The sequence below is a fragment of the Saccharospirillum sp. ABV4_185 genome, assembly GCF_056159245.1.
Window position 1 is genome coordinate 1431959 of record NZ_JBSWUW010000001.1, and the last position, 55996, is coordinate 1487954.

Annotated in this window: 58 protein-coding genes (2 of these 58 cut by a window edge); 34 read left to right on the forward strand and 24 right to left on the reverse strand. The window is 57.8% G+C overall.

Annotation, left to right across the window (positions count from 1 at the left end; all coding sequences use genetic code 11):
• The 5 genes from ACXAE6_RS06640 to ACXAE6_RS06660 all read right to left on the reverse strand — a co-directional run.
• Nucleotides 1-385, reverse strand: the beginning of a protein-coding gene (locus ACXAE6_RS06640) for an amino acid ABC transporter permease (RefSeq protein WP_475145975.1). It extends 710 nt beyond the left edge of the window; only the first 385 of its 1095 coding nucleotides appear in the window; its start codon is at nucleotides 383-385; its stop codon lies off the left edge, out of view.
• Nucleotide 386: 1 nt separating this feature from the next.
• Nucleotides 387-1535 (reverse strand): amino acid ABC transporter permease, encoded by a 1149-nt coding sequence (locus ACXAE6_RS06645; RefSeq protein ID WP_475145979.1) that lies wholly within the window; start codon nucleotides 1533-1535, stop codon nucleotides 387-389.
• Nucleotides 1536-1709: 174 nt separating this feature from the next.
• The gene (locus ACXAE6_RS06650) at nucleotides 1710-2729 is read right to left on the reverse strand and encodes an amino acid ABC transporter substrate-binding protein (RefSeq protein WP_475145981.1); all 1020 of its coding nucleotides are present in this window, start codon (nucleotides 2727-2729) and stop codon (nucleotides 1710-1712) included.
• A 633-nt stretch (nucleotides 2730-3362) separates the two neighbouring features.
• Nucleotides 3363-4820 carry a sigma-54-dependent transcriptional regulator gene (locus ACXAE6_RS06655; RefSeq protein ID WP_475145986.1) on the reverse strand — a complete coding sequence of 486 codons (1458 nt, stop codon included), beginning with the start codon at nucleotides 4818-4820 and terminating at the stop codon, nucleotides 3363-3365.
• Nucleotides 4813-6498, reverse strand: a complete 1686-nt coding sequence (locus tag ACXAE6_RS06660) for a transporter substrate-binding domain-containing protein (protein WP_475145988.1) — start codon at nucleotides 6496-6498, stop codon at nucleotides 4813-4815. Before ACXAE6_RS06660 ends, ACXAE6_RS06655 begins: the two co-directional genes overlap by 8 nt.
• Before the next feature lie 142 nt (nucleotides 6499-6640).
• Between ACXAE6_RS06660 and ACXAE6_RS06665 the strand changes: the two genes are divergently transcribed.
• The gene (locus ACXAE6_RS06665; RefSeq protein ID WP_475145990.1) at nucleotides 6641-7519 is read left to right on the forward strand and encodes a GNAT family N-acetyltransferase; all 879 of its coding nucleotides are present in this window, start codon (nucleotides 6641-6643) and stop codon (nucleotides 7517-7519) included.
• A gap of 33 nt (nucleotides 7520-7552) precedes the next feature.
• Here the strand turns inward: ACXAE6_RS06665 and ACXAE6_RS06670 are convergent, their stop codons facing one another.
• Nucleotides 7553-8560, reverse strand: a complete 1008-nt coding sequence (locus ACXAE6_RS06670; protein WP_392797254.1) for a succinylglutamate desuccinylase/aspartoacylase family protein — start codon at nucleotides 8558-8560, stop codon at nucleotides 7553-7555.
• A 21-nt stretch (nucleotides 8561-8581) separates the two neighbouring features.
• On the reverse strand, nucleotides 8582-9481 hold the full coding sequence (gene rimK / locus ACXAE6_RS06675; protein WP_475145994.1) for a 30S ribosomal protein S6--L-glutamate ligase: 900 nt from the start codon (nucleotides 9479-9481) through the stop codon (nucleotides 8582-8584).
• Nucleotides 9482-9693: 212 nt separating this feature from the next.
• Between rimK and ACXAE6_RS06680 the strand changes: the two genes are divergently transcribed.
• The gene (locus ACXAE6_RS06680) at nucleotides 9694-10410 is read left to right on the forward strand and encodes a dioxygenase family protein (RefSeq protein ID WP_475145997.1); all 717 of its coding nucleotides are present in this window, start codon (nucleotides 9694-9696) and stop codon (nucleotides 10408-10410) included.
• A gap of 106 nt (nucleotides 10411-10516) precedes the next feature.
• Nucleotides 10517-11875: a magnesium transporter gene (locus tag ACXAE6_RS06685; protein WP_392797249.1), complete on the forward strand. Its 1359-nt coding sequence runs from the start codon at nucleotides 10517-10519 to the stop codon at nucleotides 11873-11875.
• On the opposite strand, the gene ACXAE6_RS06690 is transcribed toward ACXAE6_RS06685, so the two are convergent.
• From ACXAE6_RS06690 to ACXAE6_RS06715, 6 genes are all read right to left on the reverse strand, one after another.
• Complete coding sequence (locus ACXAE6_RS06690) at nucleotides 11865-13349, reverse strand: putative bifunctional diguanylate cyclase/phosphodiesterase (RefSeq protein ID WP_475146000.1); 1485 nt, start codon at nucleotides 13347-13349, stop codon at nucleotides 11865-11867. The two genes, ACXAE6_RS06685 and ACXAE6_RS06690, sit on opposite strands and share 11 nt — an antisense overlap.
• A 362-nt stretch (nucleotides 13350-13711) precedes the next feature.
• Nucleotides 13712-14386 (reverse strand): DUF484 family protein, encoded by a 675-nt coding sequence (locus ACXAE6_RS06695; RefSeq protein ID WP_475146002.1) that lies wholly within the window; start codon nucleotides 14384-14386, stop codon nucleotides 13712-13714.
• Entirely contained in the window at nucleotides 14383-15210 is an 828-nt protein-coding gene (gene dapF / locus ACXAE6_RS06700) for a diaminopimelate epimerase (protein ID WP_475146004.1), read from the reverse strand. The genes ACXAE6_RS06695 and dapF overlap by 4 nt, the downstream gene beginning before the upstream one ends.
• Nucleotides 15211-15217: 7 nt before the next feature.
• Nucleotides 15218-16483, reverse strand: a complete 1266-nt coding sequence (gene lysA / locus ACXAE6_RS06705) for a diaminopimelate decarboxylase (RefSeq protein WP_475146006.1) — start codon at nucleotides 16481-16483, stop codon at nucleotides 15218-15220.
• Entirely contained in the window at nucleotides 16480-16695 is a 216-nt protein-coding gene (gene lptM / locus ACXAE6_RS06710) for an LPS translocon maturation chaperone LptM (RefSeq protein WP_475146009.1), read from the reverse strand. Before lptM ends, lysA begins: the two co-directional genes overlap by 4 nt.
• Before the next feature lie 21 nt (nucleotides 16696-16716).
• Nucleotides 16717-17388: a substrate-binding periplasmic protein gene (locus tag ACXAE6_RS06715; RefSeq protein ID WP_475146011.1), complete on the reverse strand. Its 672-nt coding sequence runs from the start codon at nucleotides 17386-17388 to the stop codon at nucleotides 16717-16719.
• A 152-nt stretch (nucleotides 17389-17540) separates the two neighbouring features.
• On the opposite strand from ACXAE6_RS06715, the gene ACXAE6_RS06720 reads away from it, so the two are divergent.
• Nucleotides 17541-18122: an acyloxyacyl hydrolase gene (locus tag ACXAE6_RS06720; RefSeq protein ID WP_475146013.1), complete on the forward strand. Its 582-nt coding sequence runs from the start codon at nucleotides 17541-17543 to the stop codon at nucleotides 18120-18122.
• Here the strand turns inward: ACXAE6_RS06720 and ACXAE6_RS06725 are convergent.
• Together ACXAE6_RS06725 and pyrE are read right to left on the reverse strand one after the other, a co-directional pair.
• Entirely contained in the window at nucleotides 18106-18789 is a 684-nt protein-coding gene (locus ACXAE6_RS06725) for a TVP38/TMEM64 family protein (RefSeq protein WP_475146016.1), read from the reverse strand. The genes ACXAE6_RS06720 and ACXAE6_RS06725 overlap by 17 nt on opposite strands.
• A gap of 81 nt (nucleotides 18790-18870) precedes the next feature.
• Nucleotides 18871-19557, reverse strand: a complete 687-nt coding sequence (gene pyrE / locus ACXAE6_RS06730) for an orotate phosphoribosyltransferase (protein ID WP_475146019.1) — start codon at nucleotides 19555-19557, stop codon at nucleotides 18871-18873.
• A 245-nt stretch (nucleotides 19558-19802) separates the two neighbouring features.
• On the opposite strand from pyrE, the gene ACXAE6_RS06735 reads away from it, so the two are divergent.
• Nucleotides 19803-20564 carry an exodeoxyribonuclease III gene (locus tag ACXAE6_RS06735; protein WP_475146022.1) on the forward strand — a complete coding sequence of 254 codons (762 nt, stop codon included), beginning with the start codon at nucleotides 19803-19805 and terminating at the stop codon, nucleotides 20562-20564.
• A gap of 20 nt (nucleotides 20565-20584) precedes the next feature.
• On the opposite strand, the gene ACXAE6_RS06740 is transcribed toward ACXAE6_RS06735, so the two are convergent.
• Nucleotides 20585-22084, reverse strand: coding sequence for a YifB family Mg chelatase-like AAA ATPase (locus ACXAE6_RS06740; RefSeq protein WP_475146025.1), 1500 nt, complete (start codon nucleotides 22082-22084; stop codon nucleotides 20585-20587).
• 66 nt (nucleotides 22085-22150) lie between these two features.
• Nucleotides 22151-23128 (reverse strand): NAD-dependent epimerase/dehydratase family protein, encoded by a 978-nt coding sequence (locus ACXAE6_RS06745; RefSeq protein WP_475146028.1) that lies wholly within the window; start codon nucleotides 23126-23128, stop codon nucleotides 22151-22153.
• Between the two features lie 110 nt (nucleotides 23129-23238).
• Between ACXAE6_RS06745 and ACXAE6_RS06750 the strand changes: the two genes are divergently transcribed.
• Nucleotides 23239-24132 (forward strand): LysR family transcriptional regulator, encoded by an 894-nt coding sequence (locus tag ACXAE6_RS06750; RefSeq protein ID WP_475146030.1) that lies wholly within the window; start codon nucleotides 23239-23241, stop codon nucleotides 24130-24132.
• A gap of 49 nt (nucleotides 24133-24181) precedes the next feature.
• Nucleotides 24182-24697 (forward strand): hypothetical protein, encoded by a 516-nt coding sequence (locus ACXAE6_RS06755; protein WP_475146034.1) that lies wholly within the window; start codon nucleotides 24182-24184, stop codon nucleotides 24695-24697.
• On the opposite strand, the gene ACXAE6_RS06760 is transcribed toward ACXAE6_RS06755, so the two are convergent.
• On the reverse strand, nucleotides 24669-25340 hold the full coding sequence (locus tag ACXAE6_RS06760) for an NAD(P)H-binding protein (RefSeq protein ID WP_475146037.1): 672 nt from the start codon (nucleotides 25338-25340) through the stop codon (nucleotides 24669-24671). The two genes, ACXAE6_RS06755 and ACXAE6_RS06760, sit on opposite strands and share 29 nt — an antisense overlap.
• The gene (locus tag ACXAE6_RS06765; protein WP_475146039.1) at nucleotides 25337-27883 is read right to left on the reverse strand and encodes a bifunctional diguanylate cyclase/phosphodiesterase; all 2547 of its coding nucleotides are present in this window, start codon (nucleotides 27881-27883) and stop codon (nucleotides 25337-25339) included. Before ACXAE6_RS06765 ends, ACXAE6_RS06760 begins: the two co-directional genes overlap by 4 nt.
• Before the next feature lie 155 nt (nucleotides 27884-28038).
• Between ACXAE6_RS06765 and ACXAE6_RS06770 the strand changes: the two genes are divergently transcribed.
• The 11 genes from ACXAE6_RS06770 (at nucleotide 28039) to ACXAE6_RS06820 (ending at nucleotide 37402) form a co-directional block, all read left to right on the forward strand.
• Nucleotides 28039-28389 (forward strand): GIY-YIG nuclease family protein, encoded by a 351-nt coding sequence (locus tag ACXAE6_RS06770; RefSeq protein ID WP_475146041.1) that lies wholly within the window; start codon nucleotides 28039-28041, stop codon nucleotides 28387-28389.
• A gap of 245 nt (nucleotides 28390-28634) precedes the next feature.
• Entirely contained in the window at nucleotides 28635-30197 is a 1563-nt protein-coding gene (ushA, locus tag ACXAE6_RS06775) for a bifunctional UDP-sugar hydrolase/5'-nucleotidase UshA (RefSeq protein ID WP_475146043.1), read from the forward strand.
• A gap of 181 nt (nucleotides 30198-30378) precedes the next feature.
• The gene (gene serA, locus ACXAE6_RS06780; protein WP_475146045.1) at nucleotides 30379-31608 is read left to right on the forward strand and encodes a phosphoglycerate dehydrogenase; all 1230 of its coding nucleotides are present in this window, start codon (nucleotides 30379-30381) and stop codon (nucleotides 31606-31608) included.
• 51 nt (nucleotides 31609-31659) lie between these two features.
• Nucleotides 31660-32166, forward strand: a complete 507-nt coding sequence (locus tag ACXAE6_RS06785; protein ID WP_475146047.1) for a hypothetical protein — start codon at nucleotides 31660-31662, stop codon at nucleotides 32164-32166.
• A complete protein-coding gene (locus tag ACXAE6_RS06790) occupies nucleotides 32163-33386 on the forward strand; it encodes a sugar ABC transporter substrate-binding protein (protein WP_475146050.1) in 1224 nt (407 codons plus the stop codon). The genes ACXAE6_RS06785 and ACXAE6_RS06790 overlap by 4 nt, the downstream gene beginning before the upstream one ends.
• Nucleotide 33387: 1 nt before the next feature.
• The gene (locus ACXAE6_RS06795; RefSeq protein WP_475146052.1) at nucleotides 33388-34056 is read left to right on the forward strand and encodes a fumarylacetoacetate hydrolase family protein; all 669 of its coding nucleotides are present in this window, start codon (nucleotides 33388-33390) and stop codon (nucleotides 34054-34056) included.
• A gap of 59 nt (nucleotides 34057-34115) precedes the next feature.
• Complete coding sequence (locus ACXAE6_RS06800) at nucleotides 34116-34946, forward strand: LEA type 2 family protein (protein ID WP_475146054.1); 831 nt, start codon at nucleotides 34116-34118, stop codon at nucleotides 34944-34946.
• Nucleotides 34943-35965 carry an amino acid ABC transporter substrate-binding protein gene (locus ACXAE6_RS06805; RefSeq protein ID WP_475146056.1) on the forward strand — a complete coding sequence of 341 codons (1023 nt, stop codon included), beginning with the start codon at nucleotides 34943-34945 and terminating at the stop codon, nucleotides 35963-35965. Before ACXAE6_RS06800 ends, ACXAE6_RS06805 begins: the two co-directional genes overlap by 4 nt.
• 157 nt (nucleotides 35966-36122) lie before the next feature.
• Nucleotides 36123-36488, forward strand: coding sequence for a hypothetical protein (locus ACXAE6_RS06810; protein WP_475146059.1), 366 nt, complete (start codon nucleotides 36123-36125; stop codon nucleotides 36486-36488).
• Between the two features lie 35 nt (nucleotides 36489-36523).
• Nucleotides 36524-36850, forward strand: coding sequence for an ArsR/SmtB family transcription factor (locus ACXAE6_RS06815; protein ID WP_475146061.1), 327 nt, complete (start codon nucleotides 36524-36526; stop codon nucleotides 36848-36850).
• A gap of 3 nt (nucleotides 36851-36853) precedes the next feature.
• Nucleotides 36854-37402 (forward strand): SRPBCC family protein, encoded by a 549-nt coding sequence (locus ACXAE6_RS06820; protein WP_475146064.1) that lies wholly within the window; start codon nucleotides 36854-36856, stop codon nucleotides 37400-37402.
• Nucleotides 37403-37426: 24 nt separating this feature from the next.
• On the opposite strand, the gene ACXAE6_RS06825 is transcribed toward ACXAE6_RS06820, so the two are convergent.
• The gene (locus tag ACXAE6_RS06825) at nucleotides 37427-37918 is read right to left on the reverse strand and encodes a C40 family peptidase (RefSeq protein ID WP_392797201.1); all 492 of its coding nucleotides are present in this window, start codon (nucleotides 37916-37918) and stop codon (nucleotides 37427-37429) included.
• Nucleotides 37919-38004: 86 nt separating this feature from the next.
• Complete coding sequence (locus ACXAE6_RS06830; RefSeq protein ID WP_475146067.1) at nucleotides 38005-39372, reverse strand: hypothetical protein; 1368 nt, start codon at nucleotides 39370-39372, stop codon at nucleotides 38005-38007.
• 183 nt (nucleotides 39373-39555) lie between these two features.
• On the opposite strand from ACXAE6_RS06830, the gene mnmG reads away from it, so the two are divergent.
• The 15 genes from mnmG to ACXAE6_RS06905 all read left to right on the forward strand — a co-directional run bounded on the left by mnmG (nucleotide 39556) and on the right by ACXAE6_RS06905 (nucleotide 52535).
• The gene (gene mnmG / locus ACXAE6_RS06835) at nucleotides 39556-41454 is read left to right on the forward strand and encodes a tRNA uridine-5-carboxymethylaminomethyl(34) synthesis enzyme MnmG (protein WP_475146069.1); all 1899 of its coding nucleotides are present in this window, start codon (nucleotides 39556-39558) and stop codon (nucleotides 41452-41454) included.
• The gene (gene rsmG / locus ACXAE6_RS06840) at nucleotides 41451-42086 is read left to right on the forward strand and encodes a 16S rRNA (guanine(527)-N(7))-methyltransferase RsmG (protein ID WP_475146071.1); all 636 of its coding nucleotides are present in this window, start codon (nucleotides 41451-41453) and stop codon (nucleotides 42084-42086) included. Before mnmG ends, rsmG begins: the two co-directional genes overlap by 4 nt.
• Nucleotides 42087-42096: 10 nt before the next feature.
• Nucleotides 42097-42897: a ParA family protein gene (locus ACXAE6_RS06845; protein ID WP_392797195.1), complete on the forward strand. Its 801-nt coding sequence runs from the start codon at nucleotides 42097-42099 to the stop codon at nucleotides 42895-42897.
• Between the two features lie 8 nt (nucleotides 42898-42905).
• A complete protein-coding gene (locus tag ACXAE6_RS06850) occupies nucleotides 42906-43787 on the forward strand; it encodes a ParB/RepB/Spo0J family partition protein (RefSeq protein ID WP_475146075.1) in 882 nt (293 codons plus the stop codon).
• Nucleotides 43788-44107: 320 nt separating this feature from the next.
• Nucleotides 44108-44410 (forward strand): hypothetical protein, encoded by a 303-nt coding sequence (locus ACXAE6_RS06855; RefSeq protein WP_475146077.1) that lies wholly within the window; start codon nucleotides 44108-44110, stop codon nucleotides 44408-44410.
• Between the two features lie 37 nt (nucleotides 44411-44447).
• Nucleotides 44448-45332: a F0F1 ATP synthase subunit A gene (atpB, locus tag ACXAE6_RS06860; RefSeq protein ID WP_475146079.1), complete on the forward strand. Its 885-nt coding sequence runs from the start codon at nucleotides 44448-44450 to the stop codon at nucleotides 45330-45332.
• A gap of 91 nt (nucleotides 45333-45423) precedes the next feature.
• Entirely contained in the window at nucleotides 45424-45651 is a 228-nt protein-coding gene (gene atpE / locus ACXAE6_RS06865) for a F0F1 ATP synthase subunit C (protein WP_108163433.1), read from the forward strand.
• A gap of 53 nt (nucleotides 45652-45704) precedes the next feature.
• On the forward strand, nucleotides 45705-46175 hold the full coding sequence (locus ACXAE6_RS06870) for a F0F1 ATP synthase subunit B (protein WP_475146082.1): 471 nt from the start codon (nucleotides 45705-45707) through the stop codon (nucleotides 46173-46175).
• A gap of 9 nt (nucleotides 46176-46184) precedes the next feature.
• Nucleotides 46185-46721: a F0F1 ATP synthase subunit delta gene (locus ACXAE6_RS06875; protein ID WP_475146084.1), complete on the forward strand. Its 537-nt coding sequence runs from the start codon at nucleotides 46185-46187 to the stop codon at nucleotides 46719-46721.
• 13 nt (nucleotides 46722-46734) lie between these two features.
• Nucleotides 46735-48279, forward strand: a complete 1545-nt coding sequence (gene atpA, locus ACXAE6_RS06880) for a F0F1 ATP synthase subunit alpha (RefSeq protein WP_475146086.1) — start codon at nucleotides 46735-46737, stop codon at nucleotides 48277-48279.
• A 44-nt stretch (nucleotides 48280-48323) separates the two neighbouring features.
• A complete protein-coding gene (gene atpG / locus ACXAE6_RS06885) occupies nucleotides 48324-49190 on the forward strand; it encodes a F0F1 ATP synthase subunit gamma (protein WP_475146089.1) in 867 nt (288 codons plus the stop codon).
• 24 nt (nucleotides 49191-49214) lie between these two features.
• The gene (atpD, locus tag ACXAE6_RS06890; RefSeq protein ID WP_475146091.1) at nucleotides 49215-50621 is read left to right on the forward strand and encodes a F0F1 ATP synthase subunit beta; all 1407 of its coding nucleotides are present in this window, start codon (nucleotides 49215-49217) and stop codon (nucleotides 50619-50621) included.
• A gap of 18 nt (nucleotides 50622-50639) precedes the next feature.
• Nucleotides 50640-51059, forward strand: a complete 420-nt coding sequence (locus ACXAE6_RS06895) for a F0F1 ATP synthase subunit epsilon (protein ID WP_475146094.1) — start codon at nucleotides 50640-50642, stop codon at nucleotides 51057-51059.
• 97 nt (nucleotides 51060-51156) lie between these two features.
• Nucleotides 51157-52038, forward strand: coding sequence for a LysR family transcriptional regulator (locus ACXAE6_RS06900; protein WP_475146097.1), 882 nt, complete (start codon nucleotides 51157-51159; stop codon nucleotides 52036-52038).
• A 95-nt stretch (nucleotides 52039-52133) separates the two neighbouring features.
• Nucleotides 52134-52535 carry a RidA family protein gene (locus ACXAE6_RS06905; RefSeq protein WP_475146099.1) on the forward strand — a complete coding sequence of 134 codons (402 nt, stop codon included), beginning with the start codon at nucleotides 52134-52136 and terminating at the stop codon, nucleotides 52533-52535.
• A gap of 1 nt (nucleotide 52536) precedes the next feature.
• Here ACXAE6_RS06905 and cmoB read toward each other — a convergent pair whose 3' ends face one another.
• Genes cmoB through ACXAE6_RS06920 form a run of 3 tightly spaced genes read right to left on the reverse strand, consistent with a single transcriptional unit; the run spans nucleotide 52537 to nucleotide 55500 of the window.
• A complete protein-coding gene (cmoB, locus tag ACXAE6_RS06910; protein ID WP_475146101.1) occupies nucleotides 52537-53538 on the reverse strand; it encodes a tRNA 5-methoxyuridine(34)/uridine 5-oxyacetic acid(34) synthase CmoB in 1002 nt (333 codons plus the stop codon).
• Nucleotides 53535-54266, reverse strand: a complete 732-nt coding sequence (cmoA, locus tag ACXAE6_RS06915; protein ID WP_475146105.1) for a carboxy-S-adenosyl-L-methionine synthase CmoA — start codon at nucleotides 54264-54266, stop codon at nucleotides 53535-53537. Before cmoA ends, cmoB begins: the two co-directional genes overlap by 4 nt.
• Nucleotides 54267-54297: 31 nt before the next feature.
• Nucleotides 54298-55500 carry an MFS transporter gene (locus ACXAE6_RS06920; protein WP_475146108.1) on the reverse strand — a complete coding sequence of 401 codons (1203 nt, stop codon included), beginning with the start codon at nucleotides 55498-55500 and terminating at the stop codon, nucleotides 54298-54300.
• Between the two features lie 94 nt (nucleotides 55501-55594).
• On the opposite strand from ACXAE6_RS06920, the gene ACXAE6_RS06925 reads away from it, so the two are divergent.
• On the forward strand, nucleotides 55595-55996 hold the 5' portion of the coding sequence (locus tag ACXAE6_RS06925) for an AraC family transcriptional regulator (protein WP_475146110.1). 348 nt of this gene lie beyond the right edge of the window; the window shows 402 of its 750 coding nt (coding positions 1-402); the start codon lies at nucleotides 55595-55597; the stop codon falls past the right edge of the window.

A 55996-nucleotide genomic window follows, 5' to 3' on the forward strand; every position in this document is an offset into this window, starting at 1 on the left:
TCCAGGCAACCGCCAGCCACGGGCTCCAGAAGCGGCGGTTCATGCTCACCAGAATGCCGCCGACCAACATGAAGATGGCAATCAACGGACGCCACTGTTCTTCGGCCGGATAGGTGCCGAACAGCAGGAAGCGATAGTTGTCGTGCACGAACGCCCAGCAGGCGCCGCTGACTTCGCCGCAGAATTCCTTGTTGGCACTGAAGCTGGCGTTAACCAGAGCCCAGCCAACCGCAGCGCTGAGGATTTCCCAAAGCACGTAAATGCATAGCAGGCTGACAATGGTGTTGGTGGGCGAAGAAAACAGATTGCTCTTCAACCAGCGCGTGCTGCGACGCAAAGTGTTGCCACCGGTCGGACGCGCCTGACTTGGAATCATGGTTGTCATCTTAACGCTCCACCAGCGCCATGCGCTTGTTGTACCAGTTCATAAAGAGGGAAATCAGCAGGCTGATACCCAGATAAACCGTCATAAAGATCGCTACGCCTTCCACCGCCTGACCGGTCTGGTTCATGGTGGTGTTGGAGATCGACACCAGTTCCGGATAACCGATGGCCACCGCCAGCGAGGAGTTCTTGGTCAGGTTCAGATACTGGTTGGTCAGCGGCGGGATGATGACGCGCAAGGCCTGTGGCAGCACGATCAGACGCATGGTCCAGCTGGATTTCAAACCCAGGGAGGTGGAGGCTTCGCTTTGGCCTTTGGGCACTGACTGAATACCGGAACGCACCACCTCGGCGATGTAGGTGGCGGTGTAGACCGTCAGCCCGAGCAAGAGGGTGAAAAATTCCGGCGACATATTCAGGCCGCCTTTAAAGTTAAAGCCCTGCAGTGACGGTACGTTCATCTCAAGCGGCGCACCGAACAACAGCCAGGCCAGGACCGGCATACCGATCACGATGCCCAGACCGACGCTCAGGTGTGGGAACACCTGGCCGGTGGCTTCGAGCCGTTTAAAACTCCACTTACGCAGTACAAAGGCGCCGATGATGCCGGCAATGAAAGCGATAAAGACCCAGAACCAGGCCGGGTTATCCGCCGGAATGGGCAGATAGAGGCCGCGGTTTGTCAGAAAGGTGCCTGGCAGCGGATTCAACGCCTGACGCACCCCTGGTAAGCCGTTGGTAATGATGGCGTACCAGAAAAACAGTTGCAGCAATAAGGGGACGTTACGGAAAACGTCGATATAGGTCTTGCCGATAAAGCGCACCAGCCAGTTTTTTGAAACCAGGCCAATGCCGATCAGGGTGCCGATAATGGACGCCAGAATAATACCGGTCAGTGACACCTTGATGGTGTTGAGAATACCGACCAATAAAGCGCGGCCGTAATTGCTTTCCGGACTGTAGGCAATAACGCTTTCGCTGATGCCGAAGGAGGCTTCGCGATCGAGAAAGCCAAAGCCGGTGGCGATGTTCTGTTCATCCAGGTTGGTCTGGACGTTGCTGACCAGATACCAGCCGAGAAAGAAGACGCCGCCGAAGACAAGCACCTGATAGATAATGGAGCGTACGGTCTTGTCGTACAGAAGAGCCATCAGGGATCGGGAGGCGTCGCTTGGGTGTTTGGGATCCATAACCCGAGGTCTCCAATGAAGTGCCCGAGGTTTCCAAAAAAGTTGGAAATACCGTGATTAACTGAGCGTATAAAGCGGGCCCGGCTGGGCCCGCTCAGAGAAAGTCACCCAGGAGGGTGACCCGGATTCGCAGTCTTAGCGAACCGGATAGGCGTACATCAGGCCGCCGTCTTTCCACAGGGCGTTCAGACCACGGTCCAGACCCAGTTTCTCAGTGACGTTGCGCTGATAAGCTTCGCCGTAGTTACCGACTTGCTTAACGATGTTGTAAGCCCAGTCTTCTTCCAGACCCAGAGCTTCACCCATACCCGGAGTGACGCCCAGGAAACGCTGGATGCCCGGGTTGGTGCTGTCGAGCATGTCATCAACGTTTTCAGACGTGATGCCGTACTCTTCCGCTTCGATCATAGCGATCAAAGACCACTTGACGATGTCCAGCCACTCGTCATCACCGTGACGAACAACCGGGCCCAGCGGCTCTTTAGAGATCACTTCCGGCAGAACCACGTAGTCGTCCGGGTTTTCAGCGGACACCATACGGGCAGACGCCAGACCACCACGGTCAGTGGTGTAAACGTCGCAACGGCCAGAGAAGAAGGCAGCGGTGACTTCAGTGGTGTTTTCGATAACCACCGGTTCGAATTCCATGCCTTGGGCGCGGAAGTAGTCAGCCAGGTTCAGCTCGGTAGTGGTACCCGGTTCAACACAGACAGCAGCGCCGTCCAGTTGAGTCGCGCTGGTCACACCCAGGTCTTTACGAACCAGGAAGCCTTGACCGTCGTAGTAGTTCACACCGGCGAAGTTCAGACCCAGGCTGGTGTCACGAGTCAGTGTCCAGGTAGTGACACGAGACAGCATGTCGATTTCACCAGACTGCAGCGCGGTGAAACGCTGAGCAGCGGTCAGCGGGGTGTATTGAACGGCTTCGGAATCACCGAACATGGCAGCCGCAACAGCGCGGCAAACGTCCACGTCCAGGCCTTCCCAGGAACCGCTAGCGCTGGAAGCGAAGCCCGGCAGGGAGGTGTTAACGCCACACTGGACGTAACCTTGATCCATAACGGCGTCGACGGTATCGCCGGCTTGAACGCCGCCAGCCACCATAGACAGGGACAGAGCGGCAGCAGCCGTCGTGCTGGTCAGTTTCTTAAGCATCTTACTCTCCGTTTCACATTGCTTTTTTTATTGCCGAAAGATGAAAGCGTCGTCCTTCGGCCCTACAACCTCGACTGCTTTTGGCAGGCGGGTTATTCACGATGCCGGACGGTCATCACAGCCCGACGATCCGAATTCCGGTCGTCCAGTCACCGCCAGGTGAGGACGCCTTGAATCTTCGTCATGACAGCAGACACGCATGGTCTGGTGGGCTTACACAAAGCGGGGCATCGAGTATCGGGCAAACCGGCATTGTTATTCTCGTTATCAGATCGTTCTTTTATCGCCCCGTTCCCTAGAGCAAGGACAGGGCCAACTTGTATCGATACAAGTTAAGTTATTGTTTTTATTATAGAAATAAGCGATTTCCGGCGTAAAGACAAGGTCAAGGGACTATAACGAATGGAATAAAGTGGTGCAGCGGGTTCAACAAAGTCTTTGCACCGTCCTGAGTCATGGCACTAAATGAGTGCGTTTTGATGGGCGATAAAAGTGCGTCTGTGGAAACTTTGAACAAGGTTCAATCGCCCTCCCTGGGTGGCGTAGAGCAAATGCACAGCCGTTGTGCGTGTGACCAAGGTCACAAAGTGCCTATAACTTTTGGAATAGTTATAACCAAAGGAATAGTCGAGATCAGTCGGACAGGCTGGGTTTGCGCGATTCACCATCGCGCTGCCGTTTCAGCCGCTTGCTCAGCGCCGGTTGGGAAATGCCCAGAATGCGGGCGGCGATGGATTGATTGTTGTCGGCCCGGTGCATGGCTTCGAGAATCAGCAGCTCATCCATTTCACTGAGCGTGGGCAGGCGGGCGTCGAGCGGGAAGTTCACCAGAGCGCCGCCCTGGCTGGCGTCGATATTGGGATCGCGGTCCTGTTGCCAGGGCAGATCGCTGGGTTTGAGCGGGCCGTTGGATTGGTGCCGGCTGACCGCATCGAACGCCATGGCGCGCAGCTCACGGACGTTGCCGGGGAAGTCGTAGTTTTGCAGTACGGCCCAGAGTTCCGGGCTGTAATCAGGCACTGACTGACCCAGGTCTTCGGCAGCGAGCTCGGCGAAATAGGTGAACAGCAGGCGGATGTCTTCGCGTCGGGCACGCAGTGGCGGGATCTGAACCTGGTGGGTGCACAGCCGGTAATAGAGGTCGCGCCGAAACTCTCCGGCTTGCTGACGTTCTGCCAGATCCTGGTGAGTGGCCACCAGAATGCGCGCCTGGGTGCGTTTGGGTCGGTCGGCGCCGATGGGGTAATACTCACCTTCCTGCAACAGGCGCAGCAGCTTGATCTGCGCCGGTGGCGGCAAGTCGCCAATTTCATCCAAAAACAGGGTGCCGCCGGAGGCTTCTTCGACCAGACCGGCGCGTTCGGTGTCGGCGCCGGTAAAGGCACCTTTGCGGTGACCAAAGAGGGTGTCGTTGAAGATGTGATCGTCGAGGCCGGCGACGTTGACGGTGACCAGTTTCCCTGTCCGCCCGGATAAACGATGCACAGCGCGCGCGATCAGCTCTTTACCGGTGCCACTTTCACCGCAGATCATCAGTGGCTGAGATGACCGCGCCACCGATTCCAGATACTGAAACACCGAGGCCATGGCGCGGCTTTGCGTCAGGATGTCGGAAAACACCTCGGGCGAATCCAGCCGGCGGCTGAGCACCCGGTGGCGCAACTCTTCGTTTTCGCGTTTGATTTCCTGAAGTTGAATGGCGCGCTTGATGCCTTCGAGCAGACGCGTCGATTCGGTGGTCTTCACATAAAAATCGAAGGCGCCCATGCGCAGACATTCGACCGCCGTCTCGACCTGGTTCAGACCACTGATGATGACGATAACGACGTTGGGGAAGGCTTCGCTCATTTCGCGCAGCAGCGACTGGCCGGACTGATGTGGCATGTTCAGATCGAGCAGTACCACGCCGATGGGATAGGTCTCCAGCATGGCCATGGCGTCGCGGCTGTCCTGACAGTAATAAAGATGGTTGATGCCGCCTTTGCGTTCCAGCATCAGCCCCAGGCTGCGGTGATAGGAGGCCTCGTCATCCACCAGCAGAATACCGAATTCCGGGTAGCGGCTATCGGTCTGATCGGCACTCTTATTCATGAACAGCGGTCTCTTCGTGGTTATTCCAGGGGAAGGTCACTTCAACGCGTGTGCCTTCGCCCGGCTGGGAATAAAAGTTCATTTTGCCTTGATAGGCGGTCACGATACCGGCCGACACCGACAGTCCCAAGCCAGTGCCGCCGCTTTCGCGCTTGGTGGTGTAGAACGGATCGGTCAGATTCGACAGCGCTTCCGGTTCGATACCGCAGCCTTCGTCCTCTACCACCAGGACCAGGCGCTGACTGGCGTGGTGGATGCGCGTTTCCACCTTGACCGCCCGGCTGTCGTCCGGCAAGGCCTGGCAGGCGTTAATGATCAGATTGACCACCACCTGTTCAATGCGCTGAGCGTTGCCGAGCATCGATGGCAGGTAGGGATCGAGCACCAAGGAGAAGTGACGGGTGTAGCCGCGAATGGTGACATCGAGCAGCCGTGCGGCGGTGGCGACGACCTCGTTGAGGTTGATCGGCACGGCGGTGTCTTTGGCTTCCTGGCGGGCGAAATCGCGCAGGTCGTTGACGATACGGCGGATGCGCTGGGCGCCCTCATTCATCTCGCTGATTACGTAAGGGATTTCGCTGCGGATGCGTTGGTAGTCGAGCCCGGCGATGTCGAAACGACCGCTGTCGTACAGCCGGTCCAGCAACGGCAGCGCATCATCCCAGGCGTCGCTGAGCATCGGCAGGTTGAGCAAAATCAGTCCTGACGGATTATTGATTTCATGCGCCACGCCTGACACCAGGGTGCCGAGTGAACTCATCTTGTCGGCCTGAATCAATTGCTGCTGTTGTTTACGCACTTCTTCTGTTTGGCGTTCGACCCGGCGCTGCAGCGTGCGGTTCCAGATCACCACCAGACCCAGGCCGAACAGCAACACCGCTGAGGTCGCACCGGTGGCGATGCCCACCAGGCGCCAGTCGCGGCTTTGCGGATTTTCCAGTGAGCCCAGCCACTTGTCGTAAATGGCCTGTTGCTGGCCAGTGTTTTTTAGAATCGCCAGGCCTTCGGAGAACAGCGCCAGGATGTCTTCATTGCCCTTTTTCACCGCATAGCCATAGGGCTGTGCCTGCACCGGTCGCCACACCGATTCGACATTCGACAGACCGTATTCGCGGCTGTAATAGAGGCTCGGCAAGGTGGCGCCGAGGGCGTAATCGAAACGCCCGGCGGCGATCTGACGCAGCGCATCGTAATGGGTGCGTACCGGCACAATGCGCACGCCTAAATCCCGCTCGCGCAAGTAGTCGTGCATGATGTCTTCGCGCTGCACCACAACGGTTTTGCCGCGAATATCGACCAGGCTGTTCGGTTCAGGATCGTCGCTGCGCGCGAAGAAGGAAAAATTCACGATCACCGAGGGCGGGCTGAAGCTGTAATCCTTGGCACGTTCGGGTGACGCTATCATGCCCTGCAGCACGTCCATCTCGCCGTTATCCAGCGCCGAGCGCATCGACGACCAACTGCTCAGAGTGATCTCGATATCCAGTCCCATTACCTCGGCAATGGCGCGGGTCATGTCGACGTTGTAGCCGGTCACCTTGCCGTCTTCGTCGACAAACTCATAAGGCGGAAAGGAATCGTCGCCACCAACATGAATGACGTCCGCCTGCGCCACCAGCGGTAGCAACAAAGTGGTGACAGTCAGGGCAACACAAAGGTCGGTCAGGCGGCGGGACAAAAAAAGTTCCTCGGCGACGGCATTGGGCGCACGGTGGCGCAGTGGCCGAGAATATAGCGACTCCTGGCGATCAGGGCAAAAGCCCTTGCGGACGGAGAACGAGTTGAGATACTGGCGGTTTCCAAGGTTCTGGAGAGTTGTTGTGTCCCTTGCCGCCCGCCGTCTGAATGCATCCGACGAATCCCAACTGCGAGAGTTTTTGCTGAGCCATCGCGATGTCAGCCTGTTCCTGTTGAATAACCTTGAACACAGCGGCGTGGTCGCCGGTGATGTGCCCTATCAGGGGCAGTATTGGGGCGCTTTCGACAACGGTCAGTTGGTTGGCGTGGTGGCGCACTACTGGCAAGGCATGTTGTTACCTTCGGCGCCCAGCGGGCTTGAGCAATTAGCGCCTCTGGTGGTCGAACAGGCCGACCGGCCGGTGCAGGGGATTATCGGCGAACGGGCGCAAGTCGACTGGTTGGGGGATTTCTTTCAGGTGCAGCGCTGGCGTATGGATAACCCCGAGCCGCTCTACAGTCTCGAACTGGATCAACTGCAAATACCTGAAGCCTTATTGAACGGTGAACTGAATGTCCGCCTGGCGACGCCGGCCGATGAAGATCTGCTGGTGGAATGGCGCATTGTCTATGCCGGGGAAACCATGGCCGAACCGGATAATGCCGAAACCCGACGTCGTGCCCGTGCGCTGATGCAGCAGGAAATTCCCAGCGGCAATCTCTTTGTGTTGTGTCGCGGTGACCAACCGGTCGCCATGTCTGGCTTTAATGCGCAGGCGGCAAAGACGGTACAGATCGGCGGCGTCTTCACGCCACAACAACAGCGTGGCCATGGTTACGGCCGGGCGGTCGTTGCCGGTTCGCTGTTGCTGGCGCGTGAGCAGGGCGTGCAGCGCTCGGTGCTGTTTACCGGCCACGACAACTTTGCTGCCCAACGCGCTTATGAATCACTGGGTTATCAGCGCAGCGGCGAGTTCGGCATGAAGCTGCTCGACGAACCGCTGTTCGCCGATCGACTCTAGAGCGTCTTTTTTAATTAAGTACCGATCTCTTAATTAAGTACCAAATTCGGGCCCCAGTTCCTCGTGGAAACGTTCCACCTGGCTGGCCACGTCTTCGGACATGCCGCGATAGCGTGCGATGTGAAACAGCGCATCGCCTTCGTACACCAGCGCCAGCTGCGTCAGCCCGACCAGAATGCCGGCGCGCGAGGAGCGCACTTCGGTCGCTTCCATGGTGTTCGGGCCGATGATGCGCGCCAGTAACTGATCTTTCTTCACATAGGTGCCGGGCTTGACCAGACACTGGAAGACGCCGGAATCGGCGGCGCGTTCCCAGTAAGAGGTGTCGGCCACGGTCTGATCGGTACGTACTTTCAGTACGCCGCTGAGCATGCCCAGATGCATCATCACGTTGGTAATGCCGCGGGTGCCGGCGCGGATGCTGATTTCGTCCAGACGCAGCGCTTCGCCCGCTTCATAGACCAGCACCGGAATATTGTTGTTGCCGGCCGACTGCCGCAGTGAGCCTTCGCGCAGTTCGCTGTTGAGAATCAGCGGCACACCGAAGGCGCGCGCCATGGCTTCAACATCGGGATTGTTCAACTCGGCACGCACCTGCGGCACGTTGAAACGGTGCAGCGCCGCCGTGTGCAGGTCGATGCCGTAATCCGATTGCAGCACCACTTCCTGCATCAGCACTTCGGCAACGCGCGAGGCCAGCGTGCCGGACGCCGAACCGGGAAAAACGCGGTTGAGATCGCGCCGGTCAGGCAGATAGCGCGAGCCCATACCGAAGCCGTGGACGTTCACCACCGGCACCACGATCACCGTGCCTTTCAGGCCGCGCAGTTTGCGCGAGCGCATAAAACGACGAATCACTTCCAGGCCATTCAGTTCATCGCCGTGCAGCGCTGCGGTGACAAAGAGGGTCGGCCCCGGTTTGCGACCACGGCGCACAAAGGTGTGCATGGTGGCGTCGGAGTTACCGGGTGCGCCGGGCAACGCCAGTGGCAGATTGTGCCAGCGACCGGGTGCCAGCTTGGCAGGTTCAATTTGCGGCATGAGGATGGCTTCCTTGTGCGGTTAACCTTCGACGCGTTTGGGTTTTTCGACCAGCGTCTTTTCCAGATGAGTGACGATCAGGCCGGCGATGTCTTTACCGGTGGACATTTCAATGCCTTCCAGTCCGGGCGAGGAATTCACCTCCATCACCACCGGGCCGTGGTTGGAGCGCAGAATATCGACACCGGCCACTTCCAGCCCCATCACCCTGGCGGCACGCACCGCCGTTTTGCGTTCCTCGGGGGTGATTTTGACCACCTCGGCGCTGCCGCCGCGGTGCAGGTTGGAGCGGAATTCTCCCGGCGCGGCCTGGCGTTTGATCGACGCCACCACCTTGTCGCCAATGACGAAACAACGGATGTCAGCGCCGCCGGCTTCCTTGATGTATTCCTGCACCAGGATGTTGGTGTCCAGACCCAGAAACGCCTCGATCACGCTTTCTGCTGCCTTGCGTGTTTCACACAACACCACGCCGATGCCCTGAGTGCCTTCGAGCAGTTTCACCACCAGGGGCGCGCCGCCGACCATCTGAATCAGGTCGGGAATTTCGTCCGGGCTGTGCGCAAAACCGGTGATCGGCAAGCCGATGCCCTTGCGCGCCAGCATCTGCATGGAGCGCAATTTATCGCGCGAGCGGGAAATGGCGAGTGACGGATTCAGGGTCGTGGTGCCCATCATCTCGAATTGCCGAACCACGGCGGTGCCATAAAAGGTAATAGACGAGCCGATGCGCGGAATGATGGCGTCAACATTCTCCAGAGCTTCGCCCTTGTAATGAATGGTCGGGCGATGAGAGGCGATGCTCATGTAGCAACGCAGGGTGTCGATGACCAGCACTTCGTGACCGCGTGATTGGGCGGTCGAGACCAGCCGCTGGGTCGAATAGTTAGTCGGCTCGCGGGTCAGTACAGCCAGTTTCATTGCGAACTCCCATGGCAGAAGAATGGCGGCGGCGCAGCATACGGCGAATGATCAACCTGATCCACTATCTTCAAGCAATTGACGCCGACATGCCAAGCCTAGCCCTTACGGGCTTTTTACGCGTCTTTCTGCCTAATGGCACATTCGTTACGCACCGCAATGGCGTACAAAGGGCCCAGGATTTCAATGGCATCGATCGAGGGCTAGATGGCATGAGCAATAACAACTTTCCGGCGACCAGCCGGCGTCTTTTTTTGGGCCTGGCCGGCGGCATGGTGACTGGCGCTTTGATCAGCGCGTCCGGTTTTGTGCGCGCCGAAAATGAAGATGAGCCGGCCGATATCCAATGTCGATTAACACCGCGTGAAACCGAAGGCCCTTTTCCGCTGCGTGAGATTCTCAATCGCCCGGAACTGGTCCGTCGTGATCTGACGGAGGGTCAGCCGGGTGTGCCCTTGGCGCTGCAATTAAAAGTGGTCGATGTGAACAACGCTTGCCGGCCAATCGAAGGCGCCGGTGTTTATGTCTGGCATTGCGACCGGGACGGCCATTACTCCGGCTATGGCGACAGCCGTGGCGAGACTTTCTGTCGCGGTCTGCAGTTTGCCGATGGTCAGGGCGTGGCGCGTTTCAATACGCTCTATCCGGGTTGGTATCCCGGCCGCGTCAGCCATATCCATTTTCAGGTGTATCTGGAAGATCCCGCTGGCAGTCGCGCCACCGTCACTTCCCAATTGGCGTTTCCCGATACCGTTACTCAGGCGGTCTATAACAGTCGCGGCTATGTCGACCGTGGTCAGAATGCGTCGGTCAACAGCGTCGCCACCGATCCGATTTTTGCCGATGGCAGCCAGTTGCAGGTGGCGACCATCAGCGGCAATCCGGTGGCCGGTTATGTGGCTCGGCTGGTGGTGGGTATCGCCGCCTGAGAGCGCACAAAATGTCATTCACCTCGTGCTATAGTTAGATCTGATCTGAGCTGTACCGGGTCGGCGTTTGCCGGCCGCCCATCTGTTTTTCCGGGAACACCCAAGCATGTCGAGCCGCGAAGAAACCCTGCACGATCACGTCGAATTCTGGCTGGAAGAGCTGGCGGCCGATCGCCCTCCCCGTTCGGACTGGTTTGATGGCCTGTCCGAAACTGATATCGCTTTTACGCTGGAATCCTTGCCGTTCGAAGCGCGTCTGTCCGTCTGGCAGGCGGTGCCGCCGGCGGTGCGTGGTGCGGTGTTGGTGGAATTGCACGATGAGCATCGCCGTTCACTGCTCAAAGCGGCACCGCCGGATTCACTGCTGCAATGGCTCGGCCGCACCGACCCGGAAGACCTGCTCGAATTGATGGATGATCTGCCGGTGCAATTGGGCCGGCGGGTGTTGCGCCGACTCGATCAGGAAGAACGTGAACAGCTGCAGGCGGCCTTGGGTTACGACGATGATCAGATCGGTCGTTGGCTCAGCTTCAAGGTCATTACCGTTCTGGCCGACACGCCCGGTCGTCTGTTTCGTAAGGCGTTGCGCGAAACCGGTATTCCGGAGATGACGGATGTGATTGTGCTGGTCGACGACAACGGCCGCTTCCAGGGTTGTCTGTCGCTCGATACCGCCATGCAGGTGCCGACTCAGCAACCGCTCAGCCAGTTTATCGATCCGGAAATTAATCCGCTGAATCCGGCCTTGTCGCTGCACGAAGGGGCTCAGGCAATTCGCGTATCGGGTTGGTCGATGCTGCCGGTGGTCGATGAAAACGGCACGGTGCTGGGACGCTTTACCGCCAGCGATGCGCTCGATGTGATCACCGAAGAACAGGAACGGCAGATTTCCCAGCTCACCGGTGGTGGTCTGGAAGAGGAAGATTTGTTCTCGCCGGTGCGTCTGGCGGTGCCCAAGCGTTCGGTCTGGCTGGGCATTAATTTACTGACCGCTTTGCTCGCCGCCTGGGTGATCGGCCGTTTTGAAGTGGCCTTGTCGCAATGGGTGGCGTTGGCGGTCTTGATGCCGGTGGTCGCGAGCATGGGCGGTATCGCCGGCAGTCAGACGCTCAGTCTGGCAATCCGTGGTCTGGCCACCGGCCAGCTCGGTTCGGCCAACGTGCGCTCGCTGCTGCGCAAGGAATTGCTGGTGGGCGCGATTAATGCGGTGTTGTGGGCCATTGTTATCGGTATTGTGGCCAGCCTCTGGTACGACAGCCTGGTACTGATGGGCGTGATCGCCTTTGCCATTCTGGTCAATCTGGTGGCGGCGTCGCTGGCCGGCGTAGCGGTGCCCTGGGTGTTGTCGCGCATGAAGATCGATCCGGCGCTGGCCGGTTCAGTGGTCTTGACCACGGTCACCGATGTGGTCGGCTTCTTTGCCTTTCTCGGTACCGCATCGCTGGTGCTGGCCTTTATTGGTTGAGCAACTGGCGCAACTCACCGATCGGCATTGGCCGGGCGTAATAAAATCCCTGCATGATGGAGCAGCCGTGTTGCGTTAAAAACGCGGCCTGAGCATCGGTTTCTACGCCTTCGGCAACCACTTCCAGCTTCAGGGTACGCGCCATGGCGAGGATGGTTTCGGTGATGACGGCGTCGTTGTGATCGTCCGGAATATCCTGAATAAAACTGCGATCAATCTTCAATTCCACCAGCGGCAACTGCTTGAGCATCGACAGCGACGAATAGCCGGTGCCGAAATCGTCGATGGAAAATTCAATGCCTTCCTGACGCCAGGCGCTGATCGCGTTCAGGGCGACATCCAGATCCTGCATGGTCGCCGTTTCGGTAATTTCCAGACGCAACACCGGACTGTCTTCGGGCTGGGTTTTGGTCAGTTGCAGCAGGTGGCTCATGGTGGCTTTTTCGATCAGCGCCAGGTGCGACAGGTTGACCGAAATGCGCCCAAGTTTGTTTTGCCGAATGCCGGCAGCGTCGAGTTCGGCAAAGGCGCGGTTGATCACGAAATCGGTAATGGCGCCGATCAGGCTTTGCTCTTCAGCCAGCGGAATAAAGTCGGCCGGAGAAATATAACCGCGTTGCGGATGATTCCAGCGAATCAACACCTCAGCACCCACCCAGCGTTTTTCGTGCACGTCCCACTGTGGCTGGTAAACCAGTTCGAAAGCGCTGTCATCAATGGCCTGACGCAAATCCTTGGTCAGCGTCAGCCGTTCCATCAGGCGATCTTTGAGTTCTTCACGGAACACGCTGTGGCGGTCGCGGCCATGTGATTTGGCGTGAAATAAGGCCATGTCGGCGTGACGCATCAGATCGCGATTGTTGTCACCATCGGCCGGAAAATGACTGGAGCCCATGCTCACCGTCTGGCCGTGGAGTCGGTTGTGTTTGGCGCTGCGGGTCACACTGTGCTGCAGCCAGTCGAGGCGTTCGCTGCACTCTTCCAGGGTCAATTCCGGTGGGCTGATCAGACCAAACTCATCGCCGCCGAGCCGGGCCAGATACCAGCTTTCTCCCAGATGCTGGTGCAGTGATCCGTGCAGCGCGACCAACAGATCATCGCCAATGCTGTGGCCCAGTTCATCGTTCATGTTCTTGAAGTGATCGATGTCGAGCATGCTCAGGCTGAACACCGAGCCACGTTGCAGGCTGCGCCGGCAGCGACGTTTCAATTCGGCTTCAAAGGCGTAGCGATTGGGCAGACCGGTGAGTGGGTCTTTTAAGGTGACCGTCTGTACCTGACGCAAAGTCTGATACAGCAGGATGTAGAGCAACAGGCTGGTGACCAGAACGAAAGCGATGCCCTTGAGCGACTGAGCTCGATTCAGCCAGATGACGTCGTCGATCAGTGCTTCCACCAATTTGTCTGAAAACAGAATCCAGGCGCCGGCGAAGAGAGCGTAAATGAGAGCAATGCGCAGTGCGGGTTTGAACATGAAAACGGCAGGTTATGAACGAATTACCCGGCAGTGTAGCAGCCATTGCAACAGCGGGACGGCGCTGGCGTCACACTTTACTGACGAGGGAGCCTCTGAATAACTCCCCCGAGGCTCTGGCTTATCCGAGGGACGCTGCTACAAGGCAAACTCATGCAGGAATGTCTAGACCTTTCAAATGAGTTTAACGCTGTGGCAGCGTTCCTCGGAAAGCCCCGGAGGGCGCGGCTAAAACGTCCTGCCCCGGCGTTGCACTTCTTGACAAGGACTACGCCATTGCGCTGCGAAGTGCGCCTTGTGGCAAAACGTTTTAGCTCGCGCAGAGCCCTGGGGGAGTTGTTCAGAGGCTCCCTAAGAAAGTGTCAGCAGCGCTGCAGTAACAGACTGGTCACTTGCGCCAGGTGGCTGAGAAACAGCGTTTCGGTGCCGGAGCGGAAATGCTGGCTGTCGTGATGCCCTAATGCCAGCACCCCCAGAGTCTGGTTTTTGGCATCGGTCAGCGGGGCCAGTGCGATGGAACCGACGTTGCGCCCAGCGAACAGAAAATCACGTTCGCTGTCACTGAAGCTGCCGCACATGGCTTTGCCGTCGTTGATCAGGGTGGGGAAATATTGGCTCAGGCTGTCGCGGCTGATCTGCAGCCAGGGGTCGCCATCGGCGTTGGCGCGATCGCACAGAATCACGCTGGTTTCGTGCACCTCGAATTGCTCAATCAGGCCGGCTTCCAAGGCTTCGATCAGACCACCCGCGGTGTCGTGTGGCACCATGGCCAGCACCAGTCGTTGCAATTGCTGAAACAGGCGGTCGTTGCGTTGGGCCACTTCAATAAAGTGATTCAGGCGATCGATCAGCTGACGGTTTTCGTGGCGCAGAATCTGATTCTGACGCTCCATCAGGGAAATAGCGTTGCCGGATTCGTGACGCAGATGCAGTTGCTTAAGCAGGTTGGGGTGCTGCTCGAAAAAATCCGGGTGCTGACGCAAATAGGCGATGACCGCCTCTTCCGATACAGCGCTGTCGTTAACAGTCTCGGTCACCCCACCACTCCTTCATAGACGGTTTCGACCGGCCCGGTCATCAAAACATTACCATCACCGGACCACTCAATTTTCAGGGTACCACCAGTCAGATGGATGTGAACCTGATCATCGAACCAGCCGTTGATATGACCGGCCACCATGGCAGCGCAGGCGCCGGTACCACAGGCCAGGGTTTCACCGACGCCGCGTTCGTAAACGCGTAACCGTGCCTGGCTGCGATCCACGATTTGCAGAAAACCAACGTTGACGTGTTGAGGAAAGCGCTCGTGCTGTTCCAGTTCCGGGCCAAGCGTTTCCACCGGCGCGCTGTCGACGTTGTCGACGCGCAACACACAGTGCGGGTTGCCCATGTTAATGGCAGCAATTTCCAGCGTGTCGCCGGCTGCGGTTTGCAGTGGATAGAGCAGTTGACGCTGGTCAGTGGTAAAGGGAATTTTTTCCGGTGCCAGCCGTGGCCGGCCCATATCGACGGTGACTTCGCCGTTGGGCTGCACCAACAGTTCCAGATCGCCACCGGCGGTTTCGACGCGGATGCGATCAGCCTGAATCAGTTTGCGATCGAGCACAAAACGCGCAAAACAGCGTGCGCCGTTGCCGCAGTTTTCCACCTCGCCGCCGTCGGCGTTGAAGATGCGATAGCGAAAATCCCGATCCGGACGCGTCGGTGGTTCGACCAGCAGCAGTTGATCAAAGCCGATGCCAAAATGGCGATCGGCCCAACGTTCAACCTGGTCGGCAGTAAATTCCACGTTCTGGGAAACACCATCGATGACCATAAAGTCATTACCCAGGCCGTGCATTTTGGTGAATTTCAGACGCATATCGGGCTCAGCTCAGTCGGGATTCCAGGGCCAGTTGATCAGCAACGGTTTCCCGCTTGCGCACCAGCTGCACCTGATCGCCTGCCACCATGACTTCGGCCGGACGATTACGCGAATTATAATTGGAAGCCATAACGGCACCATAAGCACCGGCCGAATGCACCGCCAGCAGATCGTTTTCAGCCAGCGCCAGGGGGCGACCCTTGCCCAGAAAATCGCCGGTTTCGCAGACCGGTCCGACGATATCCCAGTCCGCCTGTTGGCCCGCGGGGTTGGGTGTTACCGGCTCTATGCTCATCCAGGCCTGATACAGCGCCGGACGAATCTGATCGTTCATGCCGGCATCGACAATGGCAAAATGATGGTCGCCGTTGTCTTTAAGAAATTCCACGCGCGTTAGCAACACCCCGGCATTGGCGACGATGGAACGGCCCGGTTCCAACACCAGTTCCAGATCGCGATCACCCAGCACCTCAACCAGCCGGCTAACAAAAGCCGCGACATCTGGTTCGATGTCTTCGCCGGTATAACGCACACCCAGACCACCGCCGAGATCGAGATGCTTTAATTTGATGCCTTCGCTGGCGAGGGTATCAACCAACGCCAGGACTCGGTCGAGAGCATCATCAAACGGCGAGGTATTAAGAATTTGCGAACCGATGTGGCAGTCGACACCGATCAAATCGAGGTTGGGTAAATCCTGCGCCGCTAACCGATAAACCTCCAAAGCGCGGTCGATGGCGATGCCGAATTTGTTCTGTTTCAGGCCGGTGGAAATATAGGGATGGGTCTGGGCATCGACATCGGGATTCACGCGCAGTGAAACCGGCGCCCGCACTCCCAGTTCGCCAGCGACGCTATTGAGCCGGCGCAATTCGCTTTCCGACTCGACATTAAAGCAGTGAATGCCCACTTCCAGCGCACGCTTCATTTCATGCGCCTGCTTGGCGACGCCGGAAAACACCACCTTGGCCGGATCGCCACCAGCGGCCAGTACCCGTTCCAGCTCACCCAGGCTGACGATATCGAAACCGGCGCCACGCTGCGCCAGTGCATCGAGCACCGCCAGGTTGGAATTGGCCTTAACGGCGTAACAGATCATGCCCGGGTGTTTCCCCAGGCCGCGACGGTAGGCGTCGAACTTCTGTTCGATGGCCGTACGCGAATAAACATAAAGCGGCGTGCCAAACTGTTCGGCCAGCCGGCGTAGGGGTACTGCTTCGGCGTGGAGTTCGCCGTTGCGGGATGCGAAAGCGGAGGCGTCGGCCGTCATGATGGCAGTATAAATTCCTGTGCTGAAGTCGCGCTTGAGCGGGCGGATTCGCTGGGCAGATAGAGGTCACTTTTCTGACCACAGGCGGTCAGCGTGACCATCAGCCAGAATGAGCACAGCAAAGTGCGAAGGATTCTATGCATAAGTGCCAATCCAAACCGAGCGAAAACGAAGCGCCAGTATAGGGGAACTGGGCCGCTAAGCCCATCCATCGGCCAGGGTTCGCCGGCATGCTAAGGTTCATTCAGGCCATAACGACGCAGGATGGCATGGTAGGCCGGGGTCTGTTTGAAACGCTGCAGTTCATCACTGAAGCGCTGCGCCAGAGTGTCGTAACCGGGCTTGTCGGCAAACACCAGATAGACCGGTTCTGCCGGTGCCAGAGAGGGCGCCAGTGGTTTGATGCGGGCGTCTTGCCATTGCTGTAACACGAAGCTGGCGACTCGGCTGTTGACGGCGTAATAGTCCACCCGACCGCGTTGCAGCAGACGAAAACCCTGCTCGAAGGTATCCACCGGGATGCGATCGATGCCCGGATAGACATCGAAGGCGTCGTTGTACTGATAACCTCGGTTGATCGCCACCACCGCACCTTCGAGTTCGGCGAGCGTTGGCGCCTGGCTGCGTTCGCAGGCATAGCAGTAAAGGTAGGACGTGCTGTAGCTCAGTGGTTCGTCCGGATAGTGCAGTTGGCGGCGCCGTTCCGGACTGTCGAAGGCGTCGAGCAAGGCATCGGCCTGGCCGGAGTTAACTTCAATCAATGCCCGGCGCCAGGGCAGCAATTGCAACGCCATCTCCAGGTCGAGATGGGCCAGCACCGCTTCGGTCACTTCCACATCGAAGCCAGGCAGGTCGATCTGCTCGGTCACATAAGGAGGCCAGGGTTCGGATACGATGGTCAGCATCGTATCGGCGACAACCTGAATTGGGCCCAGTAACCCCAGGCAAAATAGCGTTCGCAAAAAATTTGGCGGCATCGCGGCAGTATAACGGCAATGCGTCAATACCCCAGCCCTGGCTATAATGCCCGGCTTTGGTCATTGATTGAGGGGATCGAATGCGCGTCTGGGCAGGGGTTTTATTGACGGCAGCACTGATAACAGGGGTTCAGGCCGAACCTTTAAAGATGCATAACGTAGCGGTACTGACCTCGGTTGGTACTGCCATGGCGGTGAATGCGCTGGGTGCGGATACCGCAGGTCTCGATTTTGGCAGCGACGATGGCAAAGAGCGCGGTCGTTTGCTGGTCGGTTGGGATTTGCCAGTGACCGGTGACTTCGGGCCGTTTGCAGTAACCACCACCCTGGAAGTGGCGCTCGGCCAGGCCACCTATCGCGAAGATGGCGTACGTCAGGAGCAGTCCATGGCCAACATTACGCCGGTGTTCGATTGGCGTTTGCCGATGGGGCCGGTCACCGGCATTTTCGAAACCGGTCTGGGTGTGGCTTACCTCAGTCGTACCACTTTAGGACCGGATATCTATTCAACGCGCTTTCAGTTCAGTCAGATCTTTGGTCTGGGATTGCAGTGGGGGCCGGTGCAACTGGGCGGCCGCTTCCAGCATGTCTCCAACGGCGGCATCGAAAAGCCCAACAACGGCCAGAACTGGTACGGCGTGGTGATCAAGTATCACTACTGAAACGCTGGCGCAGCAGCGCCAGGCTCTTGCGCGCCGCTAACGGAAACAGGCCGAGCAGGACAAAGGCGATGATCAGATCGGGCGACAGGATGCCGCCCAGACCTTCCAGTTGAGCCAGCTGGGTACCGGCGTTCACGTAGACGGCGGTGCCGGCCAGCATGCCGACCTGGCTGACCCAATAGAAAGTACGCAAGCGAATCGGTGTCAGTCCCATCGCCAGGTTGATGACGAAAAACGGAAACAGCGGCACCAGTCGCAGCGAAAACAAATAGAAACCGCCGTCTTTTTCCACGCCTGCATTGATGGTCGCGAGTCGATCTCCGAAACGCTGCTGCACCCAGTCACGCAACACAAAGCGAGCGCTTAAAAAGGCGCCGGTCGCGCCAAGAGTGCTGGCAAAACTGACCAGCAATAAACCCAGTGGTAAACCAAAAATCGCGCCGCCGGCCAGCGTCAGCAAGGTCGCGCCGGGCAGTGACAAAGCGGTGACCAGTACATAGATAACGAAGTAGAGTGCGGCCAGTTGCCACGGATGTTGCGCCTGATAAGCGGCCAGTTGTGCCTGTTGCTGCTGCAGGTTTGTCAGCGTCAGTTGGCTGTCGAGATCGAACACAAAGAAGGCGGCGATGGCGAGAGCCACCAGTACGATCAAGAGGGCGCGTTGCATGGCTGGATTCCTGGACGGTTGGAAGACTCAGACTGCATTCGCGCAGGGAAGTTTCTCAGATCACTTTTTCTGGCGGCGTTATCAGGCCACGCCATATTGAGCACGGTACGCTTCGATGGCCGGCAGGTGCTCGGCGAAGTCACCGCTTTCTTTTAAATAGCCGACCAGTTGACTGAAGGTGATCACCGGAATGATCGGCAACTGGTGTTCGGCCTGCAGCGCCTGGATGGCAGACAACTCACTGTCCGGCGCTTTTTCCTGACGATCCATGGCGACCACCACCCCGGCCAGCCGGGCCTTGGGATAATTCGCCAGCAACGCCTGAACTTCGCGGATGGCGGTACCGGCGGTAATGACGTCATCGACGATGACAATGTTGCCGTTCAGTTCAGCGCCAACCAGAGTGCCGCCTTCGCCGTGATCCTTGGCTTCCTTGCGATTGAAAGCGTAAGGCACGGAGCGGCTGTGATCGCGATTGAGTGCCACCACTGTGGTGGTCGCCAACGGAATGCCTTTGTAGGCCGGGCCAAACACCAGATCGAAATCCAGGCCCGAATCGACCAAGGCCTGGGCGTAATAACGACCCAGGCGGTCGAGCGCTTCGCCGGTCTGGAAGCGGCCGGCGTTAAAGAAGTAGGGACTCTGGCGGCCGGATTTGAGCGTGAAGTCGCCAAAACCGAGCACTTGTTGATCGATCGCAAAACGGATGAAATCGCGTTGCCAGTCGCTCAATGCTTCTGTCGTTGCAGTGGAAGCGATATGATCCATGAGCTAAGGTCCCCAGAGCATGAGTGTTGTGGCCGCTTGGCCGAATTGGCGCGCGAGTATAACGAAAGCGGGCCGAGAACAAAAAGACCGGCACAGTCGGCTGAACTTTCGTGAACAGAGCGTTCGATTCGCTTAACTGAAATCTCTGAAAATTGCCCGTACATGGCGCTGAAAAGGCGGTACAGTGCCGTGACACTGCACTATCGTGCCGCTATGATACGCGCGTTTTTGACTGGATAGACAGCATGAAGGTCGTCACCCTCAATTTGAATGGCATTGTGAATGCCTCCCAGCGTGGCTTTCTCGAATGGCTCGAGAAACTGGATGCGGATGTGGTCTGCGTTCAGGAACTGCGTGCCAAGGAATATCAACTGCCCGAAGCCTTTCTGGACGTGCCCGGCTACAACGCCTTTTTCTTCGACGCCGAAGAAGACGGCTACTCTGGCACCGCCATCTACAGCCGCACCATGCCCAAGGCGATCATTCGCGGCATCGGTTCGCCGCAGTGGGATCTGGAAGGTCGTTTTATCCAGGCCGACTTCGATAACGTCAGCATCGCCTCCATCAACGTGCCGCACGCGCGCACCGAAGAAGAGGTCGAGCACAAGCTGGCCTTCCTGGACGTGCTCGGTTTGCACATGAAGAAAACCCGTCGCAAGCGGCGCGAGTTTATCTTCGCCGGTTCCTATCAGGTGGCGCACCGTTCCATTGACCTGGGCAACTGGGAAAACCATCAGCGTGAAGCCGGCTTTTTGCCGGAAGAGCGCGCCTGGATGGATCAGGTGACTGGGCCGATTGGCTTTGTTGACGCCTTCCGTTTGATGAACCGCCAGGATCGTCAACACAGCTGGTGGCCCTTTGATGAAGCCCAGGCCAACGGTATGCGACTCGATTATCAGATGGTCACGCCCAACATCGCCGACTACGTGATCGATGTGAAAATCCTGCGTGAGCCACGCATATCGCCGCACCTGGCGGTGATGATCGAATACGATATGGAACTGTGATCGCGGCATTCCGTTCGCAGTTACACCGACCCCAGTAATTTCTCCAATTGCCGACTGTTGAGCGCCTCGATCAAGGCGCTCTTGTCGATGTCGGCAACACCCTGCAAATCCGCCACGGTGCGTGCCACCCGCAAGATGCGATGGTAAGCCCTGGCACTCAGCCGTAACCGCTCCATCGCTCTATCCAATAGCTGTTGATCGGGGTAAGCCAAGGCACAGTGACGCTCCAGCGCCGCGCCGCTGAGATCGGCATTGGCGCAACCCTGACGATTCAATTGCCGCTGCCACGCCAACGCCACCCGCTGCTGAACGACGGCCGTGGTCTCGCCCGGCGCGGCCTGGGTCAGCACTTCTTTGGGCAGCGCCGGCACTTCAATATGTAAATCGATGCGATCCAATAACGGGCCGGACAGCCGCGCCAGATAGCGTTGCATCTGCTCGCGGGTGTAACGCTGCGAGCGCGGGTCGTCCGGGCTGTAACCGCCCGGCGTCGGGTTCATGGCCGCCACTAACTGGAAGCGCGCCGGAAAGGTGGTTTGCCGGGCGGCGCGGGCGATGCTGACTTCACCGCTTTCCAGAGGTTCACGCAGCACGTCCAGGGCCGCGCGGGGAAACTCGGCCAGTTCATCGAGAAACAACACGCCCCGATGCGCCAACGTCACTTCGCCGGGACGCGGAATTGAACCGCCGCCGATCAGCGCAACGCCCGAAGCGGTGTGATGCGGTGAGCGAAAGGGCCGGGAGCCCCAGTTCAACGGCAGGCCACAGACCGATTGCACGCTGGCAACTTCCAAGGCTTCGAGCTCGGTCAGCGGTGGCAACAAGCCAGGCAGGCGCGACGCCAGCAAGGTTTTGCCGGTGCCGGGCGGGCCAAAAAACAGCAGGTTATGACGTCCGGCTGCGGCGATTTCCAAGGCCCGTTTGGCGCCTTCCTGGCCTTTAACCTCCGCCAGATCGGCAACCGGTGGCGGCACTTCGGGCAGTTTATAATGCGCCTGCGGCAGACTCTGATGACCGCGGAAATGACTGGTGACCTGCAACAAGTGGCTGGCGTGACGCACATCGGAGCCACTGGCCAAAGCCGCTTCGGCGGCGCCGGACGGGCTGGTGATTAAGATGCGTCCGGCTTCGGTACAGGCAATGGCCGCCGGCAGCGACGCCGGCCCCGGACGCAATTCGCCCGACAGCGCCAGTTCGCCAAAAAATTCATAGCCGTCGATGCCATCGGCGGGTAATTGCTTGCTGGCGATCAGAATGCCCAGGGCGATGGCCAGATCAAACTGAGCGCCCTGCTTGGGCAGATCGGCCGGTGCCATATTGACGGTGATGCGGCGGTCGGGGAATTCAAATTGACTGTTTAGCAGCGCTGAGCGAACCCGGTCACGCGCTTCCTTTACCGCCGTTTCGGGCAGGCCGACCATGGTAAAACCGGGCAGACCATTGGTGAGATGAACTTCGATAGTAACCAGTGGCGCATCCATCCCTAAACGCGCACGGCTGTAGAGCACCGCTAAACTCATTGTCGTCCCTGACAGTGTTTGAGTGAGGCTTAACGCTACCCTTTCCACTCCATAGCGGCAAGGCAATCAGGCGCTGGCGCTATGACCATTATCCGGCAGGCAATGCATGGCGCTCAGTGTTTCGGTCAGCGCGACCGACATCGGCGTGCGCGGTTCTTCACCCAATTGCGCGACCAGCTTGGCGTTGCTCAGGGTGATCGGTTTATTCCACAGGTAACGCATTTCCAGCAAGCCTTTGAAGGTGAGGTTGAACGGCGCGACCAGATGCACCAGCCACCAAGGGAAAGCGGTGGTTTTCATCCGTGGCTCGCCGCTGACCTGGCGTATCTGTTGCGCCAGTTCCGCCCCGGTCATCACCTGACCGGCGAATTGAAAATCGGCGTACATCGGCAACTGTTCACGACGCTCAATCAAGCGCGCGAAAGTTTCCGCCAGATCGGGCAAATAGGCGTAGCTGTGCTTAACGTTCATGGCGCCGAGGTAGGCCATTTTGGTGACGCGGCGCTTGGGTTTAATCAGGAAGTTCAGCACCGATGAGCCTGAGCCCGGGCCGAAAAAATCGCCGGCGCGCACCAGGATGACCTGAACGCCGTCGTCCGCTGCCTGGCGCAGCAGCTGTTCCATTTCCACCCGCACCTGGCCTTTTTCGGTCTGTGGTTGTTGCGGGGCGTCTTCGGCAAGGTGTTCGCCGCTGTCCGGGGCGTAGTTATAGACGTTTGCCGGAAACACCAGGGTCGCACCGCTGGCTTTGGCGGCCGCTATGGCGTGCTGGTGCATCGGCAAACCGATCTCGCGCCAGCGCCGATAACCTGGTGGGTTGGTGGCGTTGACGATGACATCGCAACCCTGGGCGGCAGTGGTGGCATCGCCGGCCTGGCTCATATCGCCGCGGCGCCAATCGATATCGGGCAGGTCTTTAAACTGCTCGGCAGCGAGGTCCGGGTTGCGGTGCAAAGCGCGAATGTTCCAGCCGCGCTGGGCCAGTTTGCGAGTGATGTTGGCGCCGACACTGCCGGTGGCGCCGAGGATTAATACCGTACTCATAAGGATCTCCTAGCAAGGTTGTATGGACACGGCGCCTACTGTGCTATCTAATAATAAGAATGGAAATTGGCGAAAATTGCATTGGTTATATACAAAAATGAATGAAAACCATGAGTGACCAGAACGGCGACTGGAGCCATTACCGATCCTTTTTGGCGGTGGTGCACGAAGGCAGTTTGTCGGCGGCGGCGCGGCGCCTGCATCTGACACAGCCGACGCTGGGCCGGCATATCGATGCCCTGGAACAACAGCTGGGCCGGGCCCTGTTTGCGCGGGGTCGCAATGGACTGGAACCGACCGAAGCGGCGTTGGCGCTGATTCCCCATGTGGAAGCGATGAGCGCCGCTGCTCAGGCGCTGTTGCGCGAAGCCTCAGGTGAAGCGTCCGAACCCAGCGGCACCATTCGAGTGACCGCCAGCGAGGTGGTCGGCTGTGAAATTCTGCCGCAGATACTGGTGCCTTTTCGCCAGCGTTATCCGGCGATTGCGCTGGAACTGGCGACGTCCGACCGGGTCACCAATCTTTTGATGCGCGAAGCCGATATCGCCATTCGCATGACTGAACCGAATCAGGGTGCGCTGGTAGCGCGGCATCTGGGGCAGGTCGAGGTGGCGCTCTATGCGCATCGGGATTATCTGGCCCGGCGCGGTATGCCGAAACACAAGCACGACGTGAACGCTCATGCGCTGATTGGTTTCGATCGTGATGACACCGCCGTGCGCGTGCTGCGCGAACACGATTTCAAACTGGAACGAACCGATTTCGACCTGCGCACCGACAACAATGCCGCTCAGTTAGCCGCCATTCGTTGTGGCCTTGGCATCGGCCCGATGCAGTGCAAACTGGCCGATCGCGATCCGAATCTGGTGCGCGTGCTGGCCGACAGCGTGCGCTTCGAATTGCCCATGTGGCTGGCGATGCATGAGTCATTGCGCTCGGTGCGGCGGGTACGGCTGTTGTTCGATCACCTGGCTGAATCCTTGCTTGACTGGGTGGCTGACTGATCATCCCTTGATACACTAGCGCGTCGTTTTTGACCCCGGAGAACCACCCATGACCCTGACTCGATCCAGAATGCTCTGGGCCGCCGGCTTGCTGGTTGTATTGATAGTGGCGCTGAGTATTTTCTGGCACCAACGCTATCAGCAGCGTCATGTACAGGCGCCGCAGCAATTGCTGACGCATTTGGGGGAAGTGGCACTGGGAGAGACGGCGCTGGATCCGGCTTATCTGTTGGTGGAAACGCTGGCAGAGCAACAGCGACTCTGGCTGAGCGACCAACTGCTGGCGGACCTGAGTGGCAGCGGTCATCCCGATCCGCAAGCGGCGGTACAGGCGTTATTGCCACGCGCCGGTGCTCGTCTTGATGATGCTGCTGGTCTGGCTGAGGCGCTGACGCCGCGCTTGCAGGCGTTACCGGAACCGCCCTGGGCGTTGTTGGTCGAAGAATCCCGTCTCTGGCAGATTCAGGCGGGCGACTATTGTCTGAGCATCGGTTTTCAAGGCAGCGCTGCGCCGGCCTTGTGGCAGTGGCGCGACTTCAGTCGCTGTGCGGACGCCAGCGATTGATGCGCCGAGCGTCCCAGATATCGAGCACCGGGCCCTGCACCGTTGCGGCCTGATGTACCAGGACCCGCGCCAATTGTTGTGCTTCGACCGGCTGGTAACGGCTCAGTCGGCCCGTGAGTAACGGCGAAACGGCGCGTCCAAACAAGGCGCCCAGCCGCTCTGCCAACCGAAATTCCTGCCGCTCACCGAGTAACAGTGACGGCCGCAGCAGCGTCAGGCGTTGGAAGCTGAGCGCGATCAATTCCTGCTCGGCCTGGCCCTTGGTGCGCAGATACAGATTGCGGCTGTCGGCATCGGCGCCGACGCTCGACACCGCCAGGCAATGGCGCACACCGCGATCGCGGGCCCAATGTGCCACCTGCGCAACCAGGTCACGATCCACCGCGATAAACGCCTCGGCGGAGCCAGCGCTGCGTAAAGTGGTGCCCAGTGAGCAGATCAGGCTGCCGCCGCTGAGATCGAGACCGGCGGTATCGGTTTCCAATTGCTTGAAGTCGACCACTTGTACTGCCTGATGCGGCAAGGCCGGCGCTACCGGTCGACGTACCAGCAACCAGCAGGGATCGAAGTGATCGGCGGTGAGTCTGGGTGCCACGGCCTGGCCGACCAGACCGGTGGCGCCCACCAGCACGGTGGCGGTCATGCGAACATTTCCTGACGTTGTGGCCGGTTGGCACAGAAGTCGGCCACGGCCATGGGTTCAGCAAGATGGAAGCCCTGAAAATAGTCGACTTCCATCTGCTTCACCACGCTGAGAATGTCGTTGGAATGCACGTGCTCGGCGACGGTGCGGATGTTCAGATCCTGACACAATTGCACCACCCGTTTGACCAGAATGCGGCTGACTTCGCTTTCATCCAGGTTGCGAATCAGGCTGCCGTCGAGCTTGATCCAGTCCGGTTTCAGATGCAGCACGCGCTCTAAATTGGAGTAGGCGCTGCCGAAATCGTCGATGGCCAGTTTGCAGCCCAGACGCCGTAATTCCATCAGGGTGATGGCGAAGCGCTGAAATTCACGCAGGCCATCGGATTCGACAATTTCCAGCGTGACCCGCTCGGCTTCGATGCCCGAGCGCAGCCAGTGTTTGAGCCGTTCGATTAACTCGGTATTGCCCAGATCGCGGGCGGTAAAATTCAGCGTGAAACCGATGTTCAGATCTTTGAGCAACCGGAAGGTTTCATCGATCATGCGCATCGACAGGCGCGGATACAGCTGCGTCGGTTTGACCAGATCGAGAAAATCCCCGGGCGCGTAAATGCGGCCATCCTGGCGAATGCGAATCAGCGCTTCGACGTGTGGCACCTCGCCACGGGCATTGAATAACGGCTGGATAAAGGGCTCGACTTCATCGTTGGCCAGCGCGGTGCGCACCCGACCGAGCCAGATCAGGCCGTCGCGTTTGTGCTTGTCGTTACCGGGCATATCCAGCGCCCGGGCGATGGGTAACTGATGGTGGTAGGCATGCCGCCGCGCTTCCGAGGCCTTGATCAATAAATCTTCCGGGCCGGGCGTCATATTCGGCGGCAATTCGTCGCGGTGGGCGGTGCCGGCGGTCAACAGAATCGGCAGGACGTTGCGCACGCGTTCGGCGCTGAAGACATCGGACTGATCCTGCAAGCGTTCGGTTAATTGCGCCATGCCGCGGAAGAACGTCTGGTTCGGGCAGGCATCGGGCGCCACGATCAAAAATTCGTTGGGCGAACCGCGAAACACCAGCGCCGTGGTCGGCAATAATTCCGGCAGATGGTTTTGGATGGCCTGACTTAAATCACCCAGTAACTGGTCGCCGATGGCGTAGCCGTAGAGGTTATTAATCTGGCGCAGGTTGTTCACTTTCAGGCTGCACACCTGAGCAATGGGCCAGGGGTCGGCATCGCGCAGACACTGCAACAGACCGACGCGGTTGGCGAGGCCGGTGATGGCATCGGTTTCGTATTTGCGAAACAGCTCGCGGGTTTTGATTTTGACCTCGGCTTCGAGGTCGCGATTGACCTGATCCAGGTCTTTGACCGATTCGCGAATCAGATGAAACAGCGGCGTCAGCGCATTGCTCTGGTAGGTCACTAGCGGTTTGCGCTGCGCCGGATCTTCCGCCAGCGCCAAGACCGTCAGATGATGTTGCAGCGATCGGGTGTGACCGTTTTCGTGGTGCAGTTCGTCCGCACAATAGGCGCCGCTCAACGGCGCCAGCTGGCGCAATGGGGTCAGTTCCAGGTCGGGCCCGCCGCTGTTGCTGGAGGCGCGCGCCTGGCAGTTGAACGCCAACAGTAATTCCGGGCGTTGCTCGTAGAGTTGTTGGGCGCCCTTGCTCAGAGCTTCACGGCTGATTGACGGATGGCTGTAGGCAAAACGCACCTTGTCGCCGACCTGCAAAGGTTCGGATAACTGAAAGCCACCGCCGCTGAGATTGTCGATGGGCACGCAGAGTCGCTGCTGGGCGCCGTCGATGTGCATCAACGGAAAATGGCGATAGTCGGCGGGATTCAGTGGCTGGTTGTCATTGAGGTAGGTGTCGTACAGCGACTGTACCGAACGATTGTCCAACTCATACAATTGGCTGCCGGAAGCTTTGGTGACCGTCCAGTTGCGACCGATCTGATGCCATTGATTAAAGGCCAGCGACTGCACCATCAGGGTCGGGTTATCGAGCGTCACCACCAGGCAATGATTGGGATGCACCAAGCCATTGGCGAACACCCAGCCGCCAAGCTGGTCGGTCATCCGGCCGCCAGCGACGACCACTTGCGGATGCTGCTGGTTCACCCAGTGAAAGAGATCATCGCAGGCCGGCGCCGGGTCGCTGAAGAAGGTCAGTGCCAGGCGGGTGTGATCGGCAATCAGCGGGCGATAAAGTTGCTCGCCCAGTGTTTTCAGGTCGGCTTGCCAGGGCAATGCCTGGCAGCGTATCTCGGTGCGTTCAAACTGCAGACACTGCACCAGCACTTCGCCTTCGGTCAGTGGACCGCGGTTCAGAATTGGCCCGCACTGGGTGCCGACAACCGTCGCTTTGGGCCACAGGGCTTCAAACCAGGGCAGGATGGGTTGCAGGGTGTCGGCGGTGGTGTTGGCGAAAATAAGGATCAGTAGATTGGCGTGGTCGGGAAAGCGTCGCTGGAACTTTCCGAGCTGCTGCAGGCCGTCCTCGACGCCTGGTCGGAACGAAAAAGACGCTATCTGTACGGCCATAATCAGAGGGCTGAATGTGTTAGTGTTTTGTAAGTCTATGTTAAAGATCGGTACGTTGGAAACCGCTTATGACGCGGGCTCTACTATCGATGGTCGAACAGCTGCATTGTTCGTCAAGACGAACAGCGGTTGATTATCACCCAGGAGACAAAGCTTTGGCGGCAGACTCGCCCAACCCGATTTCGCCCAACCCAGATTCGCTCACTGCCGTTTCGCCCAATCCGGTTTCACAGTGGTTCGTCTATATAGTGCGTTGCGCCGATAACAGTTTGTACACCGGCGTGACCACCGACCCGCAGCGGCGCTTGCGTGAACATAACGGCGAGCTGGTTGGTGGTGCGCGTTATACCCGGGCGCGGCGGCCGGTGACGCTGGTCTATAGCGAAGCCTGCGCCGATCGCAGCGCCGCCGGTCAGCGCGAGGCAGCCATCAAGGCGCAATCGCGGCAGCAGAAACTCGCCTTAATGGCAAGGTGCAGCGATACGCGCACCGAAGCGGTGCGTTAACGCCGTCATCTTTCGTTCATGGCTCTGTCATACGGCGTCTCTAGGCTGGCAGGGCGAAACTTGACTGCCTGTTCAGGCGCCGCCGAATCCGGCTTGGTTTTTGCTGCTAAGACCGCCGCAAAGCAAGGGTCCACTTTTGTTTCGGTTTAATGACGAAGTCGTTAAAGTGATTCAGCCTGTTCTGACCGAAGAGTCAGGACCTGACAAAACCACCAGCTGTTGGCAACAACATGGAGAGCATAATAATGAAATCGCTACTGCCCATTTCCCTGGGTCTGGCAATCGCGCTGAGCGGTTGTGCGCTGATGGGTCCGAGCTATGAGCCGGACACCGATTACCACCTGACTATTCTGCACACTAACGATCATCACGGTCGTTTCTGGCGCAATGATGACGGCGAATACGGTATGGCCGCCCGCAAAACGCTGATCGACAGCATCCGCGCCGAAGTCGAAGCCGACGGTGGCGAAGTGCTGTTGCTGTCTGGTGGTGACATCAACACCGGCGTGCCCGAATCCGATCTGCAAAACGCCGAACCCGATTTCCTCGGCATGGCCATGCTCGACTACGACGCCATGGCCGTCGGTAACCACGAATTCGATAACCCGCGCGATGTATTAATGCAGCAAGCCGACTGGGCGGGTTTCCCGTTCTTGTCCGCCAACATCGTTTACACCGACAGCGGCAAAACCCTGTTTAAGCCCTATGAAATGTTCAACGTTCAGGGCTACAAAGTCGCGGTGGTTGGTTTTACGACCGAAGACACCGTGAAAATCGCCAACCCCGAATACATGACCGACCTGTCGTTCCTGACCCCGGTTGATGTTGCCGCTGACCTGATTCCGGAACTGGATGCCAAATCCGATCTGGTCATCGCCGTCACTCACATGGGTCACTACGCCAATGGCAACTACGGCGGCAATGCGCCGGGCGACGTTACCCTGGCGCGCAGCGTTGACGGCATCGACGTTATCGTTGGTGGCCACAGCCAGAACCCGCTGTTCGAACCAGACGTGCAGAACAACACCCTGATTCTGCAGGCCTACGAATGGGGCAAGTACGTTGGCCGGCTGGACCTGACGCTGCGTAACGGCGAAATTGTCGACTACCGCTACGACCTGATTCCGGTCAATCTGCTCGACGACAACGACGAACTGATGCGCGCTGAAATCGCCGAAGACGAAGACATGCTCGCCATGCTGACGCCTTATCAGGAAGCCGGCGGCGAAGCGCTGAATACCATCATCGGCAGCGCCAATGGCGACTTCATCGGCGACCGCGCCATCGTGCGTAACGAACCGACCAATCTGGGTGTATTGATTGCCCGCGCCCAACGCGCGCGCACCAACGCCGACGTTGGCATCATGAACTCCGGCGGCATCCGTGCCGATCTGGAAGGCGGCGACATCAGCTACAAAGATGTGCTGACTGTCCAGCCGTTCGGTAACATGCTTGCCTATGTCGATTTCACCGGCGCCGAACTGATGAACTACCTCAACGCAGCCGCCGAGAAAGAAGCCGGCAGCGGCGCTTTTGCTCAGTTCGATGGTGTGGAATTACGCATCGTTGCGGGTGAAGTGGTGGAAGCCGAAGTCGGTGGTGAGCCGATCGATCCGAGTCAGACCTACCGCTTGTCGGTCAATTCCTTTATGGCCTCTGGTGGTGACGGCTACCCGAACATCACTGAGCATCCGAACTACGTGAACTCCGGTTTTGTCGATGCCGACATGCTCGCCGATTACATTGAGCGCAACAGCCCGCTCGACATCGCCGACTATGAACCCGGCATGGCGGTGGTGCGCGACTGAACCATCAGTCGGTAACGCTTTAAACAAAGGTCGCTTCGGCGGCCTTTTTTTATGTGCACAAGCTAGGCTCTGCTAAGCGCTTTGCAACAGACCATTGCACAAACAGCCCCTTCGGCTCGCCCTTGGCTGTGGTATGATCCGCGCGCCATTTCTTTTCGACCACCCGCAGCAAGAGCCGATCATGAGCAAGAATTCTCTCGATAAGAGCAAGATTCGCATCCTCCTGTTGGAAGGTGTCCACCAGAGCGCGTTGGATACCCTGAACAAGGCGGGCTACACCAATATTGAATACCTGAAGGGTTCACTGCCCGAAGCCGAGCTGATCGAGAAGGTGCGTGATGCGCACTTTATCGGCATTCGTTCGCGTACTCAGTTGACCCGCGCCGTGTTTGAGGCCGCCGATAAGCTGGTGGCCGTGGGTTGTTTCTGCATTGGCACCAATCAGGTTGATCTGGTTGCTGCCAGTGAGCACGGTGTGGTGGTGTTCAACGCGCCCTATTCGAATACCCGCTCGGTCGCCGAACTGGTGTTGGCCGAGGCCATTTTGCTGTTGCGCGGCGTGCCGGAGAAAAACGCGGTTTGCCATCGCGGTGGCTGGCAGAAAAGCGCCGTCGATAGTTACGAGATTCGCGGTAAAAAACTCGGCATTGTCGGTTACGGCAGCATCGGCACTCAGCTCGGTGTGCTGGCCGAAGGCTTGGGGATGGAAGTGATCTTCTACGATATGGTCACCAAGTTGCCGCTGGGCAACGCGCGCCAGGTGGGCTCGATGAATGCGCTGCTGGCCGAGGCCGATGTGGTCACCCTGCACGTTCCGGAAACCGCCTCCACCAAGTGGATGATGGGCGCCGATCAGTTCCGCCGTATGAAACCCGGCTCGGTGTTTATCAATGCCTCACGCGGCACGGTGGTGGATATCGATGCGCTGGCAGCGGCCCTGGCTGAGAAGAAACTGCTCGGCGCGGCCGTTGATGTATTCCCCACCGAACCGCGCAGCAACGACGACGAATTTATCTCGCCGCTGCGTGAGTTCGACAACGTGATCCTGACCCCGCATGTCGGTGGTTCCACTCAGGAAGCGCAGTACAACATTGGTATTGAGGTCGCAGAAAAGCTGGCGCTCTATTCCGATAATGGCACCTCGCTGTCGGCGGTGAACTTCCCTGAGGTGGCGTTGCCGTCGCATCCGGATGCGCATCGCATTCTGCACATTCACCACAACGTGCCGGGCGTGATGTCGGAGATTAACCGCATCTTTTCTGAGAACGACATCAACATCATTGGTCAGTATTTGCAGACCAACGACAAGGTGGGTTATGTGGTCATCGATGTGGCGCAGGAATGTTCACTGAAGGCATTGGAAAAAGTGCGTGAAGTGAAAGCCACCATGCGCACGCGCATCCTGTTCTGATGCGCTGGCGGCTGTCATAATCGGCGGCTGTTTTGATCAAAGGACGTATGGATGCCCGTTTCGCTGTGGCGCAAGCTGGTGTGGGTTACAGGCGCTGTGGCGGTTTCTGCCTGCATGACCAACCCCGGCCAGTCCGAGGTAACCAGTTGCACTTATCCGGATAGCACCCGTACGCCGGCGCCCGGTTTTATTTGCGGTCAGTCACTGGAAGGCTATCCGCTGACGCGGCTGATATCGTCGCCATCGAGTGACACCTCGGCCGAACAGCGCATCGAAAACGGCCGCCGGTCGATTCAGAACCAACTGGTGTTGGAATGGACCCAGGCCTGGTACTCGGCTTTGCCGGGAACTCAGCGTGACCGTGCCCAGGCTCTGGTCTACGACTGGCTCAGCGAAGAGCTGCGGGTGGTGCGTACCCGCACCAGTCCGGCCGGCACCATCTGGATTTTAGTCGGCCTGAACCGCACCACTGAGCAAGCGCGCGAGGTGCTCGACAGACGCTTGCGCTCGGCTGGTATCACGCCGCCGCAACCCTCAACCGAACAGGAATTACCATGATCGCCACGCTTCGTCTGCCTGCCGCCTTGCTGATTCTGGTCGCTTTACTGACCCCGGCCTACGCCTTTGAGCAGGGCTCCCTGCTGGTTTGGGTCGATCCTGGCCGCGACATTGATGAACTGACCCGTTTGGCCGAAGCCTACAGCGACCGCACCGGTGTGACCGTGGAAGTGGCGGCACCGGAACAAGGTCGGCGCGCTTTCCAGCAGCGCGAAGTGGATAACGACGGCCCCGATATCTACATCGGTCAGCATCAGGATCTGACCGACTGGGTGTTGGGCGGAATCGTCAATCCCATCGAGCCGCGCGGTGCTGCTCGCAATGCCGTCAACGAAGCCTATTGGCCGGTATTGAGCCACGCAGGCGTGGTCTATGGCTATCCGCTGGCGGTTGAAGGTGCCTTGCAGGCGTGCAATGCCGACCTGGTCGATGCGCCCTTCGATAACTGGCAGGCGGTGTGGCAGGCCGAGGCGAGTCTGGCGCGTCAGAATGCCCAGCCGTTGTTGTTCGATGCCACCAACCTCTATCTGAATTATGGTCTGATGACGCCTCAGGGTGGTTATGTTTTTGGCCGTGACGAAAACGGTGCCTTGAATACCCAGGATGTGGGTTTGCGTGCCCCGGCAGCGGTGACTGCGCTGTCGTTTATGCAGTCGATGATTGAAGGCGATCTGCTGCCGGGTCGACTGACCACCGAAGACGTCGACGCCGCCTTTACCGCTGAGCGCACGGCCTGTGTGCTGACCGCCGCCAATGCCCTGCCGGACTATGAAGCGGCGGGTTTGGATCTAGTGGTTGGTCCTTACCCCAGTTTGAGTGGCCGACCTGGCCGTGGTTTCGCTGAAGTGACGGCGGCCTTTATCAATTCAGCAACACCGAATAAGACGCTGTCGCGGCAGTTTATTGAAAACCAACTGCTCACTGAGGCCGGTTTTGAAGCCCTGGCGCAGACGCTGGCACCGGCGGCCCCGTTGCACGAAACGGTGCTGGCAGACTGGCAGGATGATGAAGCCTGGCATGCCCAGGCCTGGTCAGTCTGGCAAGACGCAGAGCCCCAGCCGTCGGTTCCGGCGATGGGGTTGTACTGGATGTTTGGCAGCCAGGCGGTGAAAGCCATTTTGGAACAGCAAGCGCCCATTCAGTCGACACTGGCCGAAGCGGCCGCTCAGATTGCCGAGCTGGCGGTGATTCCCGAGCCGGTCGAAGAAGAGGCTGAGTAAGATGTTTGTGCATCGCTGGAATACTGGGGACGCGGTCGATCTGCCGGTCGGTAAGGCCGTCTGTGTGGGTCGCAATTACGCCGAGCACGCCCGCGAGCTGAACAACCCGGTGCCGACCCGACCCTTGCTGTTTCATAAGCCGGCCAGTGCTTTTTGTGAACTGGAAGTTGAACTGCAGCTGAGGCGTCCGGCGCTGCATTTTGAAACCGAGCTGGCGCTGTTGATTGGCGCGCCTTTGACGGCCGCCAGCGAGGATCCCTGGGCGGCAGTGACCGGCGTGACCCTGGCGCTGGATCTGACCGATCGCGACCTGCAAGCCGAATTAAAACAGGCTGGCCATCCCTGGGAGCGCGCCAAGGCGTTCGATGGAGCCTTGCCGCTCGGTTCCTGGTTACCAATTGCCCAGATGCCGGCGCAGGTGGCGGACTGGTCCTATCGTCTGACCTTGAATGGCGCGGCGCGTCAGCATGGTCAGATCAACCAGATGCTCTGCCCGCCGCTTGAGTTGTTACGGCTGATACTGGCTGATTTCAGCCTGCAGCCGGGCGATGTGGTGCTCACCGGTACGCCGGCCGGTGTGGGCGTTTTGTCCGCCGGTGATCAATTGCTGTTCGAGCTTGATGACACGGATTGGCAGCTGCGCACTGAGGTTGCCGCCTCCGGCTCTTGACAGTTGCGGCGGCTCAGGCAAAGGTGCCGAAGTCTCTATTGTTGTCTCGGTGTACTTTGATGCGAGTCTTTTGGCTGTCTGTTGCGGTGGTATTGAGCCTGGCCGGTTGCGCCAATCTGGGTGTCGATGAGGTTTATCGGTCACCGACCTTTCAGCATCAGGGCAGTCAGCTGACGGCGCTGAGCTGGCAACAACTGGATGGCCGCAGTCGCGTCATCATCGATAATCCCAATGCCTATTCTCTGCCCATTCAATCGCTGCGCGCCGAACTCTGGCTCAATGGCGAACCCTGGGTGCAACTCGAGAGTCCGCCGATTTCCGGCTTGCCCGCTGGCCGTTCAACCACCGTCGATCTGGACTGGTCGCTGGCGGTGTCTGGCTTGTTCGACCGCGTGGCCGACGCCTATGAAAACGGCGAAGTGGAATTGACGCTGCATCTGTCGCCGACGGTCAATGTACCGGTGCTGGGTTCGCGTCAGTTGCAATGGCAGCAAGCCTTTGCGGTGCCGGTACCGCGTTTGCCCAAGGTGCAGTTGGCGGACTGGCGGGTCGATAGCATCAATCTGACGTCGGTAACGCTGGAACTGGATCTGCTGCTGGATAATCCCAATCGCTTTGGGTTGAGCACCGGACCCGTTGAGTTGGCGGTGCGTCAAGGCTCAACGCCGATGTCGGCGGTGAGTCTGTCACCGCTGTCGATGGGCGCGGGTGAAAAGCGCATGCAGTCGACGCGGTTACGTCTGGATTATGGCGATCTGGGCAGCAGCCTGGTCTCGGCTTTGCGCGACGGCACCTGGCCGAGCAATCTGCAATTGCAATGGAGCGCGCCGGTACACAGCCCGGATTTGGGACTTGATCTGCCCGATTTTGTCGGTGAGGTGGCGTTGTGAGCCGCGTCCAAACGGCCTTGTTGCTGAGCTGTTTCTGGATCAGTACTGCGTTCAGTACGACGGCTGCGGCTTCGACGCTCAGTGAGGTCCGCGCCAAGGATCAGCTCGATTGTGGTGTCTCGACCGGTATTCCCGGCTTTTCCAACCCCGATAATCAGGGTCACTGGAGTGGCCTCGATGTCGATATCTGTCGCGCCGTCGCCGCGGCAGTCTTGGGTGATGCCAATAAGGTGCGCTTTACTCCGCTGACACCGGGCGATCGTTTTTCGGCGCTGTCGTCCGGCGAGATCGATATGTTGTCGCGCAACACCACCTGGACGCATTCGCGCGATACCACCCTGGGTATGATCTTCGCTGGCATCGCCTTTTACGATGGTCAGGGCTTTATGGTGCAACGCACCTCGGGCATCGAGAGCGTTGACGATCTGGGCGGCGCGGCGGTCTGCGTGCAGGGTGGCACCACCAGCGAACTCAACTTGGCCGATTACTTTCGCGAGCATGGCCTGAATTATCAGCCGGTGTCTTTCGGCACCTCTGACCTGGCGCTGGAAGGTTTTCAGGCGGGACGTTGCGCGGTGTTGTCGTCGGATCTGTCGCAACTCTATGCGCTGCGCACCCGTCTGGAAAAGCGCGACAGCGTGCTGATGCTGCCGGAAGTGATTTCCAAAGAGCCCCTCGGTCCGGCTGTTCGGCAGGACGACATGCAGTGGTACAACATCGTCAAGTGGACGCTCTATGCCCTGGTTAATGCCGAGGAATACGGCGTGACCCAGACCAATGTCGACGCCATGCGCCGCTCCAACAAGCCGGTGATCCAGCGCATGCTGGGCGTCAATGGCGATACTGGTCGCGCTATGGGACTGTCTGCCGACTGGGCTTATCAGATTGTCCGGCAGGTGGGTAACTACGGCGAGATATTTGATCGCAATATCGGCCCGGATACGCCCTTGGGTTTCGATCGCGGTCTGAATGCGCTGTGGAGCCAGGGCGGTTTGTTGTACGCGCCACCGCTGCGCTGAATCCCTGTTCTAATTCTGTTAGGCACCTAGCCCGTTTTATGTCTTGATAGTAATATTCCTTTGTGGTTATATACCTGAGGAGGAACTTTCATGGTGAAGGGTTCCAGGAAACGGCCTTGGCGGCCGGCCATCTAGACGGATTAAAGAGGTGGGTGTTATGTCTATCGCATTGTGGGTTGTACAAATTCTGCTGGCCTGGTTTGCCATCGCCGGCGGTTATTTTCAGGTGTTTAAGTTTGCTGACCTTAAAACCACGGTGGTTGCCATGCAGCAATTGCCGCAGGCATTCTGGGCTTTTCTAGGGGTGGTCGGCATGGTCGCCGGCCTGGGTTTGATCTTTCCGGCGGCGTTGCGATTGCTGCCCATGGTGACGCCGATTTCGGCCGCTGTGATGTTGGTGCATTCTCTGGTGATCGGCGGTCTGTATCTGTACTTCGGTGATAAAGCGCCACTGCCCTATGTGCTGTTGATGGCGGTACTGGCGGCCGTAGTGTTGATCGGCCGATTAAAACTGGGTGTGTAAGGCGGGCCATTAATGCCGCCCGCAGACAGGTCATTATGGAAACCACTTTTAGTGTTGTAGCCGAGCCCAATCGTCGCGCCATTCTCGATATGCTGCTCGATGCCGAGCGTTCGGTGGGTGAGATCGAACAGGCGCTCAAATTATCACAGCCGTCGGTCTCCAAACATTTGCGCATCCTGCGCGAGGCGGGTTTTGTTGAGTCGCGAGTGGAAGCTCAGCGTCGTCTGTATCGGCTGAGACCGGAACCGCTGATGGAGCTGGACGCCTGGCTGGCGCCGTTCCGTCGCTACTGGTCGGCGCAGATCGATAAGCTGGAGGCGCATCTTGATGGGCTTGCCGACGATGCATCGACCGAGGATTGAAAGATGAGCAATGCGGATCATTATCAGGCCGGTAACGCTCAGGGCGCCCGCATCGAACCAAAGGGTGACGACTGGGTGTTGGTGGTGGAGCGGCACCTGCGTCATTCACCGACCAAGGTGTGGCAGGCGATTACCGACCCGGAGCAACTGCGCCAGTGGGCGCCGTTCGATGCCGATCGCAACCTGGCTCAAACCGGGGCGGCGAAGTTATCCACGGTGGGCACGCCCGAGCCGCATGTGACTGAGACGCAAATCAAACGCGCCGAAGCGCCGACCTTACTGGAACTAAGCTGGGGCGATAACGACATGCGCTGGCAGTTGGAGGCGCTCGATGATGGCGGCACCCTGCTGACGCTGTGGCACAGCATCGGTCGCGACTATATCGCCATGGGCGCTGCGGGCTGGCATATCTGCTTCGATGTGTTGCGGCACTATCTGGAGGGTGATCCGCTGGGACGGATTGTCGGGCCGGATGCCATGGCACACGGCTGGCCGGCCCTGCATCAGCAGTACGCTGAGCAGTTCGATGCCATGCGCAGCGGCAAGACCTGATCCAGTTTTACAGCTGAACCGGTCTTACAGAAAACGCCGCGCCTGGGAGTAGTGGTTGATCCAATAACGGTTAGACAACGACGACACCGTCACCCCGCGCGACGAAGAGGCGTGCATAAAGCGATCGTTATCGAGGTAGATGCCGGCGTGCTGCTCTTTGCCGGCGATGCGGAAGAACACCAGATCGCCGGGCTGTAACTGATCGAGCCGAACAAACTGACCGCCATTGAGCATTTGCGCCGTGGTGCGCGGCAGGTCGGTGTGGCCCAGTGCTTCACGATAGGCGGTTTTGATAAAACCCGAGCAATCAAAGCCAGCCGGGGTGCTGCCACCGTAAACGTAAGGCACGCCCTGGTAACGCGTATAAACCTGCTCGAAGCGCAGCACCAGGTCCGACTGCAGGGCGGTGTTCGAGCCTTCCATGCTCTGGTAACTGGCACAGCCCATCAGCACCAGGCTCAGCAGCAAAGCTGGCCAGGACAGGCGATGTGACCAAGGCATGGGTGTTGATGACATGGTGAGGTCCTTCAGGCTTCGGCTCGGCATAAGCGCGATGGTAGCGGAGCCAAAGCCGTCATCAACACTATCTTTACAGTTGCTCTTTACAGTAAAGACACCAGGCCCAGCTTAACGCTCAGGCTGATGTTCAGGCCTTCGGCCGCCTCAATGCCACCGAGCAGATAACCGCCTTCCAGTGAAAAGCGGGCGCGGTCGCTCAGCGGCGTGGGGATATCGGCTTCGACAAACAGCTGCGTACCCAGACCGTCGGGGCCATAGAGTCCGTCCAGTCCATAGCGGAAGCTTTCGCTGTGGTTCAACGCTGAAACGATACCCAGGCTGCCGTAGTAGGGTTCGACAACGGCAGCACGCAGCCGGTAACCCAGATCGATGTCGCTGTTGGAATCAAAGCGCAGACCGACGAAATAGCTTTGATCGAGATCGTTCAAAATGCCGAACAGGTTCTGACCCACTTCCAGCTGGTTGCGATGGCGATAGGCGACCTCTTCCACCCGGTCGCCTTCTTCGATCAGTGCCTTGGCCAGATCGTAATGATCGGAGCGGGCGATTTCGCCGCGAGCGACGTTGTCGTTGACCTCATTGATGCGGATCTGACCGACCATTTCGCGGAACGACTGGTCGGAATCAATCGGTTTGATGTCTTTGTAGATGGCGAAATAACTGCCGGGGGTGATGCCGGACTGACGGCCGAGGTTGATGGCCACTTCGTTATCGAGTTTCGACAGCACCTCGCCTTCGACGCGTACGTCTGAATCGATCAACTCAACCCAGTCGTTGTTGCGAATCGACAACCGGCCGAGTTTGATTTCCCCGACCGAATAAACGCCGCTGACCGAGGTGACCTCGATAATGCCGGTCTGGTTATCGACATAGCCGTAGCTTTCGCCGCGACTGTCCCGAATTTCCTCGCCGCGACGGAATACCCGGTATAGCTGGCCGTTCTGCACGCCGGCGCTTTCACCCAGATCAAAGTAGAGGCGATCGGCGGTGACCCGGACCACTGAACCCAGCTCGCGGAACTCGCGTTTGAGCATCAGCGGCAGTTCGTATTCCAGCTGCGCCAGAATGGATTGCACATCACGGGTGTTAAAATCGAGCGAGCGCTGCATCTGCAGTTCGCCGTTGGCAACGCCGTAAAAGGAGGTTGTCAGTGTGGACGAACCCCAGCCGTGCGGATACAGCGTCACCACGGCCAGGGTGGTCAGGTCAGCGCGCTTGGCCGCATCGACCATGGCGCTGATCTTGGCCTGGCTGTCGGGCCGCTCGGATGTCTTGGCGGTGGCGACCTGATAATTACGTAACTGGTTGATGGCTTCACTGGCGACCAGGCGCAGATCCGGGCGGCTGGACAGGTTGTCGTCATCCAGGTCGGTGACCAGGAGCAGGTTTTGCGCCAAACAGAGGCTACTTGCGACCCATAACAGGGTGCAGACTGAAAGCTTGCGAATCACAAAGGCGGTCCTAACGGGGGTTGAATGCCCAAGTATAGCTGCCTCCCACCAGATGCAAGGCGAGCGGCACCTCGCGACCATCTTCTAAGGCGCCGGTAAAACTCGTATAATCGCCGCCCCATTTTTCCGGGCTGGTCAAAAACTGAACGTGACCGGCTCGGGTTCAACCGTTCGAGGTGAAGCGTGGATTTTCCCAAGCGTTATCAGGTGGTGGTGATCGGTGGCGGTCACGCCGGTACCGAAGCGGCGTTAGCTGCGGCCCGCACCGGTGCGCAGACGCTGTTGCTGACCCATAACATCGAAACCGTCGGTGTGATGTCGTGCAACCCGGCCATTGGTGGCATCGGCAAGAGTCATCTGGTGAAAGAGATCGATGCGCTCGGCGGCGCAATGGCGCGCGCCACCGACCGCGCTGGCATCCAGTTTCGTATGCTCAACAGCCGCAAAGGCCCCGCGGTCCGCGCCACTCGCGCCCAGGCCGACCGTGCGCTGTACCGCGCGGCTATTCGCGACATCGTTGAAAACCAGCCCAATCTGGAAATCTTCCAGCAGGGCGCCGACGATCTGTTGATCGAGAACGACAAAGTCACCGGCGTGGTGACTCAAACCGGTATCCGCATTCTGGCCGACACCGTGGTGTTGACCGCCGGTACCTTCCTCGGCGGTAAGATTCATGTCGGCATGCAGAATTATGCCGGTGGCCGCATGGGCGATGCGCCCAGCAATTCGTTATCGGCGCGCTTGCGCGAACTACCGTTGCGCGTCGGCCGGCTGAAAACCGGGACTCCGGCGCGTATCGATGGTCGCAGCCTCGATTATTCTAAAATGACTGTGCAGCCGGGCGACGCGCCGCTGCCGGTAATGTCCTATATGGGTTCGGTTGACGAGCATCCGGAGCAGGTGAACTGCTGGATCGCCCACACCACTGAGCAGACCCACGACATCATTCGCGCCAACCTTGACCAGTCGCCGATGTTCGCCGGCGAAATTGAAGGCATTGGCCCGCGTTATTGCCCGTCAATCGAAGACAAAGTGACGCGTTTTGCCGACAAAACCAGCCATCAGGTGTTTGTCGAGCCGGAAGGTCTGAGCACCTTTGAGGTCTACCCGAACGGCATTTCCACCAGTCTGCCGTTCGATGTTCAGGTCGACTTTATCCGCACCATTCAGGGCTTCGAGAACGCGCACATTACCCGGCCGGGTTACGCCATCGAATACGACTATTTCGACCCGCGCGACCTGCGTCATACGCTGGAAACGCGTTATATCGAAAACCTTTATTTTGCCGGTCAGATCAACGGCACCACCGGCTATGAAGAAGCCGGTGCTCAGGGTCTGCTTGCCGGCCTGAACGCGGCGCGTCGGGCGCTTGGCGAAGACGGCTGGTATCCGCGTCGTGACGAAGCCTATCTGGGCGTGCTGGTGGATGACTTGATTACGCTCGGCACTCAGGAACCGTACCGGATGTTTACCAGCCGCGCCGAATACCGGTTGCTGTTGCGTGAGGACAACGCCGATGCGCGCCTGACCGAAACCGGTCGTAAGCTGGGTCTGGTCGATGACCAGCGCTGGGCGGCTTTCAGCACCAAACAAGACGCCATCGCCGCCGAGAACGAGCGCTTAAAAAGCACCTGGGTGCAGCCGGGCTCGGCGCAGGCTCAGCAGTTGGCCGAGCGTCTGGACCAGCCGCTGTCGCGCGAAACCACACTGCGCGATCTGCTCAAGCGGCCGCAGCTGAATTACGACGATATTGAGGCACTGGTGCCGAGTGAGGCCCAGCTGTCCGACGCCATTCGTCAGCAGGTGGAAATCAGCGCCAAGTACGAAGGCTATATCCAGCGTCAGCAGGATGAGATCGAAACCTTGCGCCGCCATGAAAACATGGCGTTGCCGGATGATTTTGATTACAGCCGCGTCGGTGGTTTGTCGAATGAAGTCAAACAGAAGCTGGAACAGTCACGTCCGGAAACCCTGGCCCAGGCGGCGCGAATTTCTGGCGTAACACCGGCGGCGGTTTCGGTTTTGTTGATCCATCTGAAGAAGCGTTCGCTCGGCCACACTGCGGTTAAAGACAGCGCATGAGTGATGCCTGGCGCGCCGAACTGGAAGCCGGCATAGACGCACTCGAGCTGGATATCGAGACGGCGGCGGTCGAGCGGTTGCTGGCCTATCATGCGCTGCTGGTGAAGTGGAATAAAGCCTATAACCTGACCTCGGTGCGCGACCCGGGCGAGATGATTTCCCGTCACCTGATTGATTCGCTCGCCATCCTGCCTTTTGTCGATGCCAGCGATCTGCTCGATGTTGGCACCGGCCCGGGTTTGCCGGGCATGGTGCTGGCACTGGTGCGACCGAATCAGGCAGTGACACTGCTCGACAGTAACGGCAAAAAAACGCGCTTTTTAACGCAGGTGCGGCTGGACCTGGGTGTCGACAATGCCACCGTGGTACACAACCGTCTGGAAAGTTGGCAGCCGCCGCACCGCTTTGCACAAATCAGTTCACGGGCCTTTGCCACCCTGGATGAGATGGTGGCAAAATCCAGACACCTGTTGGCCCCTGCCGGTCGTTTTTTGGCAATGAAGGGCCGCTACCCTCAGGACGAGCTCGATGCCCTGCCCACTGGCGTGGTGTGTGATGCTGTCCATTCGCTGAATGTGCCAGGCACCTCCGGCGCTCGACATCTGGTACAGTTGTCGATCCGGGATGTATAAGGATGCGATCTTGACTCAGATTTTCGCTATCACCAATCAGAAAGGCGGCGTCGGCAAGACGACCACCGCCATCAATCTGCCGGCCTCGCTGGTGGCCATGAAGCGCAAAGTGCTGGTGGTCGATCTGGACCCCCAGGGCAACGCCACCATGGGCAGCGGCATCGACAAGAACGATGTCGAGTTGAGCGTCTATGATGTTCTGACCAGTCGTTGCGCCTGCGCCGATGCTGTGGTGCGCGCCGAAAATGCCGGCTATGACATTCTGCCCGCCAATGGCGATCTGACCGCGGCCGAAGTCGAACTGATGCCGATGAAGATGAAAGAGCATCGTCTGCAATACGCCCTGGCCGAGATCAAGCAAAATTACGAATACATCTTTATCGACTGCCCGCCGTCGCTGAACATGCTGACGGTCAACGCTCTGGCTGCGGCCGAGCAGGTGCTGATTCCGATGCAGTGCGAGTACTACGCTCTGGAAGGTCTGGCGGCGCTGATGGAAACCATTGGTTCCATTCAGAAAGTGGTCAACCCGGGCCTGACCATCGGTGGCTTGTTGCGCACCATGTACGATCCGCGCAACAGCCTGACCAACGATGTTTCTGACCAGCTGAAGAATCACTTCGGCGACAAACTCTACTCTTCGGTGATTCCCCGTAACGTTCGTCTGGCCGAAGCGCCCAGTTACGGTACACCGGTACTGCAATACGATCGCACCTCTAAAGGCGCTCTGGCTTATCTGGCGTTGGCGGGCGAGATGGTGCGTCGGGTTGAAGGTGTCAAAGCACCCGAAGCGGCTGAAATCACAGGATAACGATGACAATGTCACCGAAAAAACGAGGTCTCGGACGCGGTCTGGATGCGCTGATTACCACCCGCGAAGAAGTGGAAGCCATTTCCGAGCAGCCGGTTAGGGAAGTGCGCGACGGCAGCCTGCGTGAATTGCCTATTGAGTGGGTGCAGCGTGGCGTTTATCAGCCACGTCGCGATATGTCGGCTGAAGGGTTGGAAGAGCTGGCCGCCTCGATTCGTGCTCAGGGTGTTATGCAGCCGGTTGTAGTGCGTCCCGTCGGTCCGCAAAGTTTCGAGTTGATTGCTGGTGAGCGTCGCTGGCGCGCTTCGCAAATGGCGGGTCTGGATACCATTCCGGCGGTGGTGCGCGATGTGCCCGATGAAGACGCCATCGCCATGGCGCTGATCGAGAACATCCAGCGCGAAAACCTCAATCCGATGGAAGAAGCTTTCGCCTTGCAGCGGCTGCAAAAAGAGTTCGAACTGACTCAGGCCGGCGTGGCTGAGGCGGTCGGCAAGAGTCGGGTTACCGTCACCAATCTGCTGCGTCTGATCAGCCTGGAAGACGAGGTGCGCCGGCTGCTCGAACACGGCGATCTGGAAATGGGTCATGCCCGTGCGCTGCTTGGCTTGCAGGGCAATACTCAGGTGGAAGCCGCGCGTCAGGTGGTGGCTAAAGGCATGACGGTGCGGGCTACCGAGCAACTGGTGCGCAATTTGGCCGAAGGCCGCAAGCCAGAGACGCCGGCCGCGGCCAAACCGGACGCCAACATTAAGAACCTGGAAGAAATGTTGTCACAGCGCCTGGGAGCCAATGTTGCCATCAAGCATGGTGCGCAAGGTAAAGGCTCTTTGGTGATTAAGTACAACAGCCTGGATGAACTGGACGGTATTCTGAACCACGTCAAATAAAAACAAAACGCCGTTAGTTTGACGGTCGCAACCTCTTAGCCTGGTGGCTGTAACAAAGTGTTGCGACCTTTGGCGCATCTGTATTGAAGCCCCTGAACGAACCCAATATACTCACCCGGATTTTTTGGCTGGTGTCCGGTGGACAAAAGCGGGGCAATGCCCATTTCAGGCTGCCCGCTGCCAAATGAGCTTCGGTACTGAGCGTTATGGCAGACGATAAAAACCGGAATCAGACCTTATTCAGGCCGGTTCGACCGCGCCCCATACCCCGCCCTTCAGCCTGGCGGGTGTTGTTTGTTCAGGGGGTGTCTGCGGCCTTGATGTCCGTAGCCGTTGGTATCTGGTTTCCCGAGGTAGTGGTCTCTGTCATGGTTGCAGCGTTTCTGGCGCTGCTGGCCCAGTTTTATTTTACCTGGCGAAGCCTGCGCCATTATGGCGCTCGTCAGGTTGGCCTCTTTGTGATGGGTGCAACCCGAGGCCTGTTTGGTAAATGGATGATAGTGGCTGTCGGTTTGCTGGTGCTGTGGCACAACGCCAGCGAGCCGGAAGCCCTGGCCATGTTACTGACCGTCATCGTCATCAATACGTTGGCGGCAGTGCTGGCTCCGATTCTGGTTAAGTGACCGCTCGTAAGGGCGGTAAACAAGGGGATTAGTACCTATGGCAAGCAGCGAAGGCGGATACGCCAACGCGGGTGAGTACATTCAGCACCACCTGACGAACCTGACCTACGGCAAGTTGGAAGCGGGCAGTCATCTGTGTGATGGCAGCACCACCGATGAAGCCGTTTGGAAAGTGGCTCAATGCCACGAAGAAGTTGAACACATGGGCTTCTGGGCTTTCCACCTGGATTCGATGATCTGGTCAATCGGCCTGGGCGCAGTGTTCCTGCTGTTGTTCGGACTGGTGGCGCGCAAAGCGCATGCGGGTGTACCCACTGGCATTCAGAACTTTATTGAAACCATTGTTGAGTTTGTCGACACCCAGGTGCGCGACATCTTCCACGGCCGCAACCCCTGGATTGCACCGATCGCACTGACGGTCTTTGTCTGGGTGTTCCTGTCGAACTTGATGGACATTATTCCGGTCGACCTGATTCCTTACAGCCTGGAACTGCTGGGCGTGAAGTATCACAAGATCGTACCGTCAACCGACCCGAACATTACCCTGGGTACCGCGACCTTCGTCTTCTTCCTGATGATCTACTACTCCTTCAAAGTGAAGGGTATGGGCTTCATCAAGGAACTCTCATTTACGCCGTTCAACCACTGGGCATTCGTACCCTTCAACCTGTTTTTGGAATTGGTTGGTCTGCTGGCTAAGCCGTTCTCACTGGGTCTGCGTCTGTTCGGTAACCTCTACGCGGCTGAGATGATCTTCATTCTGATCGCACTGATGTTCGGCGGTGGCATTTTCATTGCCATCTTCGGTGGTGCGCTGCAACTGGCCTGGGCGATCTTCCATATTATGGTGATCCCGCTGCAGGCCTTTATCTTCATGGTGTTAACCATCGTGTACCTGAGTCAGGCGCACGAGGACCATTGACGATTCACCGGTCTGGTCTTAACCGGTCAGACCAACTTTCCAAACCTTACTCTTTAAACTTGAGCTAAAAACTGAAACTTAGGAGAACGACATGGAACTGGTATACATTGCCGCTGCAATCATGATGGGCTTTGGCGCGATCGGTGCTGCGATCGGTATCGGCATCCTCGGTGGTAAACTGATGGAAGCCAGCGCTCGCCAACCGGAGCTGGGCCCGATGCTGCAAACCCGCTTCTTCATCGTTGCTGGTCTGATCGACGCCATCCCGATTATCGGTGTTGGTATCGCTATGTACCTCATCTTCGTGGTGGCTGGTTAATCCAAGCGCCCCTAGAGGTACTGTGATTAAACCAACCAAAACGAGGTGAAGGCGTGAACTTTAACGCAACTTTTATCGGACAAATCGTCGTCTTCGCCGTTTTCGTCTGGATCTGTGCCAAGTATGTCTGGCCTCCGATTATGGAAGCCATGCAGGCCCGCCAGAAGAAAATCGCCGAAGGGCTCGACTCTGCTGACCGTGCCGCCAAAGATCTGGAACTGGCCCAGCATGAAGCAGAGAAGAAGCTGAGCGAAGCCAAGAAAGAAGCGGCAGCCATCCTCGAGCAAGCCAACAAGCGCGCCAATCAATTGGTGGAAGAAGCTAAGGCGACTGCTCGTGAAGAAGGCGACCGCATCGTGGCCTCTGCCCAGGCTGAAGTCGATAAAGAAGTCACAGCAGCACGCGAGCAATTGCGTGAGCGGATTTCTGAACTGACTCTGGCCGGCGCCGAACGCATTCTGGGCTCCGAAGTCGACGCGAAAAAACACAGCGAGTTGTTGGATAAGCTGGCAGCAGAGCTGTAAGGGGGAAGCATGGCAGAACTCAGTACGCTCGCTCGTCCTTACGCCAAGGCTAGTTTCAACGCCGCATTGGACAGTCAGGCGCTGAACGCCTGGTCAAAGCAACTGGCGACTCTGGCTGTCATTAGCGAGCAAACGCAGGTTGAAGACCTGATCAACAATCCAGCCCTGTCGGCTTCCGACAAGGCCGCCGCGCTGCAAGACATTGCCGGCGATGCGATTGGTGATGGCGTCACCAACCTGATCAACGTCCTGGCCGAAAACCGCCGCCTGTCGTTGCTTAGTGAAATCAGTGTGCAATACGAAGCGCTGAAAGCTGAGCATGAAAAGAGTGCCGATGTGCTGGTCACCAGTGCATTTTCTTTGAGCGACAGCGAGCAACAAAAGCTGACTGAAAAACTGACCACTAAGTTGGGTCGCAAAGTCAGCTTGACCGTCGAAATTGACGAAGCCCTGATCGGCGGTGTGCTGATCAAATCGGGTGATCTGGTCATCGACGGTTCGGTGCGCGGCAAGTTGGCGAAGCTCGCTGACGCAATGAATTCCTAATGAGGGAAATGAAATGCAGCAACTGAATCCTTCAGAAATCAGTGACATCATCAAGGAGCGTATCAGCAAGCTCGATACCTCCAGCAAGGCACAGAATGAAGGCACCATCGTCAGCGTTTCCGACGGTATCGTGCGCATTCACGGCCTGGGCGATGTGATGTCCGGTGAGATGATTGAATTCCAGGGCGGCCTTTACGGTATGGCCCTGAACCTGGAGCAAGACTCCGTTGGCGCCATCGTTCTGGGCGACTACAAAGGCCTGGCCGAAGGTCAGATCTGTAAGTGTACCGGTCGTATTCTGGAAGTACCGATTGGCCCGGAACTGCTCGGTCGCGTCGTTGACGCCCTGGGTAACCCCATCGATGGCAAAGGCCCGATCAAGACTGAACTGACCGATCCGTTGGAAAAGGTCGCGCCGGGCGTTATCGCCCGTCAGTCGGTTGATGAGCCAGTGCAGACTGGTTACAAAGCCGTCGATGCCATGGTGCCGATCGGTCGTGGTCAGCGTGAGTTGATCATTGGCGACCGTCAGACCGGTAAAACCGCTCTGGCTGTCGACTCCATCATCGCCCAGAAAAACTCCGGCATTAAGTGTGTCTACGTGGCTATTGGTCAGAAGCAATCGACCGTCGCCAACGTGGTGCGCAAGCTGGAAGAACACGGCGCCATGGAATACACCACCATTGTTGCAGCCACGGCTTCAGAACCTGCGTCCATGCAGTTCCTGGCGCCGTATGCCGGTTGCACCATGGGTGAATACTTCCGCGATCGCGGTGAAGACGCGCTGATCATCTATGATGATCTGTCCAAGCAGGCAGTGGCTTATCGTCAGATTTCCCTGCTGCTGCGTCGTCCGCCGGGTCGTGAAGCTTTCCCGGGTGACGTCTTCTATCTGCACTCCCGTCTGCTGGAACGTGCGGCGCGTGTTAACGCTGACTACGTCGAAAAATTCACCGACGGTAAAGTGAAAGGCCAGACCGGTTCATTGACCGCGCTGCCGATCATCGAAACCCAGGGTGGCGACGTTTCTGCGTTCGTACCGACCAACGTGATCTCCATTACCGACGGTCAGATCTTCCTGGAAACCGACCTGTTCAACTCCGGCATTCGTCCGGCGATGAACGCCGGTATCTCGGTATCTCGTGTAGGTGGTTCGGCTCAGACCAAGATCATCAAGAAACTGGCCGGTGGTATTCGTACCGCTCTGGCTCAGTACCGTGAACTGGCGGCCTTCTCCCAGTTCGCATCGGACTTGGATGAAGCCACCAAAGCCCAGCTGGACCACGGTGTTCGCGTTACCGAGCTGATGAAGCAAGGTCAGTACGCGCCGCTGACGGTCGCTGAAATGGCTGTTTCCGTCTATGCCGCCAACGAAGGTCATCTGAAAGCGCTGGAAGTCAGCGAAGTCGGACGTTTCGAAGCGGCTCTGCATGCCTACATGAACAGCGAACACGCCGATCTGATGAAAAAGATCAACGAGTCGGGCAACTATAACGATGAGATTGCCCAATCGCTGAAGGACGCCGTGGAGAAATTCAAGGCGACCCAGACCTGGTAATTCACCGGCTACTTTCGGGTAGCCGACTGAAGTGAGGCAATGCTATGGCAGCCGGAAAAGAGATACGGACAAAGATAGCGGGCTTTAAGAACACGCAGAAAATCACCTCGGCCATGGAAATGGTTGCGGCGAGTAAGAAGCGTAAAGCCCAGGATCGGATGGATGCCAGTAAGCCCTACGCGGACAAAATCCGTGCGGTGATCGGCCATTTGGCCAATGCCAACGCGGAATATCGCCACCCTTATCTGGTTGAGCGTGATGTTAAGCGTGTGGGTTTTATCGTGGTCTCCACAGACCGAGGCATGTGTGGTGGTCTGAATGCCAACCTGTTCAAGCAGGTGATTCAGCAAGCCAATGCCTGGAAAGACAAAGGCGCATCAGTGCAAATCAGTGCCATCGGCAGTAAAGGCACCGGTTTCTTCAAAGGTCGCGGCTTCGATGTCGCAGCCTCGATGACACAGCTGGGCGACAAGCCTTCTGTGAGCGATCTGATCGGCGGCGTTAAGGTCATGCTGGACGATTACAACGAGGGCAAGATCGATCGTCTGTATCTGGTGTTCAACGAATTTGTGAACACCATGGTACAGAAGCCGGTCCTTGAACAGCTGTTGCCCCTGGAAGCGGCCGACGACGAAAGCGCGCGCCGCCATACTTGGGACTATTTATACGAGCCAGACGCTGAGTCACTGCTCGATCACCTCATGGTTCGCTATGTCGAATCGGTGGTCTATCAGGGCGTGGTGGAGAACTTTGCTTGTGAACAGGCCGCACGCATGATGGCGATGAAGAGCGCCAGTGATAATGCTGAGGAACTGATCGAAAGTCTCAATATGGAATACAACAAGGCGCGTCAGGCAGCGATTACTCAGGAAATCGCTGAAATTGTCGGCGGCGCTTCCGCGGTGCAATAACACGGTTTTGAGAGGATACAGAAGATGAGTAGCGGACGTATCACCCAGATCATCGGCGCCGTTGTCGACGTGGAATTCCCGCGCGATAACGTCCCCAAGATCTATGACGCTCTAAAGGTAGACGAAGTTGGCCTGACACTCGAAGTTCAGCAGCAGCTGGGCGACGGCATTGTCCGGGCCATTGCCATGGGTAGCACCGAAGGTGTGAAGCGTGGCTTGAAAGTAGACAACACTGGAGACGCCATCAGCGTACCGGTGGGCAAGGCGACTTTGGGTCGCATCATGAACGTTCTCGGTGAGCCCATCGATGAACGCGGTGACATCGGCTCGCAAGAGTTCGCCACCATTCACCGTGATGCCCCGACTTACGCTGAGCAATCACAGAACACCGAGCTGCTGGAAACCGGCATCAAGGTAATCGACCTGATCTGCCCGTTCGCCAAGGGCGGTAAAGTCGGTCTGTTCGGTGGTGCCGGTGTGGGTAAAACGGTCAACATGCTTGAGTTGATCAACAACATCGCCATCGAACACTCCGGTCTGTCAGTATTCGCCGGTGTTGGCGAGCGGACTCGTGAAGGTAACGACTTCTATCACGAAATGAGTGATGCCGGCGTTATCAAACTGGACAACCTGGCGGAATCCAAAGTCGCCATGGTTTACGGCCAGATGAACGAGCCGCCCGGTAACCGTCTGCGTGTGGCGCTGACCGGTCTGACCATGGCCGAACAGTTCCGTGACGAAGGTCGTGACGTGCTGTTGTTCGTCGATAACATCTACCGTTACACCCTGGCCGGTACTGAAGTATCCGCACTGCTCGGCCGTATGCCGTCTGCGGTGGGTTACCAGCCTACTCTGGCCGAAGAAATGGGCGTTTTGCAGGAGCGTATTACCTCCACCAAAACCGGCTCCATTACTTCCGTTCAGGCGGTTTATGTACCAGCGGATGACCCGACTGACCCGTCTCCGGCGACCACCTTCGCCCACTTGGACGCAACAGTTATGTTGAGCCGTGATATCGCTGCTCTGGGTATCTACCCGGCGGTTGATCCTCTGGCTTCTACTTCTCGTCAGCTCGACCCACTGGTCGTCGGCGGTGAGCACTATGACTGTGCCCGTGGCGTTCAGGGCGTACTGCAGAAGTACAAAGAGCTGAAGGACATCATCGCCATCCTGGGTATGGACGAACTGTCCGATGAAGACAAGCTGACCGTAGCGCGCGCTCGTAAGATCGAACGTTTCCTGTCTCAGCCGTTCCACGTGGCGGAAGTCTTCACCGGTGCTCCGGGTAAATACGTTTCACTGAAAGAAACCATCCGTGGTTTCCAGGGCATCCTGGACGGTGAATACGATGAGGTCGCCGAGCAGGACTTCTACATGAAGGGTTCGATCGACGAAGTAATGGAAGCACACAACGCCCGTAGCAAAGGCTAATCAGGGCGGAGGTAGCTAATGGCCATGACTGTTCATTGCGATATCGTCAGTGCCGAAGAGAAAATCTTCGAAGGTCGCGTCGAGACCATCGTCTGTGAAGGCGAGCAGGGTGAGCTGGGTATCAAACCCAAGCACGCACCCTTGCTGACTCGTCTGAATCCGGCGCCGGTCAAGCTGACGCTGCAAAACGGCAGCGAAGAGGTGTTCTACGTTTCTGGAGGCTTCCTGGAAGTCCAGCCGGAAGTGGTTACCATCCTCGCTGATACCGCTTTGCGCGCCAACGACATCGACGAAGCTGCAGCGGCAAAAGCCAAGCAGGACGCCGAACAAGCCATCGCTGATAAGATGGCTGAAGCGGAGTTTGCCCAGGTCGCAGCCGACCTGGCGCGGGCCGCTGCCCAGTTGCGCACACTGCGGGAATCCAAACGCCTGAAGTGATGCCAGACTGATGCAGATAAAAAGCGACCTTAGGGTCGCTTTTTTTTGCTTTAAAGAATGTCTGGGTAACAATATTGTTCCAACAGGTGGGCTTGGCATGATCGAAAAACTGGAACTCAAACAACTGCGTACCCTCGCCGTTTTGCTGCAGACCGGATCGATTTCTGCGGCGGCGGAGCGGCTCGGTCTGTCGCAACAGGCGGTCAGTCAGCAATTGAATCGCTTGCGCGACTTGTTAGGTGATCCGTTATTTGTCCGCTCTGGTCAGGGCATCACGCCCACCCACTATGCCCGTTCGATTGAAGCGCCGTTGCAGCAAGTTTTGGCAGCGGTGCAATCGATTCCGCTGCCGGGTCATCAAGAAGTTAGTGAGCTGGAACGCACCCTGGTTATTTCCGCCACCGACTACACCCAACATTTAATTGCCCTGCCGCTAGTGGCGGCACTGCGTGAATGGGCACCCAAAGTGCGGCTTAAAATCATCAATATTGAAAGCCAGTCACTGACAAGACGGATGCAACAGGGCGAGATTGATCTGGCCTTAACTACCTCAGCTTATGTGCCCGAAGGTTTGCAATCGTGGGCGCTGTTTACCGAAGAATACCGGCTTTATTCGGCGCATATTGCGCAGCCAAAAAGCGGTATTATCAGGCTGCCACAATTAGCGGATTTTGATTTCGTTGTGACCTCACCCGGGACTGCCGACTTTAAAGGCTCAGCCCAGGATTGGTTTGAACGGCGAGGCGTTGAGCGACAGGTAGTACTCAGTGTACCGAGCTTTTATATGGCACAGCGGGCGCTCCAGCAAGCGCCGTTGGTGGCTTTTCTGCCAGCGCGATTACCGCAGCCTGAAGGCATTAAAGAACTGTCGTTGGAGACCTTGCCACCCGGCTACGAAGTTGTGGCCGCTTATCACCCCAGCGCCGCATCCGATCCGTTATTGTTGGCTGTTTTAGACTGGCTGCAGATAAGATTCTGAGTGTCAGTTGTATCGGATACAAGCACCGCTTGATGGTTCAGTTTTGTTGCGCTTTATAACATGCGCCCTCACCCAAACAGACTGAGGTCGCAACTATGTCCATCGTTACCATCAACCCGGAACAACTTTACGACGGCTCGCCAGTGGGTTTGTCGCAGGCGACTGTCGATACCCAAACAGGACTGGTGTTTGTTTCCGGTCAGGTTGACTGGGATGCCGAAAATCGTCGTCTGCACGACGGTATGCCCGATCAGGCAGAGGCAGCGTTTTCCAACCTGAAAATTGCACTGGAAGCCGCCGGTTCAAGTCTTAATGCTGTTTTGCAATTACGCATCTTTGTGCGTGGAGAATTGGCCGATCATATGGCCGTGTTTGCGCCACTGATGCCGAAGTATTTTGGTGATCACCGACCGGCATTGACCGGTGTCGGAGTGGCCTCATTGGCCGAACCGGATTTGCTGGTCGAGATCGAAGCCATCGCCAAAATTGTGCGCTGAATTAAAGCTGGTAGCGACGTAATCGTTGTTGGTCATCCGGCTTGCGGGCAATCAACACGGCTCTGATCGGAGCTGGTAAACCCTCGACAGTTTGATCGGGCCTTTCTGCATCCAGATAATCGACGAGTGACTGTCCCGGCTTCCATTCAGTATTGCGTTGCTCATGGGTACTGGTTTGAGTGACATCGACAATACGAACATCCTCAAACCCGACCTTTTCCAACCACAGTGCCAGGGCTTGTGGTGAGGGTAAAAACCAAACGTTATTCATGCGCGCATAACGACCTGGAGGTACTAAAGCTTCGCGCTCGCTACCTTCAATCACCAAGGTTTCCAACACTAATTCACCCCCGGGTCGTAACGCAGCGCGCAGTTCACTGAGATGATCCAGCGGTGAGCGTCGGTGATACAAAACACCCATCGAAAACACCGTGTCGAAGGCCTCTAGATTAGGCGTTAATTGTTCCAGCGTCAGTGGCAGAACGGTGTGGCTCGGGTCTTTGAAATAGTGGTTGATTGCCAGATGTTGCACCACAGACAACCAGGATGGATCGATGCCCGCTACCAGTCTTGCCCCGGCGGCTTTCATGCGCCATCCGTAGTAACCATTACCACTGCCAACATCCAAAACACTGCGGTTATTTAAGTCACTCAGATGCGGAGCAACGCGCGCCCATTTCAGATCGCAGCGCCACTCAGAATCGATCAGTGTATCGAATATTTGAAAGGGGCCTTTGCGCCAGGGAATTAAGCCGCGCAGCGCGTCCTTTAGTGAATCCGATTGAGTTGCAGTTAATGGCTGGTTAGCTTCAACAGCAACGCGATCTAAATCAATTCGACTGTTTTCGATCTCAGGCAGCTTGTCGAGTTGCTGCAAAAAACGCGGCAAATTTCCATCGTTTAAGTTGGCAAATAATTGTGACAGTTGTTCGCTTAGTGGCTCTTGCCAGTGCGACAGAGAAGTATCACTTAAACGTTCAATAAAAGGGCGATAATCAATCATTTAATAGCCAGGAAAGATGCAAAATTAAAACTCTGGTACCACAGTGTTGCCACCTGAAAACCCACGCTGCGTAAACGGTTTAGATGATCGTCAGCACTTTCCGGTAACAACACCCGTTCAATGGCCTGACGCTTCTGGCTGATTTCCAAATCGCTGTAACCGTTGGCGCGTTTGAAATCGTGATGATGCTGGCTGAGCAATTGTTCCTGCACCGGATCTTCGAAACGCAGTTTTTCCGACAGCACCAAAGCTCCGCCAGGCAACATGCCGTCGTAGATGCGTTGCAGTGTCGCTTGCCGTTGTTCCAGTGGAATAAATTGCAGCGTGAAATTCAGTACCACGAAAGAGGCGCGTTCCAGAGTCAGTTCGGTGATGTCGGTACAGAGAGTTTGTACCGGTGTCGGTAAGTCTTCACTGTCGAGAAAATCACGGCTGCGGTCGAGCATGGCCTGGCTGTTGTCCACGGCGATAATGCGCGCGCCGGGGGCGTGAACTCGATGCCGCATGGCGAGGCTGGCGGCGCCCAGGGATGAACCGAGATCGTATAACTGGCTGTCTGGTTGGGCGTATTGCTCGGCCAGCACGCCGATCATGGCGATGATATGGCTGTAGCCGGGCACCGACCGTTTGATCATATCCGGGAAGACGCGGGCGACCTGCTCATCAAAGCGGAAATCAGCGACCTGGCCATGGTCGCTGGCATAAATGGTGTCTTTTTCGTGCGGCATAAAGGCTGAGACTAAGGTTCGAGGAAAGTGTTCAGTTTACCGTTTCAGAGTGCAAATCGCGCCCCTCTTGAGCGGTCGTTGGCAACCAATAGGCCAGAACGCCGATCAGCGGTAGCAGGCTGCAAGCCCAAAACACGCTGTGCAACGAAAAGTGATCGACCGCCACACCCAGGGCCGCAGCGCCGATGCCACCCAGGCCGAACGCCAAACCGAACAGCAGTCCGGAAACGGCACCGACTCGATTGGGAATCAGATCCTGGGCGTAGACCACCATGACCGGAAAAGCGGATGCCAGGATGGCACCCGACAGAATTGCCGCTGGCAATGCCACTATTAAGTAACCGCTGGTGGCGGCGAGACTGAACGGCAGTGCCAGTACAAAAGATGCCAGAATGACGCCGCGTGCACCCAGATGATCGCTGGCCCAGCCGCCGATTAATGTTCCGCCGGCGACGGCTGCCAGAAACAGAAACAGGCCGATTTGCGCCAGGTTCTGCTCCAGCGCAAAGCCTTGCATCAGATAAAACAAATAGAAGTTGCTGAAGCAGGCCAGGTACAGCCACTTGACCAGCATCAGACCAAACAGCAGCGCCAGTCCGAAGCCCTGTTGGCGGTTTAGTGAAACGGTTTGGCCGGTTGCAGGTTGAGCCGCTTTCGTTTGTCGCTGCCAGGGCGCCAGACGCAGAATCAGCAGTAAGGCCGCCAAGGTGACCAGGGCGAACCAACTGATCTGCGAGCGGCCGACTGGCAATACCAGAACGATCACCAGCAGTGGACCCAGGGCGGCACCGAGATTGCCGCCAAACTGAAACAGCGACTGTGCCAGCCCGGGTTTGTGGGCGCTGCTGAGTCGGACCAGTCGCGCCGCTTCCGGATGAAAGATGGCCGAACCCAGGCCGAGCATCAAACTGGCCGCCAGCAGGCCGAGGTAATGTGGCGCAAAGGCAAGTGTCAGTAATCCGGTCAGGGTGCATAACATGCCCAGCGGCAGTAAGGCCGACAGCCGATAGCGATCGGCCCAGCCACCAATCAAGGGCTGCATTAACGAAGCCGTCAGTTGATAACCCAGCGACAGCAAACCCAGTTGGGTGTAGCTGAGCGCGAAGTCGGTTTTGAGCAGTGGGTAGATGGCCAGCAACACGGATTGCACCAGGTCGTTCAGCAGATGGCACAGGCTGAGACCGGTAATCAGGGTGCGTTCGGTGGCTCGAGGTAACACAGCGGTGGTGGTCATAAAAGGCTCCTGTCAGTGGAATAAGCATGCCTTCCACTGGCAGTTGGCCTGAATATGCAATAGGGTCATTTTCTTTGTTGATCGGGCCAAGCTGGTGACCGCTGTTATCCGTGATCTCTACACCAAGGGTGAGGTGTGTCAGCCTCAGGATGTATTCGCGCCGCACCATCATCGGCGCGGCCAACTGTTGTTCGCCGATAACGGCCTGGTCCGCGTGGAAACGGAGCAGGGCGCCTGGGTGATGCCGCCACAATGCACGCTGTGGATACCGCCGGGCGTTGAGCATTCGGTGGTGATCAGTGATCGGGTGTATCTGATCAACCTCTATGTCGAAGCACAGGCAGCAGCCTTAATGCCGACGCACTGTGAGGTGTTTTCGGCTACCGAGTTGTTGGTCAGCTTGCTCAAGGAATCGATCGTGCTCAGTGTTCAAGCGCAGGGCACAATGCGCGATCAATTGCTGCATCAGTTGTTACTGGTGGAAATACAGCAACTG

Excerpts from the sequence above, each read along its gene's own strand:
- ACXAE6_RS06920 (WP_475146108.1), bottom strand. The coding sequence starts at position 55,500 with ATGACCACCACCGCTGTGTTACCTCGAGCCACCGAACGCACCCTGATT.
- ACXAE6_RS06735 (WP_475146022.1), top strand. The coding sequence starts at position 19,803 with ATGAAGGTCGTCACCCTCAATTTGAATGGCATTGTGAATGCCTCCCAG.
- ACXAE6_RS06755 (WP_475146034.1), top strand. The coding sequence starts at position 24,182 with ATGACCCTGACTCGATCCAGAATGCTCTGGGCCGCCGGCTTGCTGGTT.
- ACXAE6_RS06685 (WP_392797249.1), top strand. The coding sequence starts at position 10,517 with ATGTCGAGCCGCGAAGAAACCCTGCACGATCACGTCGAATTCTGGCTG.
- ACXAE6_RS06690 (WP_475146000.1), bottom strand. The coding sequence starts at position 13,349 with ATGTTCAAACCCGCACTGCGCATTGCTCTCATTTACGCTCTCTTCGCC.
- ACXAE6_RS06750 (WP_475146030.1), top strand. The coding sequence starts at position 23,239 with ATGAGTGACCAGAACGGCGACTGGAGCCATTACCGATCCTTTTTGGCG.
- ACXAE6_RS06815 (WP_475146061.1), top strand. The coding sequence starts at position 36,524 with ATGGAAACCACTTTTAGTGTTGTAGCCGAGCCCAATCGTCGCGCCATT.
- ACXAE6_RS06905 (WP_475146099.1), top strand. The coding sequence starts at position 52,134 with ATGTCCATCGTTACCATCAACCCGGAACAACTTTACGACGGCTCGCCA.
- ACXAE6_RS06875 (WP_475146084.1), top strand. The coding sequence starts at position 46,185 with ATGGCAGAACTCAGTACGCTCGCTCGTCCTTACGCCAAGGCTAGTTTC.
- ACXAE6_RS06895 (WP_475146094.1), top strand. The coding sequence starts at position 50,640 with ATGGCCATGACTGTTCATTGCGATATCGTCAGTGCCGAAGAGAAAATC.
- ACXAE6_RS06655 (WP_475145986.1), bottom strand. The coding sequence starts at position 4,820 with ATGAATAAGAGTGCCGATCAGACCGATAGCCGCTACCCGGAATTCGGT.
- ACXAE6_RS06855 (WP_475146077.1), top strand. The coding sequence starts at position 44,108 with ATGTCCGTAGCCGTTGGTATCTGGTTTCCCGAGGTAGTGGTCTCTGTC.
- ACXAE6_RS06900 (WP_475146097.1), top strand. The coding sequence starts at position 51,157 with ATGATCGAAAAACTGGAACTCAAACAACTGCGTACCCTCGCCGTTTTG.
- ACXAE6_RS06795 (WP_475146052.1), top strand. The coding sequence starts at position 33,388 with ATGTTTGTGCATCGCTGGAATACTGGGGACGCGGTCGATCTGCCGGTC.
- ACXAE6_RS06825 (WP_392797201.1), bottom strand. The coding sequence starts at position 37,918 with ATGTCATCAACACCCATGCCTTGGTCACATCGCCTGTCCTGGCCAGCT.
- pyrE (WP_475146019.1), bottom strand. The coding sequence starts at position 19,557 with ATGGATCATATCGCTTCCACTGCAACGACAGAAGCATTGAGCGACTGG.
- rimK (WP_475145994.1), bottom strand. The coding sequence starts at position 9,481 with ATGAAACTGGCTGTACTGACCCGCGAGCCGACTAACTATTCGACCCAG.
- serA (WP_475146045.1), top strand. The coding sequence starts at position 30,379 with ATGAGCAAGAATTCTCTCGATAAGAGCAAGATTCGCATCCTCCTGTTG.
- ushA (WP_475146043.1), top strand. The coding sequence starts at position 28,635 with ATGAAATCGCTACTGCCCATTTCCCTGGGTCTGGCAATCGCGCTGAGC.
- ACXAE6_RS06790 (WP_475146050.1), top strand. The coding sequence starts at position 32,163 with ATGATCGCCACGCTTCGTCTGCCTGCCGCCTTGCTGATTCTGGTCGCT.
- ACXAE6_RS06785 (WP_475146047.1), top strand. The coding sequence starts at position 31,660 with ATGCCCGTTTCGCTGTGGCGCAAGCTGGTGTGGGTTACAGGCGCTGTG.
- atpG (WP_475146089.1), top strand. The coding sequence starts at position 48,324 with ATGGCAGCCGGAAAAGAGATACGGACAAAGATAGCGGGCTTTAAGAAC.
- rsmG (WP_475146071.1), top strand. The coding sequence starts at position 41,451 with ATGAGTGATGCCTGGCGCGCCGAACTGGAAGCCGGCATAGACGCACTC.
- ACXAE6_RS06760 (WP_475146037.1), bottom strand. The coding sequence starts at position 25,340 with ATGACCGCCACCGTGCTGGTGGGCGCCACCGGTCTGGTCGGCCAGGCC.
- ACXAE6_RS06650 (WP_475145981.1), bottom strand. The coding sequence starts at position 2,729 with ATGCTTAAGAAACTGACCAGCACGACGGCTGCTGCCGCTCTGTCCCTG.
- ACXAE6_RS06670 (WP_392797254.1), bottom strand. The coding sequence starts at position 8,560 with ATGCCGCAAATTGAACCTGCCAAGCTGGCACCCGGTCGCTGGCACAAT.
- ACXAE6_RS06740 (WP_475146025.1), bottom strand. The coding sequence starts at position 22,084 with ATGAGTTTAGCGGTGCTCTACAGCCGTGCGCGTTTAGGGATGGATGCG.
- lptM (WP_475146009.1), bottom strand. The coding sequence starts at position 16,695 with ATGGATGGGCTTAGCGGCCCAGTTCCCCTATACTGGCGCTTCGTTTTC.
- ACXAE6_RS06745 (WP_475146028.1), bottom strand. The coding sequence starts at position 23,128 with ATGAGTACGGTATTAATCCTCGGCGCCACCGGCAGTGTCGGCGCCAAC.
- lysA (WP_475146006.1), bottom strand. The coding sequence starts at position 16,483 with ATGACGGCCGACGCCTCCGCTTTCGCATCCCGCAACGGCGAACTCCAC.
- atpB (WP_475146079.1), top strand. The coding sequence starts at position 44,448 with ATGGCAAGCAGCGAAGGCGGATACGCCAACGCGGGTGAGTACATTCAG.
- dapF (WP_475146004.1), bottom strand. The coding sequence starts at position 15,210 with ATGCGTCTGAAATTCACCAAAATGCACGGCCTGGGTAATGACTTTATG.
- atpA (WP_475146086.1), top strand. The coding sequence starts at position 46,735 with ATGCAGCAACTGAATCCTTCAGAAATCAGTGACATCATCAAGGAGCGT.
- ACXAE6_RS06725 (WP_475146016.1), bottom strand. The coding sequence starts at position 18,789 with ATGCAACGCGCCCTCTTGATCGTACTGGTGGCTCTCGCCATCGCCGCC.
- ACXAE6_RS06800 (WP_475146054.1), top strand. The coding sequence starts at position 34,116 with ATGCGAGTCTTTTGGCTGTCTGTTGCGGTGGTATTGAGCCTGGCCGGT.
- ACXAE6_RS06645 (WP_475145979.1), bottom strand. The coding sequence starts at position 1,535 with ATGGCTCTTCTGTACGACAAGACCGTACGCTCCATTATCTATCAGGTG.
- cmoA (WP_475146105.1), bottom strand. The coding sequence starts at position 54,266 with ATGCCGCACGAAAAAGACACCATTTATGCCAGCGACCATGGCCAGGTC.
- ACXAE6_RS06850 (WP_475146075.1), top strand. The coding sequence starts at position 42,906 with ATGTCACCGAAAAAACGAGGTCTCGGACGCGGTCTGGATGCGCTGATT.
- ACXAE6_RS06820 (WP_475146064.1), top strand. The coding sequence starts at position 36,854 with ATGAGCAATGCGGATCATTATCAGGCCGGTAACGCTCAGGGCGCCCGC.
- ACXAE6_RS06715 (WP_475146011.1), bottom strand. The coding sequence starts at position 17,388 with ATGCTGACCATCGTATCCGAACCCTGGCCTCCTTATGTGACCGAGCAG.
- ACXAE6_RS06720 (WP_475146013.1), top strand. The coding sequence starts at position 17,541 with ATGCGCGTCTGGGCAGGGGTTTTATTGACGGCAGCACTGATAACAGGG.
- ACXAE6_RS06680 (WP_475145997.1), top strand. The coding sequence starts at position 9,694 with ATGAGCAATAACAACTTTCCGGCGACCAGCCGGCGTCTTTTTTTGGGC.
- atpD (WP_475146091.1), top strand. The coding sequence starts at position 49,215 with ATGAGTAGCGGACGTATCACCCAGATCATCGGCGCCGTTGTCGACGTG.
- ACXAE6_RS06765 (WP_475146039.1), bottom strand. The coding sequence starts at position 27,883 with ATGGCCGTACAGATAGCGTCTTTTTCGTTCCGACCAGGCGTCGAGGAC.
- atpE (WP_108163433.1), top strand. The coding sequence starts at position 45,424 with ATGGAACTGGTATACATTGCCGCTGCAATCATGATGGGCTTTGGCGCG.
- ACXAE6_RS06810 (WP_475146059.1), top strand. The coding sequence starts at position 36,123 with ATGTCTATCGCATTGTGGGTTGTACAAATTCTGCTGGCCTGGTTTGCC.
- cmoB (WP_475146101.1), bottom strand. The coding sequence starts at position 53,538 with ATGATTGATTATCGCCCTTTTATTGAACGTTTAAGTGATACTTCTCTG.